The sequence below is a fragment of the Leptospira kanakyensis genome (assembly GCF_004769235.1).
Taxonomy (GTDB): domain Bacteria; phylum Spirochaetota; class Leptospiria; order Leptospirales; family Leptospiraceae; genus Leptospira_A; species Leptospira_A kanakyensis.
This window is the reverse complement of the sequence record NZ_RQFG01000019.1, coordinates 230,686-287,541: the sequence shown is the minus strand read 5'-3', so window position 1 is coordinate 287,541 and position 56,856 is coordinate 230,686. Positions and strand designations below refer to the sequence as shown.

Annotated in this window: 59 protein-coding genes and 3 tRNA genes (2 of these 62 cut by a window edge); 28 read left to right on the top strand and 34 right to left on the bottom strand. The window is 38.7% G+C overall.

All coding sequences use genetic code 11. From position 1 onward, the window contains the following. Positions 1 to 687, top strand: the 3' end of a protein-coding gene (locus EHQ16_RS15725; protein WP_135632167.1) for a tetratricopeptide repeat protein. The gene continues 792 nt to the left of window position 1, outside the view; the window shows 687 of its 1,479 coding nt (coding positions 793-1,479); the start codon falls outside the window, past its left edge; the stop codon is at positions 685 to 687. 31 nt (positions 688 to 718) lie between these two features. After that, on the top strand, positions 719 to 2,593 hold the full coding sequence (locus tag EHQ16_RS15720) for an AMP-dependent synthetase/ligase (protein WP_135638904.1): 1,875 nt from the start codon (positions 719 to 721) through the stop codon (positions 2,591 to 2,593). Here EHQ16_RS15720 and pepN read toward each other — a convergent pair. Next, positions 2,590 to 5,166 (bottom strand): aminopeptidase N, encoded by a 2,577-nt coding sequence (gene pepN, locus EHQ16_RS15715; protein ID WP_135632165.1) that lies wholly within the window; start codon positions 5,164 to 5,166, stop codon positions 2,590 to 2,592. The genes EHQ16_RS15720 and pepN overlap by 4 nt on opposite strands. Positions 5,167 to 5,207: 41 nt before the next feature. Next, on the bottom strand, positions 5,208 to 5,477 hold the full coding sequence (locus EHQ16_RS15710) for an RNA recognition motif domain-containing protein (protein WP_135632164.1): 270 nt from the start codon (positions 5,475 to 5,477) through the stop codon (positions 5,208 to 5,210). A 144-nt stretch (positions 5,478 to 5,621) separates the two neighbouring features. On the opposite strand from EHQ16_RS15710, the gene EHQ16_RS15705 reads away from it, so the two are divergent. Beyond that, on the top strand, positions 5,622 to 7,292 hold the full coding sequence (locus EHQ16_RS15705; protein WP_135632163.1) for an EAL domain-containing response regulator: 1,671 nt from the start codon (positions 5,622 to 5,624) through the stop codon (positions 7,290 to 7,292). Here EHQ16_RS15705 and EHQ16_RS15700 read toward each other — a convergent pair. After that, a complete protein-coding gene (locus tag EHQ16_RS15700) occupies positions 7,281 to 9,746 on the bottom strand; it encodes a TonB-dependent receptor family protein (RefSeq protein WP_135632162.1) in 2,466 nt (821 codons plus the stop codon). The genes EHQ16_RS15705 and EHQ16_RS15700 overlap by 12 nt on opposite strands. A 75-nt stretch (positions 9,747 to 9,821) precedes the next feature. On the opposite strand from EHQ16_RS15700, the gene EHQ16_RS15695 reads away from it, so the two are divergent. Then, complete coding sequence (locus EHQ16_RS15695) at positions 9,822 to 10,919, top strand: chloride channel protein (protein WP_244242109.1); 1,098 nt, start codon at positions 9,822 to 9,824, stop codon at positions 10,917 to 10,919. Positions 10,920 to 10,992: 73 nt separating this feature from the next. Here the strand turns inward: EHQ16_RS15695 and EHQ16_RS15690 are convergent, their stop codons facing one another. Then, on the bottom strand, positions 10,993 to 11,244 hold the full coding sequence (locus EHQ16_RS15690; protein WP_135632161.1) for a hypothetical protein: 252 nt from the start codon (positions 11,242 to 11,244) through the stop codon (positions 10,993 to 10,995). 136 nt (positions 11,245 to 11,380) lie between these two features. Here EHQ16_RS15690 and EHQ16_RS15685 point away from each other — a divergent pair, with 136 nt between their 5' ends. Beyond that, positions 11,381 to 12,817 (top strand): APC family permease, encoded by a 1,437-nt coding sequence (locus EHQ16_RS15685; protein WP_135632160.1) that lies wholly within the window; start codon positions 11,381 to 11,383, stop codon positions 12,815 to 12,817. 59 nt (positions 12,818 to 12,876) lie between these two features. Here EHQ16_RS15685 and EHQ16_RS15680 read toward each other — a convergent pair whose 3' ends face one another. Beyond that, positions 12,877 to 13,449, bottom strand: coding sequence for a methyltransferase (locus EHQ16_RS15680; RefSeq protein ID WP_341867435.1), 573 nt, complete (start codon positions 13,447 to 13,449; stop codon positions 12,877 to 12,879). A gap of 62 nt (positions 13,450 to 13,511) precedes the next feature. Here EHQ16_RS15680 and EHQ16_RS15675 point away from each other — a divergent pair, with 62 nt between their 5' ends. Both EHQ16_RS15675 and EHQ16_RS15670 read left to right on the top strand, forming a co-directional pair. Next, positions 13,512 to 13,751: a hypothetical protein gene (locus EHQ16_RS15675; protein WP_135632158.1), complete on the top strand. Its 240-nt coding sequence runs from the start codon at positions 13,512 to 13,514 to the stop codon at positions 13,749 to 13,751. A 27-nt stretch (positions 13,752 to 13,778) separates the two neighbouring features. Next, complete coding sequence (locus EHQ16_RS15670; protein WP_135632157.1) at positions 13,779 to 14,873, top strand: FAD-dependent oxidoreductase; 1,095 nt, start codon at positions 13,779 to 13,781, stop codon at positions 14,871 to 14,873. Here EHQ16_RS15670 and EHQ16_RS15665 read toward each other — a convergent pair. Continuing rightward, complete coding sequence (locus EHQ16_RS15665) at positions 14,865 to 15,305, bottom strand: DUF1499 domain-containing protein (RefSeq protein WP_135632156.1); 441 nt, start codon at positions 15,303 to 15,305, stop codon at positions 14,865 to 14,867. The two genes, EHQ16_RS15670 and EHQ16_RS15665, sit on opposite strands and share 9 nt — an antisense overlap. A 70-nt stretch (positions 15,306 to 15,375) precedes the next feature. Here EHQ16_RS15665 and EHQ16_RS15660 point away from each other — a divergent pair, with 70 nt between their 5' ends. Further along, the gene (locus tag EHQ16_RS15660; protein WP_135632155.1) at positions 15,376 to 16,260 is read left to right on the top strand and encodes an alpha/beta hydrolase; all 885 of its coding nucleotides are present in this window, start codon (positions 15,376 to 15,378) and stop codon (positions 16,258 to 16,260) included. Between the two features lie 105 nt (positions 16,261 to 16,365). Here EHQ16_RS15660 and EHQ16_RS15655 read toward each other — a convergent pair whose 3' ends face one another. Continuing rightward, positions 16,366 to 17,217 carry a viperin family antiviral radical SAM protein gene (locus tag EHQ16_RS15655; protein ID WP_135632154.1) on the bottom strand — a complete coding sequence of 284 codons (852 nt, stop codon included), beginning with the start codon at positions 17,215 to 17,217 and terminating at the stop codon, positions 16,366 to 16,368. An 89-nt stretch (positions 17,218 to 17,306) separates the two neighbouring features. Beyond that, complete coding sequence (locus EHQ16_RS15650; RefSeq protein WP_135632153.1) at positions 17,307 to 19,394, bottom strand: hypothetical protein; 2,088 nt, start codon at positions 19,392 to 19,394, stop codon at positions 17,307 to 17,309. Between the two features lie 148 nt (positions 19,395 to 19,542). On the opposite strand from EHQ16_RS15650, the gene EHQ16_RS19610 reads away from it, so the two are divergent. Continuing rightward, a complete protein-coding gene (locus EHQ16_RS19610; protein ID WP_244242107.1) occupies positions 19,543 to 19,635 on the top strand; it encodes a hypothetical protein in 93 nt (30 codons plus the stop codon). A gap of 152 nt (positions 19,636 to 19,787) precedes the next feature. Here the strand turns inward: EHQ16_RS19610 and EHQ16_RS15640 are convergent, their stop codons facing one another. Continuing rightward, on the bottom strand, positions 19,788 to 20,042 hold the full coding sequence (locus tag EHQ16_RS15640) for a hypothetical protein (protein WP_135632152.1): 255 nt from the start codon (positions 20,040 to 20,042) through the stop codon (positions 19,788 to 19,790). 859 nt (positions 20,043 to 20,901) lie between these two features. Further along, positions 20,902 to 20,983 (bottom strand) — tRNA-Leu (locus tag EHQ16_RS15630). 106 nt (positions 20,984 to 21,089) lie between these two features. Between EHQ16_RS15630 and EHQ16_RS15625 the strand changes: the two genes are divergently transcribed. Continuing rightward, positions 21,090 to 21,728: a hypothetical protein gene (locus EHQ16_RS15625; protein WP_135632150.1), complete on the top strand. Its 639-nt coding sequence runs from the start codon at positions 21,090 to 21,092 to the stop codon at positions 21,726 to 21,728. 9 nt (positions 21,729 to 21,737) lie between these two features. Continuing rightward, positions 21,738 to 23,222 carry a lysine--tRNA ligase gene (lysS, locus tag EHQ16_RS15620; RefSeq protein WP_208742319.1) on the top strand — a complete coding sequence of 495 codons (1,485 nt, stop codon included), beginning with the start codon at positions 21,738 to 21,740 and terminating at the stop codon, positions 23,220 to 23,222. A gap of 133 nt (positions 23,223 to 23,355) precedes the next feature. Here lysS and EHQ16_RS15615 read toward each other — a convergent pair whose 3' ends face one another. Then, positions 23,356 to 23,904, bottom strand: a complete 549-nt coding sequence (locus EHQ16_RS15615) for a hypothetical protein (RefSeq protein ID WP_135632148.1) — start codon at positions 23,902 to 23,904, stop codon at positions 23,356 to 23,358. A gap of 57 nt (positions 23,905 to 23,961) precedes the next feature. On the opposite strand from EHQ16_RS15615, the gene serA reads away from it, so the two are divergent. The 3 genes from serA to EHQ16_RS15600 are packed head-to-tail and all read left to right on the top strand — an operon-like array spanning position 23,962 to position 26,793. Continuing rightward, positions 23,962 to 25,185 (top strand): phosphoglycerate dehydrogenase, encoded by a 1,224-nt coding sequence (gene serA / locus EHQ16_RS15610; RefSeq protein ID WP_135632147.1) that lies wholly within the window; start codon positions 23,962 to 23,964, stop codon positions 25,183 to 25,185. A gap of 23 nt (positions 25,186 to 25,208) precedes the next feature. Continuing rightward, positions 25,209 to 25,985 (top strand): hydroxyacylglutathione hydrolase, encoded by a 777-nt coding sequence (locus tag EHQ16_RS15605; protein ID WP_135632146.1) that lies wholly within the window; start codon positions 25,209 to 25,211, stop codon positions 25,983 to 25,985. Between the two features lie 7 nt (positions 25,986 to 25,992). Further along, positions 25,993 to 26,793: an endonuclease gene (locus EHQ16_RS15600; protein WP_135632145.1), complete on the top strand. Its 801-nt coding sequence runs from the start codon at positions 25,993 to 25,995 to the stop codon at positions 26,791 to 26,793. Here the strand turns inward: EHQ16_RS15600 and EHQ16_RS15595 are convergent. Continuing rightward, entirely contained in the window at positions 26,783 to 27,685 is a 903-nt protein-coding gene (locus EHQ16_RS15595; RefSeq protein ID WP_135632144.1) for a LysR family transcriptional regulator, read from the bottom strand. The genes EHQ16_RS15600 and EHQ16_RS15595 overlap by 11 nt on opposite strands. A gap of 98 nt (positions 27,686 to 27,783) precedes the next feature. Between EHQ16_RS15595 and EHQ16_RS15590 the strand changes: the two genes are divergently transcribed. The 11 genes from EHQ16_RS15590 (at position 27,784) to EHQ16_RS15540 (ending at position 35,515) form a co-directional block, all read left to right on the top strand. Further along, entirely contained in the window at positions 27,784 to 28,794 is a 1,011-nt protein-coding gene (locus EHQ16_RS15590) for a zinc-binding alcohol dehydrogenase family protein (RefSeq protein ID WP_135632143.1), read from the top strand. Next, positions 28,791 to 29,582: an SDR family NAD(P)-dependent oxidoreductase gene (locus tag EHQ16_RS15585; RefSeq protein WP_135632142.1), complete on the top strand. Its 792-nt coding sequence runs from the start codon at positions 28,791 to 28,793 to the stop codon at positions 29,580 to 29,582. Before EHQ16_RS15590 ends, EHQ16_RS15585 begins: the two co-directional genes overlap by 4 nt. A gap of 93 nt (positions 29,583 to 29,675) precedes the next feature. Beyond that, positions 29,676 to 31,058, top strand: a complete 1,383-nt coding sequence (locus EHQ16_RS15580) for a dihydrolipoyl dehydrogenase (RefSeq protein WP_135632141.1) — start codon at positions 29,676 to 29,678, stop codon at positions 31,056 to 31,058. Then, a complete protein-coding gene (gene trhO / locus EHQ16_RS15575; RefSeq protein ID WP_135632140.1) occupies positions 31,055 to 32,086 on the top strand; it encodes an oxygen-dependent tRNA uridine(34) hydroxylase TrhO in 1,032 nt (343 codons plus the stop codon). Before EHQ16_RS15580 ends, trhO begins: the two co-directional genes overlap by 4 nt. Next, positions 32,087 to 33,004: an ABC transporter ATP-binding protein gene (locus EHQ16_RS15570; RefSeq protein WP_135632139.1), complete on the top strand. Its 918-nt coding sequence runs from the start codon at positions 32,087 to 32,089 to the stop codon at positions 33,002 to 33,004. Positions 33,005 to 33,006: 2 nt separating this feature from the next. Further along, positions 33,007 to 33,777 (top strand): ABC transporter permease, encoded by a 771-nt coding sequence (locus EHQ16_RS15565; protein WP_135632138.1) that lies wholly within the window; start codon positions 33,007 to 33,009, stop codon positions 33,775 to 33,777. Beyond that, a complete protein-coding gene (locus tag EHQ16_RS15560; protein WP_135583305.1) occupies positions 33,761 to 34,042 on the top strand; it encodes a BolA family protein in 282 nt (93 codons plus the stop codon). Before EHQ16_RS15565 ends, EHQ16_RS15560 begins: the two co-directional genes overlap by 17 nt. A gap of 15 nt (positions 34,043 to 34,057) precedes the next feature. Then, the gene (locus EHQ16_RS15555) at positions 34,058 to 34,729 is read left to right on the top strand and encodes a glutathione S-transferase family protein (RefSeq protein WP_135632137.1); all 672 of its coding nucleotides are present in this window, start codon (positions 34,058 to 34,060) and stop codon (positions 34,727 to 34,729) included. A 1-nt stretch (position 34,730) separates the two neighbouring features. Further along, entirely contained in the window at positions 34,731 to 34,955 is a 225-nt protein-coding gene (locus tag EHQ16_RS15550; RefSeq protein ID WP_015679816.1) for a BolA/IbaG family iron-sulfur metabolism protein, read from the top strand. Positions 34,956 to 34,957: 2 nt separating this feature from the next. Further along, a complete protein-coding gene (grxD, locus tag EHQ16_RS15545) occupies positions 34,958 to 35,266 on the top strand; it encodes a Grx4 family monothiol glutaredoxin (RefSeq protein WP_002982746.1) in 309 nt (102 codons plus the stop codon). A gap of 6 nt (positions 35,267 to 35,272) precedes the next feature. Further along, on the top strand, positions 35,273 to 35,515 hold the full coding sequence (locus tag EHQ16_RS15540; RefSeq protein WP_135583303.1) for a glutathione S-transferase N-terminal domain-containing protein: 243 nt from the start codon (positions 35,273 to 35,275) through the stop codon (positions 35,513 to 35,515). A 106-nt stretch (positions 35,516 to 35,621) separates the two neighbouring features. Here the strand turns inward: EHQ16_RS15540 and gshAB are convergent, their stop codons facing one another. From gshAB to EHQ16_RS15450, 18 genes are all read right to left on the bottom strand, one after another. Then, positions 35,622 to 36,629, bottom strand: coding sequence for a bifunctional glutamate--cysteine ligase GshA/glutathione synthetase GshB (gene gshAB, locus EHQ16_RS15535; protein WP_135632136.1), 1,008 nt, complete (start codon positions 36,627 to 36,629; stop codon positions 35,622 to 35,624). A 1-nt stretch (position 36,630) separates the two neighbouring features. Further along, the gene (gshA, locus tag EHQ16_RS15530; protein ID WP_135632135.1) at positions 36,631 to 38,223 is read right to left on the bottom strand and encodes a glutamate--cysteine ligase; all 1,593 of its coding nucleotides are present in this window, start codon (positions 38,221 to 38,223) and stop codon (positions 36,631 to 36,633) included. A 3-nt stretch (positions 38,224 to 38,226) separates the two neighbouring features. Beyond that, the gene (gene ggt, locus EHQ16_RS15525) at positions 38,227 to 39,987 is read right to left on the bottom strand and encodes a gamma-glutamyltransferase (protein ID WP_135632134.1); all 1,761 of its coding nucleotides are present in this window, start codon (positions 39,985 to 39,987) and stop codon (positions 38,227 to 38,229) included. Then, positions 39,984 to 40,307: a metal-sulfur cluster assembly factor gene (locus tag EHQ16_RS15520; RefSeq protein ID WP_015679894.1), complete on the bottom strand. Its 324-nt coding sequence runs from the start codon at positions 40,305 to 40,307 to the stop codon at positions 39,984 to 39,986. The genes ggt and EHQ16_RS15520 overlap by 4 nt, the downstream gene beginning before the upstream one ends. Further along, positions 40,304 to 40,732, bottom strand: a complete 429-nt coding sequence (locus EHQ16_RS15515; RefSeq protein ID WP_135632133.1) for an iron-sulfur cluster assembly scaffold protein — start codon at positions 40,730 to 40,732, stop codon at positions 40,304 to 40,306. The genes EHQ16_RS15520 and EHQ16_RS15515 overlap by 4 nt, the downstream gene beginning before the upstream one ends. Next, positions 40,716 to 41,960 carry a cysteine desulfurase gene (locus EHQ16_RS15510; RefSeq protein ID WP_135632132.1) on the bottom strand — a complete coding sequence of 415 codons (1,245 nt, stop codon included), beginning with the start codon at positions 41,958 to 41,960 and terminating at the stop codon, positions 40,716 to 40,718. The genes EHQ16_RS15515 and EHQ16_RS15510 overlap by 17 nt, the downstream gene beginning before the upstream one ends. Continuing rightward, a complete protein-coding gene (locus tag EHQ16_RS15505; protein ID WP_135632909.1) occupies positions 41,957 to 42,271 on the bottom strand; it encodes a Rieske (2Fe-2S) protein in 315 nt (104 codons plus the stop codon). The genes EHQ16_RS15510 and EHQ16_RS15505 overlap by 4 nt, the downstream gene beginning before the upstream one ends. Further along, positions 42,271 to 43,434 carry a SufD family Fe-S cluster assembly protein gene (locus tag EHQ16_RS15500; RefSeq protein WP_135632131.1) on the bottom strand — a complete coding sequence of 388 codons (1,164 nt, stop codon included), beginning with the start codon at positions 43,432 to 43,434 and terminating at the stop codon, positions 42,271 to 42,273. Before EHQ16_RS15500 ends, EHQ16_RS15505 begins: the two co-directional genes overlap by 1 nt. Beyond that, positions 43,431 to 44,183 carry a Fe-S cluster assembly ATPase SufC gene (gene sufC / locus EHQ16_RS15495; RefSeq protein WP_100743094.1) on the bottom strand — a complete coding sequence of 251 codons (753 nt, stop codon included), beginning with the start codon at positions 44,181 to 44,183 and terminating at the stop codon, positions 43,431 to 43,433. Before sufC ends, EHQ16_RS15500 begins: the two co-directional genes overlap by 4 nt. A gap of 94 nt (positions 44,184 to 44,277) precedes the next feature. Next, positions 44,278 to 45,516 carry an EAL domain-containing protein gene (locus EHQ16_RS15490; protein ID WP_135632130.1) on the bottom strand — a complete coding sequence of 413 codons (1,239 nt, stop codon included), beginning with the start codon at positions 45,514 to 45,516 and terminating at the stop codon, positions 44,278 to 44,280. A 115-nt stretch (positions 45,517 to 45,631) separates the two neighbouring features. Then, positions 45,632 to 46,915: a sugar phosphate nucleotidyltransferase gene (locus EHQ16_RS15485; RefSeq protein ID WP_135632129.1), complete on the bottom strand. Its 1,284-nt coding sequence runs from the start codon at positions 46,913 to 46,915 to the stop codon at positions 45,632 to 45,634. Positions 46,916 to 46,969: 54 nt separating this feature from the next. Continuing rightward, positions 46,970 to 47,617, bottom strand: coding sequence for a phosphoribosylformylglycinamidine synthase subunit PurQ (gene purQ, locus EHQ16_RS15480; RefSeq protein WP_135632128.1), 648 nt, complete (start codon positions 47,615 to 47,617; stop codon positions 46,970 to 46,972). Beyond that, positions 47,614 to 47,862, bottom strand: coding sequence for a phosphoribosylformylglycinamidine synthase subunit PurS (purS, locus tag EHQ16_RS15475; RefSeq protein WP_135632127.1), 249 nt, complete (start codon positions 47,860 to 47,862; stop codon positions 47,614 to 47,616). The genes purQ and purS overlap by 4 nt, the downstream gene beginning before the upstream one ends. Further along, positions 47,844 to 48,701, bottom strand: a complete 858-nt coding sequence (locus EHQ16_RS15470) for a phosphoribosylaminoimidazolesuccinocarboxamide synthase (protein WP_135632126.1) — start codon at positions 48,699 to 48,701, stop codon at positions 47,844 to 47,846. Before EHQ16_RS15470 ends, purS begins: the two co-directional genes overlap by 19 nt. Further along, complete coding sequence (locus EHQ16_RS15465) at positions 48,698 to 49,825, bottom strand: PP2C family protein-serine/threonine phosphatase (RefSeq protein ID WP_135632125.1); 1,128 nt, start codon at positions 49,823 to 49,825, stop codon at positions 48,698 to 48,700. The genes EHQ16_RS15470 and EHQ16_RS15465 overlap by 4 nt, the downstream gene beginning before the upstream one ends. A gap of 3 nt (positions 49,826 to 49,828) precedes the next feature. Continuing rightward, positions 49,829 to 50,527 (bottom strand): cytochrome c biogenesis protein CcsA, encoded by a 699-nt coding sequence (ccsA, locus tag EHQ16_RS15460; protein ID WP_135632124.1) that lies wholly within the window; start codon positions 50,525 to 50,527, stop codon positions 49,829 to 49,831. A gap of 51 nt (positions 50,528 to 50,578) precedes the next feature. Beyond that, positions 50,579 to 51,235, bottom strand: a complete 657-nt coding sequence (locus EHQ16_RS15455) for a heme exporter protein CcmB (protein WP_135632123.1) — start codon at positions 51,233 to 51,235, stop codon at positions 50,579 to 50,581. Continuing rightward, a complete protein-coding gene (locus EHQ16_RS15450; RefSeq protein ID WP_135632122.1) occupies positions 51,216 to 51,836 on the bottom strand; it encodes an ABC transporter ATP-binding protein in 621 nt (206 codons plus the stop codon). The genes EHQ16_RS15455 and EHQ16_RS15450 overlap by 20 nt, the downstream gene beginning before the upstream one ends. An 8-nt stretch (positions 51,837 to 51,844) precedes the next feature. Here EHQ16_RS15450 and EHQ16_RS15445 point away from each other — a divergent pair, with 8 nt between their 5' ends. After that, positions 51,845 to 52,861: a tetratricopeptide repeat protein gene (locus EHQ16_RS15445; protein WP_135632121.1), complete on the top strand. Its 1,017-nt coding sequence runs from the start codon at positions 51,845 to 51,847 to the stop codon at positions 52,859 to 52,861. On the opposite strand, the gene EHQ16_RS15440 is transcribed toward EHQ16_RS15445, so the two are convergent. Then, positions 52,816 to 53,604 (bottom strand): ABC transporter ATP-binding protein, encoded by a 789-nt coding sequence (locus tag EHQ16_RS15440; protein WP_135632120.1) that lies wholly within the window; start codon positions 53,602 to 53,604, stop codon positions 52,816 to 52,818. The genes EHQ16_RS15445 and EHQ16_RS15440 overlap by 46 nt on opposite strands. A 71-nt stretch (positions 53,605 to 53,675) precedes the next feature. Between EHQ16_RS15440 and EHQ16_RS15435 the strand changes: the two genes are divergently transcribed. Together EHQ16_RS15435 and EHQ16_RS15430 are read left to right on the top strand one after the other, a co-directional pair. After that, a complete protein-coding gene (locus tag EHQ16_RS15435) occupies positions 53,676 to 54,575 on the top strand; it encodes a hydroxymethylglutaryl-CoA lyase (RefSeq protein WP_135632119.1) in 900 nt (299 codons plus the stop codon). Next, positions 54,565 to 55,467 (top strand): TIGR02757 family protein, encoded by a 903-nt coding sequence (locus EHQ16_RS15430; RefSeq protein WP_244242105.1) that lies wholly within the window; start codon positions 54,565 to 54,567, stop codon positions 55,465 to 55,467. Before EHQ16_RS15435 ends, EHQ16_RS15430 begins: the two co-directional genes overlap by 11 nt. Here EHQ16_RS15430 and EHQ16_RS15425 read toward each other — a convergent pair. From EHQ16_RS15425 to EHQ16_RS15415, 3 genes are all read right to left on the bottom strand, one after another. Further along, a tRNA-Glu gene (locus EHQ16_RS15425) sits at positions 55,446 to 55,520 on the bottom strand. The genes EHQ16_RS15430 and EHQ16_RS15425 overlap by 22 nt on opposite strands. 40 nt (positions 55,521 to 55,560) lie before the next feature. Then, positions 55,561 to 55,633 (bottom strand) — tRNA-Lys (locus tag EHQ16_RS15420). A gap of 78 nt (positions 55,634 to 55,711) precedes the next feature. Next, positions 55,712 to 56,856 carry the 3' portion of an adenylosuccinate synthase gene (locus EHQ16_RS15415; protein ID WP_135632118.1) on the bottom strand. It continues 130 nt past the right edge of the window, so only the last 1,145 of its 1,275 coding nucleotides appear in the window; its start codon lies beyond the right edge, outside the window; it ends in the stop codon at positions 55,712 to 55,714.

Sequence of the window (56,856 nt, the reverse complement as noted above, 5' to 3'; positions counted from 1 at the left end):
GAAGTTTCCATCGGTACAGCAAGAACCTGTTCCCTTCTAAAAAAAATTGCCAACATTGAGTATAACGAAAGGGACTTTCCCGCCTTTACCAAAACCTTGGATGAATTTTTTTCTTACCGAGTTTGCGAATCGGATTCCCTCGACGTTCTAATTTACAGATCCTATTATTATTTATATGTTTTAGGAGATTATCGATCTGCGAGAGATAGTTACTTAAAAACTGCAGAAATTTACCGCAAAACCCACGGGGAAATCAGTCCTGAAATTTCGTTAAATTTAGCCTATTCTCAATTTATGGATAAAGATCCTAATGCCTGTTTGGTTAGTTTAGAAAAACTAAATAGTCGTAGGCTCACAGCTTATCCACGGTTTTTCCTCTTTTATTATCGGGGTTCATGTGAGCTCAGTCTTGGGCGTTATGAAGATGCTTATACAAATTTAAAAAGGGCCCAAATTCTGGGAGGAGAAAAAGAGTTTTTACCTGTAGTTTATTATAAATTAGGAAGAGCTTCTTTTGCCACAAATAGGGAACAAGAAGGAAACCTTTGGATCAACCAAGCCTTACTGATTGATTTAGATTTGATAGAAAAAATGGTATCCGATCCCATTTTTGAATCATTCTTTCTTTCTCCTAATGGGAAATCGCTGAAAAGAAAATATTACTTGAATAAACAGAAAAAAGAGTGATAGTCTGCTCCAACGGAGACTAAAACGATCAATGAAAAATTTTACGACGCTGAATGATGTTTTTTATTATGCCAATAGAGCTTATGGTTCCAAAGAAATGTTCTTTGGAAAGGATGCAGGAAAAAACTTTAAGGGTCGTACTTTTTCAGATATCTTTCATAATGCAGAAAACCTTGCCCTTTCTCTTTTACAAATGGGATTACAACCAGGAGACAGAGTGGGTCTTATGGCCGATAACAGAACCGAGTGGGCCATTGCCGACATCGCTACTCTGTTAAATGGTGCAGTCAATGTTCCAAGAGGTTCCGATTCCACTCCACAAGAAATTGAATACATCCTCACTCACTCAGAAAGTAAATATTGTTTTGTGGAACATGAAAAACTCTATGATTCACTGAAACCAATTCTATCCAATACAAAAGTAGAAAAAGTAATCATTTTGGATCCTGGATACAAATCGAAGGATTCACTTTCGATTCCTATGGATACACTGATTGCCGATGGAGAATCACTTCGTAAAAATCTACCTTCTCTAGAACTAAGATCCAAACAAGTAAAACCAGACGACCTATTTACCATCATCTATACTTCAGGGACAACAGGAATGCCCAAAGGTGTGATGTTATCCCACCAAAACATGGTATACAACGTGGTAAAGGTTCCACCTCGTGTGGGATTAAAAAGTTCCGACAGAACTTTATCAATCCTTCCCGTTTGGCATATATTTGAACGTGCAATTGATTACGCCATCATTGCAGAAGGAGCCTCCATCGCGTATACAAACATTCGCGACTTAAGAGATGACTTTCAAAAAATCAAACCTAGTTTTATGGCTTCTGCTCCAAGACTCTGGGAAAATTTATACCTCGGCATCAAACAAAAGTTAGAGAAAGCTCCAGAGAACAAAAGAAAACTTTTTGACTTTGCTTATGATATTTGTAAAAAATTCAAAGATGGGCAAGATTACCTTGCTGGTAACAGACTTCTTACCAAAGAAGAATCACCATTTGAACGAGCAAAAAACACGACTCTCTCCCTTGGTTATGTTCTCAATTTATTTTTACTCGCAAAAGTTTTGGATGGACTCGTTTTTTCCAAAATTCGCGATGTGTTAGGAGGCCACCTAACAGGAACTATTTCCGGAGGAGGAGCCCTCCCTGCCCATGTGGACGAATTTTTTAATGTCATCGGCATTCCTGTTTATGAAGGATATGGAATGACTGAATGTGCCCCTATTATCTCTGTTCGGTCTGTTGGTAAGGTGGTTCAAGGATCTGTAGGGAAATGGCCCGATGGAACTGCAGTTAAAATTGTGAATGAACAAGGGGAATCTGTTCCCAAGGGAAAAATGGGAGTCATTCATATCAAAGGCCCTCAGGTCATGAAAGGATATTATAAAAATGAAGAAGCCACTTCTAAAACTATCCACGATGGTTGGATGAATACTGGAGATTTGGGTTTTATTTCTTTTAATGATACACTTTCCGTACGTGGTCGAGTCAAGGACACCATTGTACTACTCGGTGGTGAAAACGTAGAACCAGTACCTATCGAAAACTTGTTACTGGAAAATGCCCTCATCAACCAAGTGATTGTTGTAGGCCAAGACCAAAAGTCTCTCACAGCCCTTGTTTGGCCGGACAAAGATCGTATGAAAGAAGCAGGCCTCAACTCCAAGGATGGAGAAGATCTCAACCAAAACAAAGAAGTTAGATTGTATTTTCAAAATATCATCAAAAAACAAATTTCTTCCGAAAACGGCTTCAAATCTTTTGAAAAACTTTCCGACTTCCGGTTTTTACCAAAAGCCATGGAAGTGGGAGATGAACTGACAAATCTTTTCAAAATGAAACGAAATGTCATTCATGACAAATACAAAGACCTAATCAAATCAATGTATAACTAAAGCGAATTTAGGATGGTTCCTACGATCTCCCCTAACTCTTTCGAAAGGTTGGGGAGAGAGGATATCGATTCTAATTCCTTCTTTGCAATTTTTGGAAGGTTCCCCTTCTGTTTGGACACTGGTGAAAAAAGTTTTGTAAGTGCTGCTGCCATTTGTGGATTAATTTCATTCAGACGTTTGATTCTTTCGGCGATGAAAAAATACCCGCTCCCATCTTCTTTGTGAAAAGACAAAGGGTTTCTAGCTAAACTAAAATATAACGACCTTACTTTATTCGGATTACGAATGTTAAACTGTGGATGTTTTTCTAATTCTTCGGCTGTTTTACTTCGATCTTCACCGGAGGCCACTTGAGAAGCAAACCAAACATCCAAAACTAAACTGTCATGTTTCCATTTCTCAAAAAACAAATTTACTGCGTTTCCTTTTTCTTTTGAGTCCACTTCGAGCAAATATTTCATCGCAGAAACTTCTTCACTCATATGTTTTGCTTCCCGTTGTTCCATAACGGCAAGTTTTTCAAATTTTTTATCCGGATCATAAAGAAGATAATAGAGAGCTATATTTTTTAGTCTTCGTTTCCCAATTTCTTCTTTCGTTTGAATTGGAATGGTTTTTCGATTTTCTTCAAATAAGAGCTGAAACTGATTTGTAAAGGTTGTAACAATTTTTTGAATGGCTTCCTTTCTTAAGTCGGCAAGTTTTTGAAACTCATAACAACCTATATTTTCACTAATCTGTGTTAAACCAGGAAAGGAAAGGTAAAAACTATGGTATGTTTTATCCCAACCTCTCCCAAAAGAATCACCTATGGTTTCTAAAACGGTAGAAAAATCTTCTGCCTTACCCAAAACCAAAGACTTTCGAAACCAATCGAAAATCAAATTTTGAAGGGAAAAAAACCGGGAAACACCGTCCGTCTCCATCTTCGCTAAAACAATGGTTTCTTCTTCTGATTGTTTATAGTCCAAACGAATGGGACTCGAGAGGGAACGGAAAAAAGAAACAATGGGTTTTGTTCCCATACCGTCTAAGGCCGAAACTCTAATTTGATCCCGATCTCCAGTCATAATCCTTTTTTCTTCTTTCAGGAGAGATCCTTCTCGATTAAAAACGGCAAGAGAATTGGAAAACACTAAAGGATACTCAACTCCTCCTGTATCAACTAAGTCAAAAATCCATTCGTTTGATTCTTTAGAATAAGATTCCTTTACAGAAACTAAGGGAGTTCCGCTTCTATGATACCAATTTCTAAGATTGGGAATGGAATGACCAACTACCTCTTCCATCGAAGAAACAAACTCTTCAAAGGTAACACCTTGGCCATCATACTTTGATAGATAATGTTTTAATCCCTTTTTGAAATGATCCCGACCAATTAGTTCCGAAACCAAACGAATGACTTCCGCCCCTTTTTCATAAACAGTGACTGTATAAAAATTATTCATTTCTTTATAAGATTTGGGAAGGATGGGATGAGACATTGGTCCCTGGTCTTCAGGAAACTGAAATTCTTTTAAAAATAAAACATCTTTGATCCGTTTGACTGCTGGGTCTGTCATATCTTCCGTAAACCATTGGTCACGGAAAACGGTAAGCCCTTCTTTGAGAGTTAGATTAAACCAATTTCGGAGTGTCACCCGATTCCCAGTCCAGTTATGAAAGTATTCATGGGCAATGACAGCAAGAATGGCTTCAAAACTTTCATCTGTAGCAGACTTTTTATCAGCAAGCACTAGTTTGGCGTTAAATAAATTCAAACCTTTATTCTCCATGGCTCCCATATTAAAGTCTTCCACGGCCACAATCATAAAAAGATCTAAATCATATTCCAATCCAAAAGTATCTTCATCCCACTTCATTGCCTTTTTCAATGAATCAAAAGCAAAACCCACCTTCTCTTCATTTCCCTTTTCCACAAAAATCTTTAGGGTAACTTCCCTTCCTGATTTTGTGATAAAAGAATCTTTTGTTTCTTCGAGTTCTCCCGCAACAAGTGCAAACAGATACGATGGTTTCAGATAAGGATCTTCCCAAATCACTTCTTTTTTTCCTTCTGTGAATTGATTTTCAGAAATAAGATTTCCATTGGATAACATCACAGGAAAAAGGGAAACATCGCCAGAAATGGTCACACGGAACTGCATCATGTTATCCGGTCTATCAATCGAATAAACGATCTTACGAAAACCTTCCGGTTCATTTTGTGTGCAGAGCATAGAACCAGATTTATACAATCCCTCGAGAGAAGTGTTCGTTGCAGGATTAATTCTATTTTCGACAATGAGTTTGAATTTGTCTTTGGGAGGATCAGGGATCAGAATTCCTAAAGGAGTCACCTGATATTCATTGGGATCTAATATGGCCCCATCAATACGGATGGATAAAAAATCTAAAGACTCACCATTGAGAAACAATGGTTCTTTTTCTGGCGATTGGAGGACAACCTCATACTCGGCCCTAACAACAGTAAGGTGTAAATCTAAATCAAAACGTAACTCGACACTGGGGGTAAACCAGGGGCTAGGTTTATAATCTTCCAGTTTGTGGATAGGAGAGGAGGATGGAGTCATCCTCCTTCTTTATGAGATGGGCGATCCCAGAAAAGTGAATTTTAATTCTGTTTCTCTTTTCTTTTATCCTCAGCAAAGGTCACTTTTAGGTTCCGACCATCGACAGGTTGGCCATTCATTTGGGTGACCGCTTCTTCCGCCTCTTCTGGATTGGCGTAGGTGATAAAAGCAAACCCTCTAAAATTACCAGTTTCCCGATCATGAATCATTTTCAGATCTTGAATTACTCCATAAACAGAGAAAATCTGGCGTATATTTTCTTCCTTAAGGGTAAACTTCAAATTACCCACATATATTTTCTTAGAAACCATTCCTGTCCTCGTAAAACGAAATGCACGCTCCAAATTCCTTGGAACGGGTCGATTAGATACAATTGAAAGAAAATGTCAACATCAAATATTTCTTGCATATTCTGAAAGATGAGGATTATTTGTAACTCCTCTCTAGGTAGCCCTTTGAACGAAAAACCCTATATTCTTTGTATCGATGACGAATTCTTTATCCTCTGGAACCTGAAAGAACAATTAAAGAAAGTATTTGGGTCTAATTTCACGATTGAGACCGCCGAAAGCGCAGAGACTGCAAAAGAGATTATGAAAGAAATTGCGGCTTCCTCCGCAGATTTAGCCGTTGTCATTTGTGACCATGTAATGCCTGGTCAAAAAGGTGATGAATTTCTAATCGAAATGCAAGAAACCCATCCACGAACCAAAAAAATCATGTTAACGGGACAAGCACCGGCGCAGGCCATAGGTAATGCACTCAACCATGGATGTTTGTACAGGTACTTATCCAAACCTTGGGATGCCCATGATTTGGAACTCACCATCAAACAAGCCATTGATGCCTACTTTCAGGAAAAATCTTTAGAGGAAAAAAACAAAGAACTGGCAGACACCTTATACTTTCACAGAGATTCCAAATACCCTAACTTTGAATCTTTAGTGAAACAACTAAAAGGCAATGGAATCTCGAATGTCCAACAATCCATCTTGTTGATTAAAATTATGAGTTTCCCTAGTATCATCAAAACGTTTGGGATCGAAGTTTATCGCAAGATTTTTAAAAAGTTATTACAACTGCTTTCCGTTCATTTACAAAACGAAGAAAAAGTTTACCATATTTATTCCGACGAAATTGCCGTTCTTTCTAAATTGTCAGAAGGAGAACTCATCGAAAAAATGAGGAGTTTTCGGATGATCCTAAAATCCGATGATTTGATTTTAGATGATGTGGGATTCCATTTAGAATGTCGTTTTTCTTCTGCCAATGGCCAAGAAGATTGTTATTATAAAGCCAAACTGGCTTTGTTTCGAGCAGAAACACAAGGTTCTACGGACTTTGTTACTTATACAGATGATTTGTCCACAGACCATCATTTACAGAATTTCCAATGGAGCCAGAAAATCCAAGCTGCCATTACCAACAAACAAATTGTTCCGTACTTCCAAGGGATTTTAGACAACCAAACCAAACAAATCACAAAGTTTGAATGTTTAGCGCGAATCAAAGATAGAGATACAATTCTCACTCCCGATGTTTTTTTAAAACTAGCAAAGGTAACAGGAAGCATCCGAATGATTGGTTTGCAGATGATCGATGAGTCTATGAATTATTTTTCTGACAAACCTTTTGACTTTTCTATCAACCTAACAGAATCGGAACTAGAATATAAAAGTTTTAGTAAATGGGTAGAAGCAAGATTATCTCATTACAAAATCGATGCCAAACGTGTGACTTTTGAAATTTTAGAGGATATTAGTTTTTCTGAAAACAAAAACAGCTTATATACCATTCGAGATTTAAAAACAATAGGTTGTCAAATTGCCATTGATGATTTTGGCGTTCAATATTCTAACCTTGCAAGACTACTCGAAGTAGATCCTGATTATCTTAAAATTGATGGCCAGTTCATTAAAAACTTACCAGAAAACAAAACTGCCTACCTACTCGTACAAGGGATTGTGGAACTGGCCCGTGGGATTGGAGCCAAAGTGGTTGCTGAATTTGTGGATCGACCTGCCATTCAAGATATGATCGAAACCTTGGGAATCGAATACTCCCAAGGATATTTATTTATGAAACCTTCACCTGTTATACCTGAATCAAGCAAATTACAGTTGTAAGGTGACTCCAAAATTGATCTGACGGAAAGGCCCGGGTTGGATTCCTTCCGGCAACCTAGAAGAAATGTACTTTCTGTCTTGTAAGTTCTTTCCAGAAAGAAATACAGACCAATTGTCTTTTTTATAACCGATATTGGCATTCAGAAGTTCGTAAGCAGGAATTTCACCATCAAGGCCAGAAACATCCGATTTTATCCCCGCATAATTAAGAACACTACGATTGGTAGCTGTACTACCTGCCGTGTCATACCAACTGACAGTTTTCGAATTTTCTAAATCATGAAATTGTTTAGAAAAATATTGCCACTCGATCCGAGCATAAAACCCAGTGCTTCGACTTGTGATTCCTAGAGAAAGTGTTAAGATATCCCGAGAAACATAAGGTAGGCGATTCCCGTTAGTATCAATATGAGAAAAGGGATTGGAATCTCCGTTTGCCCAAGCGTTCAGGTTATATGTATATTGATTGGATTTTGCTTCAGTTCTTGCATAAATAATGTCTAGAGGAATGGAATAGTTTAATTTCCAAAATTGACCAAAGTCAAAGGTCATATTGGTTTCTACACCACGATGGACTGATTTTCCGGCGTTTACGGGCCTAGACCCAAAGTTTCCACCTGCTGCAGAACTATTGATGATTTGGTCTTCAAAGTTCAGAAGAAAACCAACTAGTTGGCCACTTAAGTATTCAGTAACGTCTCCCCTAACACCCGTTTCATAGTTCCAGGAACGTTCTGGTTTTAAGGCAATGTCTTCGGCTGTGGGAGAAATGGCGGATTCATATCTTGGTGGTGAAAACCCTCTATGGACTCCTGTAAACCAGGTCATGTTTTTTGCAAAATCCAAAGTGGTTCCAAACCCTGGTAGAACAATATTGTTCCTTGTGGTTCCTGTTTTATCTAACTGTGCTGCTGGATTTGTTCCGCCTAAGTATTCAAAAGTATTCGGATCAAAATCTCGCCTTCCCCGAAGAATGGATCGGGTTTGTGTGAAAGATTCATAACGCACTCCCGGTATCACCGAAAATTTTTCCGTTAGGCGAATCCTATCTTGTAAATATACAGAAACAGCTTTTGCCGAACGTCTTTCATCATCTCTCAATTCACCACTATTGGCTAAACTAGTTTGGGATTGTAAAAGTACAGCAGGAGAAGTTCCAACTCCATTGGGATACACTACAAAATCAGGAGTGGTTGGGCCATTCAAAAGTTGTGCTTTGGCCATATCAATATGATAACGGGTTCCTAAATCAATTTCATGTTTGATGGTACCTGTTTCGAGTTCTGTTTGTAATTTAGTTTCTATTCCGGCAAATTTATAAGTTCTATCACGGTGGGCATTGGTTCCGCGCATCCAAATGGTATCATTGTTTCTGGATGTATAGGGTTCACCGTCATAAGATGCTATCGTATCAGTGGGAATGGTACTACCTCTTGAATTCCTTGCATAATTTTGGCGAGCCCAGTTACGTTCCGTATAAGCAGAATAAATTCGGGTGATTAATTTTGTTTTTTCAGAAATGACCCATTCGTGTCCCACAGAAAAACTATAACGTTCGATAGTTCTTTTATCATTTTGTGCAGGGTTGTCCTTAGGATTATTGTTAAACATCCCAGTCGTCAGCCCCACGTAGGTTGCTTGTGATTCCTGTTGGTGGAATCCAACTTTCGTCGTAAGACTATGTTTATCATTTAACTGATGTATGGTTTTAAGATTGGCTTCGTTGACAAAATAACCTTGATTGGCTCGAAAACCATCTCCTTGTTTTCTGAGAACATTGACATCAAATCCAGTGTTTCCAAAGGTTCCTCCATAATTCACCATCTGGCTGAAATAGGCATTTTCACCACCAACTGTTTGAATGTTTAATGTAGGATCTTTAGGAGGACGCCTTGTGATAAAGTTAACTACACCACCGATGGTAGAAGGTCCAAATAGAATGGAACCAGATCCTTTTACCACTTCGATTCGTTCCATCCTTTCAATGGAAGGAGTGTAGTACATTTCTGGTTCCCCATAGGGGTTAAGTGAGGTAAAAAGTCCGTCTTCTAAAATTAAAACCTTTCGAGATACTTCACTACTCACACCTCTAAATCCTAAATTCATTGTGAGTCCAGCTGGGTCTTGGTAACGAATGTTGGCACCAGGAACCCGTCGTAGGACTTCCATATTGTCAGTCGGTCTCGTTTCCTCTAAGTATTTCTTAGTGATGATGGTGGCAGAACCGGGAATTCGTTTTAGGTCTTTTTTGTCTCCAATGACACGAATTTCTGCTTTCTTCCATTTTGGATCTTCTGGATTCTCTTCTGGAACCGCGACCTCCTCAGGTGGAAGCGATTGTGTGTCAGGAAGGTTGGGTTTGGTTCCTGGTTCCTCAGCATAAAGATTACCTGTTGCCAGGGAAATCGCCAAGGAAATGGAAATAAATAGTTTCAGGATAGAATTCATTTTCATATAGGTTTTTGATTTTGAGTCCACAGTTCATTTGAATACTACAAATTCAATTTATTTTCACTACAAGGAGCTAGTATGACCACCAAAAAGCGCTACACCGACCATAAGTCAAAAAATTCGAAATTGATTCATTGGATTTTGTTTGCCGTCAATCTTGTTACCCTCGTGGTTCTAATCCCCACCTTTTTTGGAACAGGTGTTTTTGAAGAAGATCCCTTTCTTGTGGGCTTCTTTCTCGTTATCTTCATTGCTTTTTTTATCTCACCTCATATCTTTCTTTATCTCTTCCAAAAACCGAAATGGACAGAATTTGATCCAGAAACTCGGATCATTTTATTAGGAGAAAAAAAGGTAACTTTAAGAACCATTCCCTTCGATCAGGTTCAATTTCTATCTTTCTCCGAATATACTTATACTGTGAAAACTAAAAATGGATCTAGGACTGTTACTGTATTTACCGTTCTTGGACATTTAGATGAAGGAACAGTTCCATTCGCAGAATCTACCAATTTTCCCGAGGTACGGTTGTTTGGTGAATCAATCGCAAAAATCCTCAAAACTTCACTGCAAAATGAATCCAAGGAACTGATCCCTTATACTGAACTAGATCTCCCGATTCACAAAAGAAAAGTCCCTAAAGAAATTTTGGATTCGGAAATTACCTTTTTATCAGATTCAACACTGATTGAGGAGAAAACAAATCAAGAAAGTAAGTTATTTTCAAAATACAATCCCAAGATTTTTGTTTTTGTTTCCTTCACAGTCAGCATCGCCCTTACCTTAATTTTTCATTTTGTCATTGGATCTGCTTTTGATTTTTCAATCGAAACATGGGAAAGTTTTCCCCCGACAATGATACAAATTATATTTTTAATCCTTTCAATAATGATTGGATTTTTACCGTTAACATACGTGTGGTGGAATTATAAAAAAAGAAAAGAAATTCGAATTACAAAAGACAGTTTTTATTGGAATCAAACCGAATACAGATTCCAAGATTGGGAAGAAATTCTTCTAAAAGAACATACATTATATATCATTAATGATACAAAAACAAAATCGCATTCTTTGTTTTTCTTTTGTTTGCCAACTGATTATTTGAATGTAAGGAATTGGATCATTAAAGAAATCTTTTTACGGTCTGGTGGAAATGCAGACCTAAGTAGATTTTAATAAAAACAAACACCCTATCCACTCTTAATACAAAAGATTGGTTAGGGTGAATGTATTTCTTGATTGGAAAATTTTACTGAGCGGGTACGGCCGGTTCCTTTTTTTTCTTATCTTTAGAAAGTAATCCTTTTAGTTTTTCTTGGGTGGCTGGATCTTGAAGTTTTTCCTTTCCCATTTGGATGGCTTTTTGGCCTTCTTCCGAATTGGCTTTTTCGATGAGTTTGTTCACAAGACCAGGTTCTTCAGAACCTCCCTCGTTTGTTTGAGAGCTTGCGCATCCGATGGAGAGTGATAGCATCATTGCTAAGAGTAGTGTTTGTTTCATATAGAGTATCCGTAATTGTGAAAAATTAGATGGATCAAAGGCTTTTCAGTCAATGGAAAAACAAAATCGTTTGTAGAAAACGGGCCTACCTCTAGAACCATTCCTAACCTACCACTAAAAAGGCTAAGGATGTTTCATGAATCAAAAGGCATTGGACAAGGATTCAGCACAATTAGAAGCACTCGGACTCAAATCCGAATTTGATCGCAGTATGAGCTTTTGGGAAAATTTTTCCCTAGGTTTCACATATCTCTCCCCCGTTGTTGGTGTGTATTCCGTATTTGCCCTAGCCATCCAAGCGGGTGGTCCACCCATGATTTGGAATTATCTACTCGTGGGCTTGGGACAATTTTTAGTTTGTCTGGTTTTTGGTGAAATTGTCTCCCAATACCCAATCTCTGGTGGGATCTATCCCTGGTCGCTCCGTTTGGTGGGAGAACGTTGGGCTTGGATGTCGGCTTGGGTCTATGCTTGGGCACTCTTTACGACAGTCGCTGCGGTCGCCGTCGGTGGAGCTCCATTTTTAACCCAACTTTTGGGAGTCGAACTCGGAAACACAGGTTTTATCTGGATTGCCATCATTATGATTTTAATCTCCACGTTCTTAAATTTAAGTGGAACCAAACTCCTTGCCAAAGTTGCTTTTTTTGGATTTTTATGTGAATTAGTTGGCGCCATTGTTGTTGGTGGATACCTCCTTCTTTTTGCAAAAGTAAATTCTATTTCCATACTTTGGAATACATTCTCTCTCGGCGAAGGTGTGAACTACTTCCCCGCATTCCTTGCATCTTCAGTTGCTGCTATGTTTTGTTATTATGGATTTGAAGCTTGCGGAGATGTGGCCGAAGAAACACCAAACGCAAGCTCTGCGATTCCTAAATCCATGCGGATGACAATTTATATCGGAGGGGGAGCTGCTACCTTTGTTTGTTTGGCCTTATTACTGGCTTTGCCCAATATCGATAAAGCCATTTCAGGTGAAGACCATGACCCGGTCACAACCACACTTGTCTCTGCGATGGGACTTGTAGGTTACCGAATGGTCATTGTCGTGGTAATGGTTTCTTTTTTATCATGCCTACTCAGCTTACAAGCTGCCGCAAGTCGTTTGTTATTTTCCTTTGCTCGCGATGGAATGATTTTTGGAAGTAAACACCTAAACCATCTATCGAAATCAGGAAAGGTTCCGGTCAATGCCCTTCTCGTCACAGGACTCATCCCGATTCTTATCACAGGTATGGGACATTGGTTACAAGATGCTGTCACAACCATCATTAGTTTTGCATCTGCTGGAATTTACGTAGCCTTTCAAATGGTAGTCCTTGCCGCACTTTATGCACGCCTGAAAGGTTGGAAACCATCCGGCTCCTTTACCTTAGGAAAATTTGGAATCTGGATCAATGGACTCGCACTTTTTTATGGGATCACTGCTGTTGCCAATATGGTTTGGCCAAGAACACCGGAAGAACCTTGGTATATCAATTATGGTATGATTTTTACAACTCTCGTTGTCTTATCTTCTGGGATCGTTTATCTACTGGTTGCAAAGCCACATTTACAAAGGAAAAAATAAGACTAAGGATCCATTCAGAGTTGAATAGAGAGTAAATCCAATTATGTTTGGGAGAAGATTCATTCTTTTTCCCAAACTCTAAATTCTCCTCCCACAATCTCTTCTTTCAATAGAGTTTTAAACCCGGGCAAATAACTCCCACCAAACCCATGGAAGGTGATGAGTTTTGTTTTTGGTTTTAATAAAATCAAATTCTGTTTAAAGGTTTGTAGGTCATTTAGAAATTGTTTTGCCGATTTTCCTTTGGAAATATCAATCGAATGATTTCCTTTCATTGTTTCATAAAGAGGATTAAAACAATAATAATGCGAATGACCAAAAGGAAATTGGTTTAGGAAATTAGTTTTTTCCCAGTTTATATTTTTCACACCCCACTTAGTTTTTAGAGAATCCGAAATGACAACCAAATCTTCTCGGTCTTCTAAACCGAGGATCGGAAAAGAACTTTTGGAAAGAAGAGAAAGGTAAATACAAAATTTCCCTACCCCAGAACCTAAATCCACAACGGACTTCACTTGTTCGTTAGAAAGATATTTCCAAGTTCTCTCGATGACTGGTATCGGTGTCCATTGGTAGGGGGAAAGGAGTTTGAATTTTTTTGGTAAAAATGAATCCCAAATTTCATCTGTCATTGGATCCCCTACGACGAATTTCCCTTTCTTATCCAAAAATTTGTTTCTCATTTTGATTCATTATGTTACACCATTCGCCTATGGACCAGAAGATTCAGTATTTGAACCAAATGATCGAAATCATTGATACCAAAGTCACAATTTTTAAAAAAAATAAATCTAGGCTTCCGCAAGCTGCTTATACGGCAGAAAAACAAGTTCTCACTCGCACCATCGAGGACACAATCAAACTCGCAGAAGAAATCAAACCAGCTCCATTTTCTCTCATAAATGATTTGAAAGCTCTCATCAAACAGTTATAGTATCATTCCCTAAGGTTGGAGTGAACCGTGAAACCAATTTTTTGTTACCAAGTTCCAGTAGTGGTTGGCTCTGGAATTTCCGGTGCCGCCGTTGCCATGATGAACCCCGAAGTTGTGATTTACGACAAGGGAAAATCATTTGGAGGTAGAGTCTCTAGTAAAACAAAGGATTCTTTTTCTTATGATTTTGGTGCTACCATGTTTCGTGACCAAATGGAAGTTCGGTGGCTAGGTGGTGAAACAAAGTATTCGATTCTCGAAATTTGGAAATCGAAACAAATCCAGTTACCAGTGAATCCCATTTATGACAAATCACATTTTTATCCCACAAAAGGGATGGCAGATCTTGTATCGGCAATGATGGGTCAGGTGAAACCCATCCAAGGCCATCATCTAAAAAAAATAGAAGTTGCAGACGAAGAAACCTGGAACTTGGAATTTGATCACTCAGAAACAAAAGAAAGAGAAACGGTTTGTTCACACTCAGTCATTCTGACCCTTCCCATTCCGCAAATTTTAGAAATTTTTAATCGTTCCAAAGATAATCCTAAATTACAAAAATGGAAAACCTTTTTAGAGCCATTCAACGACTACCGTAAAACATTGGTTAGTTATTTCTATTGGGACAAATGGAAACCAAATTGGGAGGCATTGGGACTCAATCCATCTTCTCTCATTCCGATTTCTACAAGTTTAGAACGCGGAACCGATTGGGAATACCAAAGTTGGGAAAGTATCAAATATCCAAATGAATTTGAAGATGGGTCAGCCCTTCTCGTTCAATTCGGGGTTATTTTTTCCGAATCTCATTTTGAAGATTGGATGGATCAAAATAAAAATCCAACAAACAAATACAAAGATTATCTGATTCGGGAGCTGAAAGAAAAATTCAATGCTCCTCCACCCAATTTAATTTGGAACCATAAGTGGAAGTATGCGCAGGCTCAACTGCCTTTACTTGGTCGCGAGGGTGCTCTCCAACTAGACTTACCTAGTTTCGATGAATGGAAAAACCTATGTAAAGAAACAAGAATTACCATCCTAGGAGACTGGCTTTTCGGATCCAAAATAGAAAGGATTATTGGTGGAATTTATTTTTTGAATCACAACGCTTTACTCTGATTCTTCCTTCGCGAGCAATTCTCTAAACTGATTCACTCTCCTTCGATTGGCAAAAATATCCCAAAGTCCAAGTGCGGATTGGGAACGAATCTGGGCTTCTTGTTTGCCTTCCGGAAAATAGATTTCCACTCGATCGGGAAACCGAAATACCTTTGTGAAAAAAATCACTCGGATGTATTCTCCTTCCTTCTCTTCTCGAATCCAGATGTTTTCTGAATCGTGAAAGTATTTGCTGATTCTTTCGTAAGCCACTTGTCTCGATGTAGTATAAGTGATTGGATCTACTTTATGGACAAAATTGTACTCCATACTCTGACTAGAAACACAGTTAGGCGACGGTGGACAACCCCGCAGTTCTCCATCATTCACCCCCGAAAGAGGACTAAGGACACTCATACAACAAATAAAGAAAACAGTTAACGAAGGTTCCATATCTCCGAAATTCAAAGCCATATGTTTTTTTACTTGCAGAATTTGATTTTTTTCATATTTTTATTGGCTCATGAACAGAATCAAAAAATATACAGTTTCCGGATTGATTTTTAGTATCATCTTACTCAGTGCGATCGCCTATTACTTTTCTAGTTTAGTCCTTTATCCAACGGTAAAATGCAATCCAGACCACCATGTTTTTTGTACTGGGCCAAGTGAAGTTGGTTTAGAATTTGAAGAGATAACAATCAAAACAGCGGACAATTTGAACCTTGTTAATTACTGGATTCCCGCCAAACAAGCGAAAGCCACAATCATCTTAGTTCATGGTCATGGTGGGCAAAGAAACGAAGGGATTCGATTTGCCAAAAGCCTACACGATGCAGGATACAATTTGTTACTGCTCAGTTTACGTCGTAATCATGGAGGATTTGCTTCCATGGGATATCATGAACAAAAAGATGTGGATGCTGCACTTACCTATTTAAAAACTAAGGGATATCAAAAAATTGGAATCTTTGGATTTTCCATGGGTTCCGCCACTAGCATCATCGCGATGGCCGATCATCCAGAAATCCAAGCAGGTATTTTTAGTAGTGGGTATGGCAAAGCCATTGATGTTCTTGTCGAGTCTGCAAAACGTGATTTTGGAATTCCTTATTACCCATTGATTCCGGTTGTCAAACTTGCTTTAAACTATCGCGGGGATATGGATATTGATACTGTCAGACCTATTGATAAAATTGCCTCCATCAGTCCAAGGCCCATTGCCATCTTTCATTGTACAAAAGATGATTATGTAGATTACCATCATGCAGAAGATTTGTTTGCGAAAGCTGGTGAACCAAAATCTCTCTGGTCACCTGAATGCAATCGACACGAACGCCTTTGGAATTTTAATCCTAAGGAAGCAGAGTCAAGAGCCGTAGGTTTTTTTCAAAAGTATTTGAAATAGGATTGTTGGTTCAGTCCTTAGGATGAGTAAAACGAGGGCATCGTTTGAACACCGCCCTCGCAAAAAATGTTGTATGCTAAATTTCTTTTTCAAAAATTCCTTAAATTAAATTATATAAAAACCTTCTCGTTTCTTAAATTTATCTTTAGAAAAGTGAATTTGTTTAAGTGCGGTCTCAATTCCTACATCCAGTATTGGATCGCTTAGAAGGTATTTCCCATTGTGATTGTAGTAAAAACAACCATCGGGGTTTACCATCAAATAGGAGTTTGTCATTGCAGAGTTATTCTCTGGAACAATCTTAAGACCAAATTTTGCCAATTCCTTATGATTTTTTAGAAAGAAATTAAATTCATTTTCATCTGTCTCAAATTCAGAAAACTTATGATCATTCTCTCCTTCAATCTTTAAAACTTGAAAAACTTTCCATCGGTCAATATTTAACGAAGCTACATATTCACTCATATTTTCATTCCAATTAAATTTAGAAACAACTGAATTCAATTTTTTAAACACCCTCCTTCCTGATTTCTCATTGTAATCAGTGATCCAAGAAAATATTTTCTTAGTATGATCTATACTTGAACCGTCTCCTCTACCAATTTGTCGTAAAGTTTCCGGTTTTGCACTATCACAACTGATTCCAAGAATATCTAAATTGGGCGCATTGTTATTTACCCAAGATTTGGTAATTCTCGATCCATTTGAAATCATTGATGTTATCAAACCAATTTCTTTCGAAACTAAAAGTAAAGATTCAAAATTTTTGTAAAGCAATGGTTCCCCACCTGCAAAATTAATTTTTCTGAATCCGCTCTTTTTTATTTCCCGCACAATAGAGGCAGTTTTTTCTATTTCTAAATGTGATGATTGTTTAAAATGGGCAAAACAAAATCCACATCTGAAATTGCAGTTTTTAGTTAGGTGAAAATTCACCGTAATTTCTGAGTTCATCATTATTATCCTTGCTCATTGGCTTCAGAGAAGCAACTAGCATGAGAAAGATTTGGAATGACAATCTAGAATCTCTATGTTAGATCACGTCCTTATTTTTGAGAACTATTTAAACACCACCAAACTACTTTTTCTTCCAATTTTTTATAAACATTGATTAGTGATTTATCACCGTCGAAGAGTTTGTATTTTTCCTGCATTTTTGTTTTTAAATTGGGGAAACTATCGAGTGTGAGTTTATTGTAATATTCGTAATTAAGACTATCCTCATTTTCTACCGACAGAATTCCAATTCTCTCTTTTTCGGGAATTTCAAATAATGGATCATATAAATGGTATAAATTATCATTCAAAATGGCTTCTAATTCAAAAACGGAGGTCTTTAAGTACTTTGTAAAAATCTTGGTTCCATCATAATTGAAATGGTTTGATATGATCAGGTATTTGATTTCTAACGTCTCTTCGCTAAAGCCAAATTGATTCCGCAATTCATCCTTTCCAATATCTGTATTCAAATATTCTTCAATATTGGATAATTGAAGACCTGCTTTTAAGAGATTTTGATGGTAGGTATCAAAAATTTGAGACAAACCGCCATTTAGGGCTGAACTTTTTATTTCCAAGATAAGAAGCGTATTTCCCTCTTTCACCATCAAGTCTATTTCCATCTTAGGAAAGGGCGATAGACCTGAGTCACCTAGAGTTTTGTTCAAAAATTTATTTCGAATAACCTGGAATTTATTTTTCTCAAATAATTCGGAAACCTTTTCTTCGAGATCGGAAGATATTAAGGAAGCAAGATTTTTAGTCTCAACTTTTGGATCCTTTGAAGTTCGAATCAGACTGTCAATGACTGAGAAAGTAAAATAAGGATTAGATGTAGTTTTACGGAAAAAGAAACATAAGTCGTTTAATTCAAATAAAAATTTATTCTTAGTATCTAATCTTTTGCCTTCCTTTTTACTAAAATTAAAAACGATTCTATCTTTTATCTCTTCAGGCAAATTCTCCAAAAAAGAAATCGGATAAATATTTATCACCTTATCCTTAGAAGTGTCGATTGAATTTTTAAGATTTTCAAATTTCGAAACAAATATTTCATCGAAATTAATTTCATTCTCGGAAATAAACAGTTCTTTTAAAAAATCTAAAGTTCTATTAGGCAAAGTTTCCTTTTCAATCGGTAGAAAATAACCAAACACAGATTGAATTGTCTGATAATATTTTTCACTTTGTTTACTAACTGAATTTATTTCATTTAATTGTCTAAATTTATAGACAAACATTTTATATAGCTTCATTTCAACAGAAAATGAATTAACTTGGACAAGTTGATTCTCAAGATCAGCGAAATGTTCATAGAAATCATCAGTTAAACAAAATTCCTTAAAAGAATCTGCTTCTATATCGATTGGAAAATCTTCAATTAACAGTTTAGCGGCAATTTGAAATACTTTCTCATCTGTTATTTTTGAACTCGGAAAAGTTGCAAATTCACCAAAAAGTTTAACAAACGTATATTCTTCCAAATTGTCAGATTTGAACTGAATCAGATTCAAAATTACATTTATTTTCTGAATGATTCGCCTCTGGAAAAAATCAAAATGAAGAAAATCATTTTTTCTTTGCAATCTCAGGTTTTCTCCGCATAAAAACAAAAGTTGGAACAAGTTTAAGGTATTTAATTGATTTATAATTTTAGCTTTGAAATCCTTTTCTAAGTTTGAATACCTCTCCAAGATATTCTCAAAATCTTTATAATCAGGAAAATATTCAGAAATTATATTTCGATTTTCAATGAAAGATTTTGAACCTTGATTTTTACCGACTAAAGTCTTCAATTTGATAGCTTTGAGAAGCACAACTTTATCTTTCTCAAAATGTTTCTTTATAATTTCATTTTCCCATTTTGAATTAAAATGAACATATGAATTAATAAATATTTCATAATATGGAGTTTTTAAAAATTGATCAAAGTTTTCCTTTAAAAACTTAGATTTATATAATTTTTTAAGTCTGCTATTGGTGCTTTGTTTACTAACTTTTCCATCCTCTATTGAAATTTTAGCCAAATAAAAAATAACTAAAGGCGCATTTTTACTAAGTAAATTTGACAAGCTATCCTCTATTTTTTGACTAGATTCCAAAATCTCCTCAATATTTGATTTAAAATTGTCCATCCCCACGCCCCATTGTCCCAACCTTACGCTACCATGAAAAAATTGCAGAATTATTGGAAATTTAAGACTCTGACGATAGACTATGGCAATCAAAAAATCGAAATTATACTCATCTCTTTGAAAATCTTGTGACGAACTAAGTGGTGGGATGTATGCATCACAATACAAGGATTATGTTCTTGTAATGCTTTTTATCAAATACATTTCAGGTAAATATGTTGCAGAGACTTTTCTCCCATGACGGCTCCAAAGGGTGACACTTTTAAGGATATGATTGCCCTGAAGGGAAAACAAACAATGGGGATGATATCTTAGGTCATGCTTACGAATATCTCATGAGGCATTTTACAACGGAAAGTAGTAAGAGTAAGTGTTCTACAAACTAAAGAAAAACTAAAACACGTCTACAATGTCCCAATTACGCTCTTTTTTGCATCTTTTGTCTTGGTAACTTCCCAATAAGCAAGTTGTGATAGAAAGGTTTTTAACTTTTTCCCGTTCTTCATCGTTTTCTGCTGCTCCATAGCCAACTACAATACTATCGCAAAATCCTTTATAATCAGGCTCTAAATTCGAATAACATTTTTCTCTGCTAGATTCACAACTAACAAAAAATATATACAATAATAAAAAAGTAAATTTATTCATATTAAAGTTTCCACTTTCTATCATCCGCAAAATTCTTCATTCTTCCAACTAAATTTCCAATGTCTATAGACTTTCCAATTATTTGCATTCTATTGGGATTATTTTTTATCGAACATCCTTGTCGAATTTTCCCATTTTCCCAGTTCATTGAATATAGGTAAATTATAATATCATTTGAATACAAGGTAGTAACTAAACCTAACGCAGACAAATCGCCAACTAAAGTACAATGAGTATTTAATTTGCCTACATTACGTTTTCCTTCTCCGGCATTAAACTCTCGTTTGTAAATAGTTGGATAAAAATTTGTAGATCGTTTACTTGACTTGCATTTTTGATTCAATTAGCGTATGCAGTGCTTTTCATTAGGGCCATAAAAAAAATGCAAGTTTCATCTGAGCCATACTCTCGTGAATCTTCCCAAATTACTGTCATAATACCTTGCCTTACAATATTACAAATAGCTTTCGTTATCCTCTTATTTTCCAGTATACTTGTATTTTGAAATTTCAGATACATTTATTCAGAAGGTGTCTACATACGGTTTATTAGAAATGTGACTTTTAACACCTATATTTCCGCCTGCAAAAATATTGCTATCGGTAATCATTCAGATACTTCTTTAGAAGTTATGGGTTTATTTCTCCAAAGTGCCCACTGCGAGAAGGGGGACTCGCCCTCTCCGCTGTTTGGACTTCATGTCCAAACTACGCTTCGAGGCACGGCTTTGTTCGTCGCCTCCCTTCCGGGTCGGCTTGTCATTAATATCACTCCCCATGGGTCGTGATATTAATGCTCACAAAACTGTTCGAGTCGATCTTTTTCTTAGTTAATGATTATTTTGTGATGATTGAGATTTTGCTCGAAGGGGGACTCGAACCCCCACACCTTGCGGCACTACCACCTCAAAGTAGCGTGTCTACCAATTCCACCATCCGAGCGGGCGTGTATGTAGGACAGGTTAGGAAAACGGGTTCTTTCGTCAAGGAGATGAATTTTCTCTTGTCACTTCCCCTTACCTTTCGGTAGGTTGTAGGGGTCATCAGTATGCAAGTATCCGATCTTACGTTTCGACTCAAACTCCTCTTTACCGGCTTTATTTCCCCAATATTAGTTTTGGTTGGTCTGACTCTTTCTTCCCCCTATTGGTTAAAGTCATCGGAAACTTACCAAAAATCGGATGTAGCAGTTCTCGAAATTGCCAACCAACTTCCTTCCAAAAAGAATCTAAAAGCAATAGTTACGCTCTCAGAACGGGCTGACTTTAAAAAACTAATCCTCGTTATCCGAGAAGACAAAACACAAAATCAATTGTATTCCCCCCAGGAAAAAGAATCCAAAATCAAAGATTCCTTTAGTTCACTCGGAATGAGTCCAACTCTAGTTTCTTCTCTCATGATCCAAACATCCAAAATGGGTGACACAGACGAGGCATCCAAAAACCTATTAAAAATAGCTGTTTCTGACAATCTGGGGAGCATTTTACTCCTTTGTCGGGAGTATGAAACCAAAAGAGTTTTAGGAACCTATCGCAAAACTTTGGCCAGTTTGCCCATCAAGGTAACTGCTTACGGATTTCCATCTGAGGTCTCAGGATCCAATTGGTTTTTAACTGAAGATGGAGTTCGGGAAATCACCGGCGAATTTGTACGTTATCTATATTCTTATATTAGAGGTGTCCTATAAATGGATGAAATTAAAGATTCCAACGAACTGATTGAACAACGCATTCAAAAAATTAACGATTTAAAAACAAAAGGAATCAACCCCTACCCACTTCGTTTTTTTCCCAATGCCAATTCCAAATCACTGATCGCAGGGTTTGATCCCAACCAAACAGAAAAAAAGTCCTTCAAATTGGGTGGTCGTTTGCATGCAAAACGAGTGATGGGAAAAGCAAGTTTTGCCCACCTAAAAGATGCAGAAGGTCTCATCCAATTGTATGCCACTCGAGATGATTTAGGAGAAGAAAATTATTCACTATTCAAATCACTAGACTTAGGAGATTGGATTGGAATCGAAGGTTGGCTCTTCCAAACACAAAAAGGGGAAACTACACTTCACCTAACAAGCGTCCAACTCCTTGCGAAATGTATACGTCCACTTCCTGTTGTGAAAGAAAAAGACGGTGTTGTTTATGACGCATTCTCTGACGTAGAACAAAGATACCGCATGCGTTATGTGGACTTAGTTGTGAACGAAAATGTTAGAGAAACATTTAAAATGCGTTCTCGTATCATTTCCGAAATTCGTAAATTTTTGACAAATGAAGGATTTTTAGAAGTAGAAACCCCAATGATGCAACCGATCGCTGGTGGTGCGGCGGCACGTCCCTTTGTGACCCACCATAACACTCTCGATATGGAGTTATTTTTACGGATTGCACCGGAACTCTATCTTAAACGACTGATCGTGGGTGGAATGGACAGAGTGTTTGAACTCAACCGCAACTTTCGTAACGAAGGAATCTCCACAAAACACAATCCAGAATTCACAATGATGGAAGCCTATATGGCTTTTGGTGATATGGAAACAATGTTGTCACTTACGGAGAGAATGATTGTTTCGGTAGCGGAAGCCATTGGTAAAGGTTTAAAATTTGCTTATGGAAAAGATCAAATTGATCTTTCTGCTCCTTGGAAACGTGCAAAATACATTGATATCATTAAAGAATATTCAGGAATCGATTTTAGTAAAATTACTGACCTGAATGATGCTATCAACCAAGCAAAAGCAAAAGGTGTGGACTCTTCTGATTCCGTTTCCATTTGGAAAGTATGTGATGATGTATTTAGTTCCCTCGTCGAACCACACCTCATCCAACCTATCTTTATTACAGATTTTCCAAAGGAACTTTCACCGCTTGCTAAGTCCGGGGAAGACGATCCAAAATATGTGGAACGTTTTGAACCTTATGTTGCTGGACGTGAAATTGGAAACGCCTTCACTGAGTTAAACGATCCATTCGACCAAAGAGAACGGTTTGAAGAACAAGTAAAACAAAGAGAAGCTGGTGATGACGAAGCCTTTATGATGGATGATGACTATATCCGGGCTTTAGAATATGGACTTCCACCAACAGGTGGCCTCGGAATTGGAATTGATCGTTTAGTGATGTTACTCACGGACTCCCACTCCATCCGGGATACAATCCTATTCCCGCTCATGAGACCGGAATAAAATCCGGTTCCAATCCTAAAATTGGCAGTGTGACTTTTCACTAAAATTTTTTGTAAGAGAAGTTCAGAACATAAAAAAGCCTCCAGGGAAAATCTCCTTGGAGGCTTTTGTTTTTAAGAAACGTAAGAAAACTTTACTTTCGGTAGATATTTAATTTTGGTTCTGATTCGATGGTGCGGATCAGTTTTGATAAATTAGACTGAAAGGTAGCTGTTTGGTTAGAACTTAAATTATAATTAATAGTTTCTTTTCTATTTGTATAACTTATTGCAATCGATTGATTCTCACCGATTTTCGGGATGAGATCAGAAGAGATGGCAGAACTAATGATAATCGTATCAGAATAATCTGTATTGGTGCGTTTTAGGTTATACCAAGTTTCCCCTAACTTTAAGGAAACACCAATCGGGATGTCTACGTCAAAGGTTCCAATTTCATAGAGGAGAAAGTACTGCACAAGTCCCGTGCCATTGTCCCTTTCTGCTTTAAAATACACACAAGGACGTTTCCCCGGAAACAACCAAAGAAATCGTTGTAAACAGAGATCTTTAGAAATAGCCGTTTGTTGCTCTAAAGTTGGTTCTGGTGTGACCACATAGGCTTTGGTTCCAGAGCAGGAAACAACAACCAGAAAAATGAGAAAAATGGAGGAAATTCGGGTAAGGGAGAAGATTCTTTCCATGGTAAGCTCAACCTTTTTCGACGTGCAAGGTTTGGCAAAGGAAAAAATCCTGTTCCTATGGTATCTTATCCCAAAGGAAAAATAAAAGTCCTACTTCTGGAAAACGTCCACAAGGATGCTTACGAACTTTTCCACCGAGACGGTTTTGACGTGACCCTCGTCAAAGATGCGATGGAAGAAGCGGAACTCATCGAAAGGATTTCGGATGTACACGTTTTAGGCATTCGTAGCAAAACAAATGTTACAACCAAGGCCTTAGAAAATGCTAAAAAATTAATGACTATTGGTTGTTTCTGTATCGGAACCAACCAAGTGGAACTAGAGGAAGCAGAAAAACGTGCTGTTCCTGTATTCAACGCCCCTTATAGCAATACAAGATCGGTTGCGGAACTTGTCATCGCTGAGATCATTATGCTCGCAAGAAAAGCTACCGACCAATCGCGCGATGTACATTTAGGGAAATGGAATAAAATTGCAAAAGGTTGTTTTGAAGTTCGGGGAAAAACACTCGGAATCATCGGTTATGGACATATTGGATCTCAAGTTTCTGTCCTTGCTGAATCTATGGGGATGAAGGTTGTTTTTTACGACATCATATCCAAACTTCCTCTTGGAAACGCATCTTCTGTACACAGTTATGAAGAACTGCTACAACAATCTGATTTTATTACCTTCCATGTTCCCGAAACAGATGAAACAAAAAATCTATTCCGCAAAGAACATTTGAATCTAGTAAAACCTGGTGCTTATTTGTTAAACCTTTCTCGTGGAAAAGTATTAGAAATTGATGCTCTTGTGGAAGGCCTAAAATCAGGAAAACTCGCCGGCGCAGGTGTAGACGTTTTTCCTGAGGAACCAAAATCCAATGACGATCCATTTGTTAGCCCACTGCAAGGATTACCAAACCTAATCCTAACACCACATATCGGTGGTTCTACGGAAGAAGCACAAAAAAACATTGGAACAGAAGTTGCTGAAAAACTTTTAAAATATGTGAACAATGGATCTACAACGTTTTCTGTGAACTTTCCAAACATTGAATTGGGGAATTTAAAATCAGGTTACCACCGAATTTTAAACATCCACCAAAACCAACCTGGATTTTTAAGAGATATCAACTCGATCATTTCTGATTTAGGTGGAAACATTTTAACACAAAACTTAAGTACCTCATCAAATATTGGTTATTTGAGTATGGAAATTGATAAAAATTTGGGTGATGAACTAAAAAATAAAATCAAAGCCCATAAACATTCCATTCGCACTCGAATCCTGTATTAAAATTTTGGGAAGGATACATCCAAATGATTGAGATCCTTCCCATTTTTACCAATTCTCCCCTCAGAAACTTTAGTTACCTTGTTTATTCCAATAGAACAGGTGAAGCCTATTGTATTGATCCCTTTGATGCAAAGGGAGTCCTTGGTTATGCGAGAAAGTTAGGAATCAAAATCAAAGGAATTTTAAATACTCACGAACATGGTGACCATACCCAAGGGAATTTAGAACTAAAAGAAGAAACAAAAGCAATTATCTACGGACATAAAGATGCCAAACATAAAATCCCTGGACTGGACCAAATTTTAAAAGAAGGTGATATTGTTTTTTCTGTGGAAGAGGAATCACTTGCCGTTTGGGACACACCTGGGCATACATTCTCTCACCTAAGTTTTGTTCGTAAAAATCCAAAAACAGTTTTAGGAATTTTTTCGGGTGATACTTTATTTAACGTAGGGGTGGGAAATTGTTTTCGCGGCGGAGAACCCAATGTTTTGTACGATACAATACGATCTCGATATGAAACCCTTCCGGACTCTTGTTTACTCTATCCTGGACATGATTATTGGGAAAACAATCTGAAATTTGCAGAACATATTGATCCTGAAAACAAGTTCCGCGAAGAATTTCAAACTTCCCTACAGCCTTATCAGGTTTCTGAAATGGGGATAGAAAAGAAACTGAATCCATTTTTCAGAAGGACAACCAGTTCTGTCAAAAACAGACTCGAAGAATTACAGGAAAAAATATCCGATGACCGTTCTGTATTTTTAACCTTACGAAAGTTAAGAGACAACTGGTAATTCATTTATGTCGGACGAAAAATTTTCAAATAACCAGTCTTTTTGGAAGAATACTCTACTCGTAACGACTAGTATCTTGTTGTTATCTTTCGTTAGTTTCTACCTGTATTCTGATTCAGAAGAAAAATTTACCGATGGATCAAAACCACAAAAAGAGTTTGATTTTCAAAAAGCCAAACGTGTTTTGAAACGATTTTATAAAAAAGTAGGAACCGATTTTTACTGCGGATGTAAGTTCTCCGAAGATTCGGAAGTCCAAGGAAGACTTAAAATTGACTTTGAATCCTGCGGTTTAAATAGCCGAAAAGACAACCACCGCCAAACATGGATTGAATGGGAACATATAGTCCCAGCTCATAGTTTTGGTAGTACCCGCGAATGTTGGATAAAAAAAGATTGTGAATCCAATGGAAAACTTGTGCGGGGGCGTAAATGTTGTCAGGTTACTGATCCAGAGTTTAACCAAATTGAGGCGGACTTACACAATATTGTTCCAGTTCCCGGTGAAATCAATGCGGATAGAGGAATCTTCCCTTATGGAGAAATTGAAGGAGAAGAAAGAAATTACGGGTTATGTGATTTTGAAATCAATTTCAAAGAACAAACAGCAGAACCAAAACCAAACATTCGCGGAGACATCGCACGCACCTATTTTTATATGGAATGGAAATATGGAATTGCGGTTCCTGAAAATAGAAGAAAACTCTATGAATCCTGGGATAAATTAGATCCACCCGATACATTTGAAATTAGGAAAAATGAAATCATTGAAAAAATTCAAAAAGTGAAAAATCCATTCATCGATTGAATTTGAAACTACATTCCGATTCTAAAAAATTACGAAAAACCATCATTCGCCGAGAAGGTGTTCTATTATTCGGATGAACCACCCAAACACTACCAAAATTTTCCAAAGGATATGCACCTAGTATGGGAATGAGTTTCCCACTTTGGACTGCCTCCTCTATATCCCAAAAAGATCTAATAAGAACTCCTTTTCCTTTTAATCCCATCTGCACCAGACTTGCCGCATCGTTTGATAAAAAATTTCTTATTCGACTCACATCATTCAAACTAAAATTGGTTCCCGAAAAACGAAGAACCTTATGTAAATCCAAATACAAAAGATTATGGGTTTCCAAATCTTTTGGCGAATTGATTTGTTTATGGGTTTTGATATACGAGGGGCTTGCAACGATAGAGACTCGATTTTTAAATAGTTCTGTAGCAGTTAACCCTGGAGGGACTTCCGTCCCCACTCGAATTCCGATATCGATAGATTCTTCCATAAGATCGAGCAAACTATCGGTGACGATGAGTTGGATGGTAATTTTGGGATTTTGTTCCTGGAACTTCTCGATAATCTCGGAAACAAAATTATTCGACATAGAACTTACACAAGTCACACGGAGGGTTCCTTCTAACTCATCTTTGTTGGCCAGCGAGTTTTCTAAATCCTTTACATTCTCAAGGACTGTGATGACTTTCTGAAAAATCAAATCGGCATCTCTTGTAGGGATCACCTTCCTTGTGTTCCGGTAAAACAACTGGGTGTTCCAAACCTTCTCTAACCCTTGGATTCGTTTGGCAATCGCTGCCTTGGTCACTCCCAATCGGGAAGCCACTTGGGTGAAACTTCGTTCTTGTACTACCAAAACAAAGGTTTTTAGGTCATCTAGATCACGGATGGAAGGAATCATTCCCCAATTGTAAACTAAATGTATACAATAAGTCAAGCAAGTAGCACATTGAATCTTTTTTATTTACAAAAATCCACCCACCAAAGAGACCGAACATTATGAAAGCAATTGTTTCTGTTTATGATGCCAAAGAAAACAAATCCGTATTACGGTCGTTAGAGATTCCAAAAGAACCACTGGGGGATCATGATGTTCGTGTCCAAGTGATGGCGGTCTCAGTCAACCCAGTGGACTATAAGGTTCGAAATTCGATCTCATTAGAAAATCCTGGTCCCAGAATTTTAGGATGGGACGCAGCTGGTGTGGTTACAGAGCTAGGTGCCAAGGTTTCCACTTTGAAACTAGGAGAGGAAGTTTATTATGCGGGGGACATCAAACGACCAGGAAGCAACGCGGAATTTCAGGTAGTGGATGAATGGATCGTAGGGAAAAAACCAAAAAACTTAAATTTTAAAGAAGCTGCCTCTCTTCCATTAACAACGATTACAGCCTACGAATCCATTTTCGAAAAATTAAAATTGGATCCAATGGCAAAAAAGATTGTTCTCATTGTTGCCGGTGCGGGTGGTGTGGGAAGTATCGCAATCCAAATCTTAAAACAAATGACAAAGGCCAATGTGATTGCCACTGCTTCCAGGGAAGAATCGATTGTTTGGGTCAAATCTCTCGGTGCGGATTTAGTTGTGAATCCAAACAAAGATTACCTGGAACAAATCCAATCCTTGGGACAAAATGGTGTAAACGAAGTCCTTCTCTTTAGTGATCCGAAAGACCATTTCGAAAATTTAGCCAAGGTGCTCCTTCCCTTTGGAAATATTTGTTCCATTGTGGAATCCGGCTCTCCCATCAATATGAATCTACTGAAATCCAAAAGTAATGGGTATTTGAATGAGTTTATGTTTACAAGGTCTATGTATCAAACAGAAGATCGTATCAAACAAAAACAATTGTTAGAAGAAATTGCAGTACTTGTGGAAAAAGGAAAAATCAATCCGACCAATCAGTTGGATTTGGGAGAGATGACAGAAGAAAGTCTAAACAAAGCACACGAACTTTTACAAACAGGAAAAACAATTGGTAAAATTGTACTCGGAGGAATGAGAAAATGAATACAGGTTTAAAAGATAAAAAAGTATTAGTGACAGGATCCACAAAAGGAATTGGATTCCAAACGGCCCTTGGTTTTGCAAAGGAAGGAGCAGAAGTTTTTATCCATGGTCGGTCGGACAAAGCGGTGGAGGCAGCCAAGGTCGAAATCAAATCCATCCTACCCAATGCAAAGTTAGGTGGAGTGGCCGCAGATTTAGTAACAGAAGAAGGAATCCAAAAACTAACCAAACAAATTCCGGATCTTGATGTTTTAATCAACAATGCAGGATACTTCGAACCAAAACCTTTTTTTGAAATCACAAGAGAGGATTGGCAAAAAATGTATGAAACCAATGTCTTAAGTGGCGCAGAACTCACACAAAATTATTTGCAAGGAATGTTAAAAAGAAACTACGGTCGTGTTGTTTTTGTTTCAAGTGAATCAGCTCTCAACATTCCCGTAGAGATGGTGCATTACGGGATGAGTAAAACGGCTCAACTTTCCATTGCACGTGGGAGTGCCGAAGTTTGTAAGGGAACAAATGTTACCGTCAATTCTGTTCTGCCCGGTCCCACACTGTCCGAAGGGGTAGAAGAATTCATCGATGCCCTAGCCAAGGAAAAGGGAAAATCAAAGGAAGAAATGGCAAGGGATTTCATCCGGGAAAATAGACCTTCTTCACTTGCGGGAAGATTTGCAAAACCGGAAGAGATTGCCAATGTGATTGTTTTTTTGGCGAGTGACCTCGCTTCCATGATTAATGGAGCATCGGTCCGAGCTGATGGTGGGGTATATAAATCGATTTGAAATCGAAATTTAGGCGGCAGTTCTTTCTAAATTTGGGAAAAGAGATTTTGCTTCATTTACAGAAAACTGCCGAATTTCGATGCTGGAACCTGTATGAAAGAATATGACATCATTGTCATTGGTGCGGGTGCGGGAACCAAACTGGTCACCCCACCCTCCAAAATTGGCAAACGAGTGGCTGTGTTTGAAAAAGAAACTCCCGGCGGGACTTGCCTCAACCGAGGTTGTATCCCATCGAAAATGGTGATTTACCCTTCGGAACTCATTCGTCTCTCAGAGGGTACAGAAAAGTTTCCTGTATTTTTCAAAGATAAACCCGTAGCCGATGTGACTCAAATATTCCGACGAGTGAGCGAAACAGTAAAACAAGATTCTGATTCCATTCCGATCGCCTACGACAAAAATCCAAATATAGATTATTATCCGAAACAAGTTCGGTTTATAGACAATCGGATTCTATCCGATGGACAAGAAACTTATACCGCCAAACATATATTCATTGTTACAGGGACAAGACCCAATATCCCCGATATCCCTGGACTAAAAACAACGCCCTTTTGGACATCGAGAGAGGCACTGTCTCCAGACAAGTTCCCAAAATCACTTCTCATCATTGGTGCCGGATTTATTTCTTTGGAACTAGGAGCTGCCTATCAGGCATACGGTTGCCAAGTGACAGGACTCACAAGAACAGACGTTTTGCGGTCAGCCGATGGCGAGATCAAAAACGAATTAAACAAACATTTACCCTTTCCAATTGAAGCTCATTACCAAATGAAAAAAGTAGAATTCAAAGATGGATTGTTTACTGTAACAGGAAAAACAGCAGAGGGAAAATCTACCATTCATACAGCAGAAAGGCTTCTAGTAGCAACAGGAATCCGACCGAACACCGATGACCTAGGTTTGGAACATACAAAGATCCAAACTAACGCGAGTGGGTATATCCAAGTGAGTAATACCTTAGAAACCACGGAACCAGGAATTTATGCCTTTGGTGATGTGATCGGACGTTTTTTCTTTAGGCACAGTGCCAACTTTGAAGGGGAGTATCTCTTTGACCATTTGTATGGAACAAAAACCAATCTTCCCATCAATTACCCACCAATGCCAGAAGCAGTCTTCACCCACCCACAAATTGCCAGTGTAGGTTATACCGAAGAAGAACTCATCCAAAAACAAATTCCTTATTACAAAGGAGTAAACCCTTATTCTTCCAGTGCCACAGGAATGGCAAGAATGTCCGATTCTGGTTTTGTGAAAGTTCTTGTTTCCAAAGAAACCGAACAAGTGATAGGTGTCCATATCATTGGAGATGAAGCAGCAAATCTCATCCACCAAATCCTTCTCGGTATGTATTTAAAAGCAAAGTTGGATGATTATTTAGGAATGATTTACATCCATCCCGCCATTTCTGAAATTACGAGAAATGCTTTCCGTAAAGTAAAAGAAGAAAAACTAAAAGGGACAAAATGAAAAAGTTTTTATTCAATCGTTACGATAAAGAAACCTTAAAAAAACGTGTGGAAAGTGATACAAGGGAACGCCGAGTCATTTCCTTCTACCGATATGTAAAAATCGAAGACCCTCTTCAATTTCGAGACCAACTTTATGATGCCTTCGAAGATTTAGGAATTTTGGGAAGGATTTATTTAGCAAAAGAAGGAATCAACGCCCAATTTTCGATTCCCACTGAAAACTACGATCTTCTCCGAACGGCAGTAGATTCGATATCCGAACTAAACAAAATTTATTTTAACGATGCAGTAGAAGATAAAAAAGAAAGTTTCATCAAACTGGCGATTAAAGTTCGGAAAAAAATTGTCGCAGATGGTTTGGATGATTCACAATTTGATCCTTCTGATGTGGGAACCCACCTAACACCATTAGAATTTCATGATGCGTTACAAGAACCTGGGGTCATTGTTGTGGATCTCCGGAATAATTATGAATCCGAAGTGGGACATTTTGAAAATGCAATTTTACCTGACGTAGGAACATTTAGAGAAGAACTACCCCTTGTCGAAGATCTTTTAAAAGAGGATAAGGACAAAAAAATCCTACTCTACTGCACCGGTGGAATACGCTGCGAAAAAGCCAGTGCTTACTTAAAGTATAAAGGTTATTCTAAGGTGCACCAATTACAAGGTGGAATCATCAATTATGCTAAGGCAGTTCAAGATGCGGGAGTCCCATCAAAGTTCAAAGGTAAAAATTTTGTTTTTGATGACAGGTTAGGAGAAAGGGTAACGGATGATATCCTTACCGTTTGTTATGTTTGTGGGAAACCAAGTGACCGACATACCAATTGCGCGAACCTTGGTTGCCATGTCCTTCTCATCCAATGTGAGGATTGTTCCAAAGAACTTCTAGGTTGTTGTTCTGAAGAGTGTAAAAACATCATTTTACTCCCTGAAGAAATTCAGAAAACATTACGAAAAGAAAATATAAAAAACAAAAAATACCCAACCCACCACCTAACAAGAAAACTAGTAGGAAAATAAATGCAAAAATATGCAATCGAACTCGAAGGTTTAGAAAAAACATACGGGAGTGGAGTGAAGGCCCTTCGCTCAATCAATCTCAAGGTAGAATCGGGAGATTTTTTTGCCTTACTTGGACCAAACGGTGCAGGAAAATCTACGACCATAGGAATTTTGAGCTCTCTTATCAATAAAACAGGAGGGAAAGTCAAAATCTTCGGAACCGATATAGACACAAACCCCGACCTTGCCAAAACCTTTCTCGGGATTGTTCCCCAAGAATTTAATTTTGGAATTTTTGAAGGTGTAGAACAGATTTTAATCAACCAAGCTGGTTTTTACGGAATCCCTTACAAAGAAGCCAAAGGAAAAGTAGAATACTATCTAGAGAAACTTTCACTCATCGACAAACGAAAGTCAGCTGCTGGCCAACTCAGCGGGGGAATGAAACGAAGGCTTATGATCGCCCGTGCCCTTGTCCACGATCCCAAACTTCTAATTTTGGATGAACCTACAGCAGGAGTAGACATAGAAATCCGTAGATCCATGTGGGATTTTTTAAAGGAATTAAACCAAGCAGGAAAAACCATCATCCTCACAACCCATTACCTAGAAGAGGCTGAATCACTTTGTAAAAACATTGCGATCATTGACAAAGGGGAAATTGTCGAAAATACATCGATGAAAAAACTCCTCCACCGTTTGGACAAAGAAACCTTTATTATCGATTTAAAAAAATCCATCAAATCCAAACCCATGTCAAAAAAATTCAGCTGGGAATGGTTAGACGATCACAGTTTAGAAGTGCAATTGGATAAAAAAGAATCGGTAAACCAGCTATTTACGGAACTGACAAAACTAAAATTAGAAGTTTTGAGTCTTAGAAACAAATCCAACCGACTGGAAGAACTATTCTTATCATTAACAGGAAAAAACTAATTATGTGGAAACAAAACTTCACAGCCTTACATACCATTGTGAGAAGAGAATGGATTCGAATCATTCGGATTTGGGTGCAAACTCTTATCCCACCAGTCATTACGATGGCTCTTTATTTTTTGATCTTTGGTGAACTCGTCGGACGCCAAATTGGAAAAATTGGAGATTTTACTTATATTGAATTCATTGTGCCGGGACTCATTATGATGAGTGTCATCACGAATTCCTATAACAATGTGGTTTCTTCTTTTTTCTCTAGTAAATTCCAAAAAAATATAGAAGAGTTACTCGTCTCCCCCACATCACCTTATACAATTGTCATTGGATATACGTTTGGCGGAGTGGTTCGTGGTATCTTTGTGGGAATTTTAGTCACTCTCACTTCCCTGTTTTTTACTAACCTTAGGTTCTATAATCCTTTTGTGATTATTATTACCATTCTAATGACTTCAATTTTGTTTTCTCTTGGTGGGTTTGCCAACGCCCTTTTTGCAAAAAAGTTTGATGATGTGACCATCATTCCCACTTTTATACTCACCCCTCTCACTTATCTGGGTGGGGTGTTTTATTCGATAAGGAACTTACCTGAATTTTGGCAAACGGTTTCTTATTGTAATCCAATTCTATATATGGTGAACTTATTTCGATATGGGTTTATCGGTGTTACCGATGTAAATTTATATTTTTCTTTTGGTTTTATCACTCTACTTTCGGGATTTCTTTTTCTTTTCAACGTGAGGTTAATGAAAATCGGTTATGGCATCAGAAACTAAAGAATCAAGACTCAGCAGGATGGAAAAAATCCTCAAGGAAAAATTCCAACCAAGTTCCCTTTCCCTTCGAGACGTATCCCTCGAACATGCAGGCCATCCCGGAATGACCAAAGATTCAAAAGAAACCCATTTCCGGTTGCAGATGGTTTCCTCGTTATTTTCCGGAAAATCTACAGTCGAAAACCACCGATTGGTCTACGCGACACTCGGAGAAGAATTTAAGAAAGGGCTCCATGCCTTGGAAATGGATCTTTCCGCCCCATAAAAGAGTCTAATAGTTATGATCAAACCAGTTCTTATTAGTTTTAAACTTTGCCCTTTTGTCCAACGTTCCGTCATCAACCTTCTGGAAAAGAAAGTGGATTACGATATCAAATACATTGACCTTGCAAACAAACCCGATTGGTTTTTAAAGATATCTCCTTTTGGAAAAGTTCCCGTCTTACAAGTAGGAGACGATGTGATTTTCGAATCTGCAGTCATCAATGAATACCTAGACGAAACAAGTGCACCGGCCCTTCATCCCAAAGACCCCATTAAGAAAGCAAAACACCGCTCCTGGACAGAATTTGCCAGTGCCCTTCTCGTGGACCAATACGGTTGGACCATGGCCAAAGAAAAATCGGACTCTGATAAAAAACGTGAGGAGCTACTTTCCAAATTCAAAATTTTAGAAGCGGGACTTCCGACCCAAGAAGGCAAATCGCTCTATTTTGCCGGAGAGAAAATGCACTTAGTGGATACTGCTTTTGCCCCGTTTTTTATGAGGTTACAATTTTTAGCCGACCACAAACCGGAACTCTACTTACTAAAAGATTTTCCAAAAATTCAAAAATGGAGTGAAACTCTACTTTCATTGCCATCGGTAAAGAATTCTGTTTTACCGGAAGTGCCTAAAGAATATCTTGAATTTATCAAAGCCCACCATTCCTGGATGGGAGGAATACTATAGGATGACAATCCCAGAAATCCAAAAGAAAATTGAAGATGGCCTACCCGGCTCTAAAGTGGAAATCTTAGATCCCTATCGGGACGGGGTCCATATCAAGGCAGTGGTTACCTTTTCTGGTTTTGCCGGCAAAGGCCTGATTGAACAACACCGGATGGTGTATGCCACTTTGAAAGATGAATTAAAAGAAGAAATCCATGCATTGGCATTGGAAACTAGGAGCGAATAACCATGGAACAAGAGTTAAAGGATAAAATTGAATCCTTAATCAAATCAGAAAACGTGTTTCTATTTATGAAAGGAACACCGGAAATGCCACAATGTGGATTTTCAGCAGGAGTTGTCACAACTCTCAAACAACTTGGAATTCCGTTCGGTTCATTCAATGTTCTTTCTGATATGAAAATCAGAGAAGGAATCAAAGAATTCACAAACTGGCCGACCATCCCACAACTCTATATCAAGGGTGAATTTGTGGGTGGCCATGACATCACCATCCAAATGGCTCAGTCTGGCGAACTGACAAAAAAAGCGGGATAAACTCCAATGATTCGCCTCTACCAATATGATACTTGTCCCTACTGCCAAAGAGTGATTCGCGCTGCGGAATCTCTCGGGCTAGTCGTGGGAAAAGACATAGAATACGTAGAGGCTTTTCAAGGGACTCCTGGTCGAGCAGAAGTAGTCAGGCTCGGTGGGCAGTCCCAAGTCCCCTTCCTTGTGGATGGAAATGTCCAGATGTATGAATCTGCCGACATCATCGCCTATTTAAGATCTAAATATTCTTAATATTTACTGGATCGTTTTTCAATTTTACCGTTCACAAACGATTAACTTCTGATTTTTTTAAATCTTTCATTCAGTCGTTGTAAACTGAATGAGATTCTAACCTAAATCAATCAAACCCAAGTAAATCTAAAATCTTATCACCAACAAACCTTGGTTTGCCGGAATAGGGAAACTCATGGATATAAAGCACTGGATTAAAGTTAATTTCTAGAATGGCATAGGTTTTTACATTCGGTTTTGATTCAATCTGGGAGGATATGATATCGATCCCACAAATCACAGCCCCAGCCGCTTTGGCCGCAGAGACGGCTATGGCTTTAAAATCAGGATGTACATTGTCCGTAACATCTAGTGAATCCCCGCCGGTAGAAATGTTGGAGTTCTTTCTTAAGAAAACCTGTTTCCCTAAATCAGGAACCGAATCAAAACCAAGGCCTTGGTCTTTTAGAATTTGTAATTCCACGTCAGACATTTGAATTTTTTCCAATGCGGTTTTATGGCCTTCTCCCCGCCTCGGGTCTTCATTCTTCTTTAGAATCAGTTCACGAATCGAATTTTTCCCGTCTCCCGTTACGTTTGCCGGCACTCGGTTACAAACAGCAATCACCTCATCCCCAAGAACTAAAAATCGATACTCCGGCCCTTCGATGAATTCTTCAATGATGATGGAATTAGAAAGTCCAAGAGCAATGTTAACAAATGATGTAAACTTATCTAAACTATCTCCTGGTTCGGAGATTCCAATCCCCAATCCGAAGTTTGTTGTCACAGGCTTTATCACTTTCTTTTTATCTAAAAAGAAAGTATAGTCAGAAAGGGCTGTTTCTAAGTTTGAATAATTTCTGCCTACGGGAACTCGAATTCCACTTTCCTCTAACACTAGTTTGGAGGCGATTTTATTCTCCATAACTAGGTAAGTCATCAAACTATCGAGTTTTGTTTTACTTGCCTCTTTGACAAATTCGGAATGATTTCCTTGTATGAGCCGAAGGAAATTTTCCTTTCGGTCTACCATCTCCACTTGGATCCCGCGAGCTAAGGCATCCCGAATGATGATCTGTGTGGAAATTTCTAAATCTTCAAAGCCAGAAGGTAATGGTTTTGTATCCGTCACTTCAAACCCCACTACAAAGTTTTAGGGGTTTGATTTGGATGGGTTTTTGATTTTTCTTTAAATGGCTGCCTTCTAAATTTTCGATCTTTTGTTGTTCGTAAATGGACTGAACACTTAAATCTTCATAATACTTTACGAGGTTCGGAGGGAGTGGGTAATTCAGAAGTTCTTCTTTATGCATTTTAGCAAGAGTCAACCCAAACTCTCTAAAACTAGATTTATGAATTTCTAAATCAAGTTCAGACATCGTGGAACCAAGCCCACTCGGGTCGTTCCATTTTTCCCAAAAACTTTCCCAAGCCTTACTATAAGGGCCATTCGCATCATTTGCATCTAAAAGATCAGCAATGGGTTGGATTTCAACAAAGAGTTGGTAGGTCAAATCCCGAAGGCTCATCTCTTCACCAAGAAACTTAATTTTAGTTTCTTCTTTTCTACCAAACCAAGTGGTGACTTCTTGGTTTTTTCTCCAATCAGCCATCTCCACCAAATCAGATTTAGGTGATTCGTTTAACATACAATAAAGAAGTACCATATGTAAAAAATAGAGTCTGTTTTCTTCAACACCAATGGCTGAAAATGGATCCAAATCAAGAAGTCTAATTTCTAAATATTCGACACCACGTTCTACCAGAGCATCCACAACTCGTTCATCACCCTTCGGAACTTGTTTTGGTCTGACAAGCGAATAGTATTCGTTTTCCAATTGTAGGATATGGTCATTCAACTGGTTCGTAGTTTTTCCATTAAACGCTTTGTAAGGAGTATAGGATTTGGAAACCACCTGGCACATATCGCTCGTATACTCTTCCAACGAATTTACAGAAATATGATATTTCCCCTGTACTTTACTTGTATAACCAATACTAGAAAGACGAAGGGTTGTAGCAAAATCTGATTTTAGAGTTTTAGAATCACGTTTTTTGATTTGTTTTGATTCATCTGTAAAAGTAACATCAGTTAAACTAGATGATCCAAATAAATACAATAAGGCAGGCGAAATCCTGTAAAAGTTACGAATGGTATCAAAATAAATTTGTGATTTCGTCGCAGGGGTTAATGGTTTTTTAAAACGTTTTTCTGAGACTACCGACAACATACAAGTGTCGAAGGAAACATTATAATGCACTCCGGAAATGGTTTGCATCTTTTTTCCATACCGATGACCAAGCCCATTCCGGTAGATGGTTTTTTTCCGACCTTCAATTGACGTTCCATAGTTTCCTACTTCAATTTTGTTTTCAGTTGGTAAAACCGGAGGCATACTAAAAGGCCAAAGGTATTCGGAACCCAAGCGGCTTGCCGTAAAGGCATGTAACTCTGTGAGTTCTCGTAAGGCATCAGGAATGGATTTATGTACATTCGTTGCATATTCAATTTGTGCTTCGGCAAAATCTGTTTTAATCAAAGGATGGGTTAAACTTGATCCGAGTGATTTGGGATGAGGAGTGGAAGCCAACTGAGATTTTCCATCCACCCTGGCACTTTCTCTCTCTAATCCATGTTTGGCGCTAAGTAAACAAGTTCGGTATTCTTCTGACAATAAGTTACGTGTTGAATTTTTTTTAGTCGATGTTAATAACTTTGATTTCATGGTTTAAAAACCTAAAGGGACTCCTTCCCCTTTGGGATCAGACACGCCAATCAGACGGTCTCCCTCTCTCACAACGGCAAATACTTTCGCACGATGCCTAATATATTGGACTTGATAAAATGGTAATTCCGATTGCGGAAAGGAGTCTTTTATTTCCGGATCTAAAAAAATCCGATCGGGTTGGAATTGGTGGTGGATCCTAGGATAAGATACACTTTCATAAAGGCCTTCCTTTTGGATCAAATACCGGTAGAGGGTATTAAAAATGGAAGTGGGAATCTGGGAACCGCCAGGAGCTCCAATCACCATTTTGGTTTTGCCAGTCCCGTCGAGAAGGATGCTCGGACTCATGCTGGAAAGCGGAGTTTTACCTGGTTCGATGGCATTGGCCTTGGAACCAACAAGCCCATAGAGATTCGGAACTCCCGGTGCTACCGCAAAGTCGTCCATAGTATTGTTTAAAACAAGGCCAGTTCCTGGAACCATCTGAACGGCTCCAAAGATTCCATTGATGGACTGGGTTGACGATACCGCATTGCCATCTTTGTCCATAATGGAAATATGAGTGGTATTATAAGATTCTTGTTTTTGTTTTTCGTCTTTGGGTACGGGCCAACTTCCCGAGACCACTTTCTTTTCGATCTCATTTGTTTCTTCTTTGGCATAACTTGCAGATATAAGTTTAGACACTGGAACTGTTGTAAAACTTGGATCTCCGCCAAGTTCTGCTCGGTCCCGGTAGGCAACTCGCATCGCTTCCGTAATGTGAATCACTTCACCTACATTTCCCTTTGGAAAGGTATTTCGTTTTTGCATTTCCGAATACAGATTCATCATGGTGACAAGATGAACTCCTGAACTGGGAGGAGGCATGGTAAGAACGGTATGTCCCCAAGTGGAAGAAACCAAAGGATCACTAACCTTTACTTGGTAAGTTTTAAAATCTTCAATGGTAATAAAGTTTTCAAATTCAGAATAATACTGAGATATAAGTTGGATGGTTTCCCCATCCAAAAATTCTTTTTCAGAATTTTCAACAATCCTTTCTAAAGTTTTGGCGAGATCCTCCTGAAGGAGAAGTTCTCCTTCCCGAATGGCTCTGTTATCAATCCCAAAAACTTTTTTCATAGAAGGATTCATATCCGGCCAAGTTTTCGAAACGACATTTGCTAAATCACCATAAACAGAAAACCCACTTCTCGCATAACGAATTGCAGGTGCGACTACGGCATTCAAAGGCAATTTTCCATGTTGTTTTTGGATTTCTAAAATCCCCTGTACCGTTCCAGGAACTCCGGCGCTATAGGCACCTTTTAAAGTTTTACCAGAAATCACCGAACCATCTGGATTTAAGTAAAAGGAAGAAGTTCCTTTTTTCGGAGAACGTTCTCTGAAGTCATAAGCCCATTTCCCTTTTTGCGGTAAATGAATGACTGCAAAACCTCCGCCAAGTAAACCCGTGGAATGAGGTCGGAGTACAGAAATGGCAAAACTGGATGCGGCAAATACATCCACAACATTCCCTCCCTGTTTCCAAATCTCCATCCCCGCTTGTGAGGCCAATGGATGGTCGGAGGAAATGATAATTTCTTTTCCAGAAAATTCATAACGATCTCGTTTTCCAGCCGAACCCTCAATTTGAGGGATCTGAAGAGAAACCTCTTCCTTTCCCGGAAAAGAACCTTTTAGGAAAGGAACCGTCTCACAACTGTTAAATAAAAATAATACTAGGAATAGAAACCGAGTTCGATAAAAAAAACTCAATCGAAGATCCCCATTTGCATTTTGGCTTCTTCACTCGCCATGGCACGAGGCTCCCATTTCGGATTCCAGACAACATGCACCACAGCTTCACTAATTCCATCCACTCGGAGGGCATGGTTTTCAATATCTTGTTTCATTTGTGGACCGGCCGGACAAGCAAGAGAAGTATAAGTCATCGTAATGTCTGCTTTTTCGCCTTCCACTTTGATATCATAAATCAAACCAAGTTCGATAAGTGAAATTCCAATTTCTGGATCCTCAACCATACGAACACTATGGAAAACTTCCCATTCCTTTTCTGTTTCTGGATCACGAATCATAAAATACCCTCACTGAATTTTAATAAAGTCTGCCAAGGAAGTAGACCACAACGATAACGACTGGGATGATTACGAAGGACTTTCAAAAAGGATAACTCTTCCTCGTCCTTTATCAAACAAGAATCATCACCATCTAAAAATTTTTTACGTTCCAATACATAAGACTGGAATTGATTTGGATCTAGTTCTGTTTTATTTTTAAAAAGAAATCCTGCTGCGGCAGAACAAATGGAACAAGACTCGCCACCAAGTCCGAGAATCTGGAGAAAATTGTTTTTTCCCTCACCTTTGTGATAATAAATATAAATTTCATCACCACAAAGGGGATTGATTCCCTGAAGTGTATTGTGTGGGACAGATGGTTTTTCCCACAATCCGTATGATTTCCAACGAAGGAAATCTTCAAACTTACTTTCTTGCGACACGACCAAAAATTGATTTTACTTTTTCTATGGAATGAACAAGGGCATCGACATCTTCCTTTGTATTGTATAAATAAAAAGAAGCACGGCAAGTTCCAGGGATGGACAATTGTTTCATGAGTGGTTGGCAGCAGTGGTGTCCCACTCGAATGGCAACCCCCTCTTCGTCCAGAATGGATCCAACATCATGAGGATGGATTCCCTCCATCGTAAAGGATACAACCCCCCCTCTTTTGTCTAAATCTTCCGTTCCGTAAATATGAAGACCACCAATCCGGTTGAGTCGTTCCAAAGCATACTCGGTTAACATTCGTTCGTGTTCTTTGATGTTCTTCATTCCTACTTTTTGAAGGTAATCCAATGCATGGCTAAAACCAATGACTCCTGCAATATTCGGAGTTCCCGCTTCTAGTTTGGCAGGGAGAGCCGCATAAGTAGAACTTTCTAACTCTACAGATTCAATCATATCCCCACCACCAAGCCAAGGAGGCATGGCTTCGAGAATATCTTCTTTTCCAAAAAGAACACCGACACCCGTAGGCCCAAGCATCTTATGCCCTGAAAACGCATAGAAGTCTACATCCATATCCACTAAATGGATAGGCATATGGCAGGCGGCTTGCGCTCCATCGATAAGAACTTTCGCTCCCACTTGCCTTACACGATTGATAATCCTTGTTAGGTCATGGATCGTTCCCGTAACATTAGACATTTGGCTGATAGCAACAAGTTTTGTCCTTTTGGTGATGATTTCATTTAAGTTGGATAAATCGTAAGTGGTATCTTCGTTAATGGGAATGAATTTTAAAAATGCTTTTTTTTCTAAAGCCAACATTTGCCAAGGAACTAAGTTGGAATGGTGTTCCTGGACGGATAAAACAATCTCATCCCCCTCAGTGATATTGGTTCGGCCCCAGGTTTGTGCCACTAAGTTGATGGCATCAGTTGTCCCACGTGTGAATATAATTGCCTTAGCACATTGTGCCTGAAAAAAATGTGAAGTTTTGATCCTTGTGCGTTCAAATAGTTCGGTTGCATGTTGGGATAAATAATAAACCCCTCTATGAATATTAGCATTGTAATTCGAATAATATTCGTTAGTGGCATCTATTACTGATTGTGGTTTTTGAGAAGAGGCTCCGTTGTCTAAATACACAAGAGGTTTGCCATTTGGCAAAGTGCGAGACAAAATAGGAAAATCCTTTCTGATTTGGTAAGGATCTAAACTCATACCGCCTCCAAATCTACTTCCAGATCAGCGCCATTCACTCGGACGGGAAAAATCACCAGTGGTTCTGTCGCAGGAAGGGCCAATACTTTGCCTGTACGAACATCAAATTTTGCAAAATGTCTAGGACAAGTGATGACACAACCTTCCAATTTTCCGCAGGAAATTTCTTCCCCGTCATGTGTACATGAATCTTCAAAAACAAAGTATTCACCTTCCACTTTCGTCACAACTACATTGAAATGGCGAGTTTTTACAACTACCAAACTGCCTTCACCAACCTCAGAAACAGAGATCAATTTTTTAAAGGCCATCATTTGCCTCCCACGAGAATCTCTTTGATCTCGGATTCTAAAGACAACTTTACTTCATCAGAAAAACCAATGGAATGAATGGTTTCCCCATAAAATGCAGTAACGAGTAACGACTTAGATTCTTCTGGTGTGAGGCCACGTGACAAAAGATAAAAATACTGTTCTTCGTCTATATCACCCACAGTGGCACCATGAGTACAAGAAACATCTTCTGCCAAAACTTCTAGCTTAGGATTGGCTTCTGCTCTTGCTTTTTTATTCAAAGAAAGATTAAACGACTCCTGGTGGGCAGTCACCTTCTTCAAATTAGGCGGTATGTTTAAATTTCCAGTAAATATATGATGGGATTTGTCAGTCACAATTGCTTTATAACTGATTTTACTTGTTGTATGGTCAGCATGGTGGAACATTTCCATATCTAAATCTTTTAAATTTCTACCACCGAGAGCTGAAACTCCATCCACAGAAACCTCAGCCCCTTTCCCAAGCAGATGGGCATGTAAAAATAGTTTAGAACGAAAGCCCCCCATTGGGTAATAATGATATTTTACTTGAGAATCATTTTGCCCTAGGATACAAACATTCCGAAACCGGTATAAGTCCAGATCACTCGACTCACGATCTAAAATTTCAAAAAAGGAAGAATCTTCTGCAATATAAAAGTCGAGGGCGGAAGTCATATGTAAGTCTTCACCATCATGATGATTTTGTAATTGGATTTGTGTTTTGGTTGTTTTACCTTTTGTGAGATAAAAAATTCGCACAGAATGTTTTGGTTTATCACCATCTTCTTCGAAATGAATTTCCGATTCACCTTCTTCCAGAAGAAAAATTTCGTATTTAGGTGCAGCAACCAAACTAAGGTAAGCAAAATAATCTTTTGGAGTGTACTTTAAAATTGTAGCCAGTAAAGATTGGATCGTTTCTTCAGATAACGACTGTTCTACTGTATTTTCCTCGGATGCAGTTGCACTTAAATTTAATTCTTTCGGATCAAATTGTAACTCTTTCCAATCCACAGAACCAATTGGGAATTTTCGCCAAGACTCTTCCGAATCTTTAGGTATTGCAAGTCCGTTCCAAGTTTCTAATAAAGATGTATAAAAATCTTTGTATCTTTCTTTTGTCAGAACCAATCGATTTTTTGTGAGTGAGGAATTCATTTGACCCCTTCTCTCTCCAAAATCCAATCGTATCCCACTTCCTCTAATTTTAAGGAAAGATCCTTTCCACCTGTTTCTAAAATTCGTCCATCCGCAAACACATGTACAAAATCAGGAACAATATAATTGAGCATCCTTTGGTAGTGAGTGATGAGGAGGATGGAACGTTCCGGATTTCTATTGGAATTGATTCCTTCAGAAACAATTCGTAATGCATCGATATCCAAACCAGAATCAGTTTCATCCAAAATGGATAAAATTGGTTTGAGTAAACTCATCTGTAAAATTTCAGCGCGTTTTTTTTCACCACCGGAAAACCCATCATTCACATAACGCCCGATAAATGATTGTGGAACTTCCAAAAGATCCATAGACTGTTTTAGTTCTTGTTTGAATTCTTTGACGGGAACTTCTTTCCCCCTGTGCGCTTTGAGAATTGATTTTAGAAAATTTCCAATCGTAACACCAGGAAGGGAAGTTGGGTATTGGAAGGACAAAAAGAGTCCAAGCCTTGCCCTTTCGTCGGTTGTTTTATTTAAAATGGACTCTCCCTTAAAGAGGATATCTCCAGAAGTGATCGTATATTTCGGATGTCCTAGAATGACATTGGAAAGTGTACTCTTTCCTGACCCATTGGGTCCCATAATGGCATGAACCTCTCCGGGTCCGATGGTGAGATTGACTCCCCGGAGGATCGTTTTGTCCCCTACATTAGCGTGTAGAGATTTAATTTCGAGAATAGCGGACAAGGTGGTATCCTGTTTTGTATATATTTAGAATGATTCTATAATTTAGACGAATCCCTTCTACCAGGAAAAAGCACCACTCAAAAAAAACAAGATTCTATTCCGACCAACCTACCTGGGCAATCAGGATCTTTCCGTTCATCAAAGAGAAAGTAAAGATCACATATTGGTTTTGGTTCGAGATATCGTAAAGTGGATAGGTGACTCCCCATTTTTTACGGAACCGTTCCGACTCTTCTTTATGTTTCAAAAAGTAAGGTTTCCAAGCGTAGTTGTTCCCAATTTGGCGGGATCTTTCTAAATACCCACCATTCATTCTGTCCAAATCGTAAGTAGGAGTGATTTGGTAACCTTCTGCGTCACAAACAAAGACCTTCAGGATTTCTCTAGGCAAAGCACTTAGGATTTGGCCAAACCGGTAGGAAAAATCCTCCTCTTTGACATCAGAAAGTTCATAAAAAAGGTCTTGGAGTTGGTCAATGATCCGTTGTTCTCTGATTCCCTTTTCCCGGAGTTCGTTCGAACGCACGCTGGAGAAGTTTTCGAGGACGGTTTTCATTTTATCGGAGAAAGTATTGCGATTGAGAAAATGGGGGTTTGGAGTGGAAAAATAGAATCCCTGCAGAAGGTTTGCTCCCATCGAAAGGGCTAAATTTACCTCTTCCTCCGTTTCAATCCCTTCAAAAAGAAGTTGGCTTCCGAGTTTCTGAGACATCTCCGAAATGGCTCCAAGAACCTGTTTGAATGAATTTTTATTCAAACTCTCGCGCATGATGCGAATATCCACTTTCATAATGTCGGGGTGTAAATACCCAATTCGCTCTAAATTGGAAAAACCGGTTCCCAAATCATCAATGGCGATTTTGAGTCCATAATCACGAAAGATTTGGACAATTTGAATGAGGCGGTCAATCGAACCATCAAATTCATCCTCTGTGATTTCGATCACCACTTGGTTGCGATCGATTCCATATTTTTCGATGAGTTGGATGATATGAAAGTTTTCGGCAAAAAGATCGGTATGATGAACCCGAGAAAGAAAGTTCGGCATCATATTGAAAAAGAGCTTGGTGCGAAGGTTACTCTCTTTTAAGGTTTTGACCGCCTTTTCCCTAAGGATGCGGTCAATATTGTAAACAGGTACCGGGTCCTGGTCTCGATTGTGAAAAAGACCGCCGAGAGACTCATAGGTATTTTCCTTAGGATTGAACTGCCTGCCCAAGACTTCATAGGCAGAAATAGACCGATTGATGGCATTGACGATGGGTTGGAAATGAGGGACAAAATATGTCTCGTTCCAAAACTGGTTTCCTTCCGTTGATTCCGCTGTGAACATGGTTCCCTTTCGTCCAGCCTAGAACCCGGAAGAAAACTGACAAGTCAAAATCCCTAAATCTGAGACAATCCCAAGGAATATTGACCTATATTTTACATAAATGTGTCAAATTGACTTAAATGGTATACCCATCCGGAACTGCGGTATGCCTCGGAACCACGATGATGCCTTCACGGATCCGCACATATTCATCCTCATATTCTTGGAGGTTCTGTTCGTTTAACAGCCGAACGTTGGCGCCGATGGCGCAGTCTTTGTCGACAATTGTCCGTCGTATTTCGCAGTTAGGCCCAATCCCAATGGGAATCTTTCCTGACTTCCTGTCAAAATAACCATAGTGGTCAAGACCCATAATGATGGAGTCGTAGATTTTGGTTCCGGAAGCAATGAGTTGGCGAACCCCAATGATGGAACGGTGCACCTCACATTGGTTTAAGATAGTACCTTCTGAAATGAGTGCTTGGTTCACCACAGCTTGGATGATTTTAGATGGAGGAAGGGCTCGTGCTCTTGTGTAGATAGGAGTTTTTTCTAAGTATAAATTGAACTTAGGAATATGGTCGGTTAACATCAAGTTGGCTTCGTAAAATGCTTTGATGGTTCCAATGTCTTCCCAATAACCATCGTAAGTATAAGCTTTCACCTTTCTTTCACGGATCGCCTTTGGTAAAATTTCCTTTCCAAAGTCTGCCATATTCCGATCTTCCAACACATCAATGAGAGTGGATGTGTTAAAAATATAAATCCCCATATTCGCAAGGAAGTTCCCATTTTTTGTCCGACAGGATTCGACTTGAGAGATGTCTTGGGGTTTTTCAATGAACTCTTGGATGAACCCACCCACTCCCGCTTTCACGATCCCAAGTCCGTAAATTTGATCTTCAGGAATGGCATTGGTTGCCACAGAAATTTCTGTTTCAGGATCCATTAGATGGCTCTGCATAAAGTCAGAAAGATCCATATTGTAAAGTTGGTCCCCAGAAAGGATAAGAACGTATTTGGGTTTTTGTTCTCGGATATAAGGGAGAACCTTTCTTACGGCATCGGCTGTTCCTTCAAACCAATTGGCACTAGATACCGTTTGTTCTGCAGCAATGATCTCTACAAAACTTTTTTGGTGGATATTGTTTGTCGCGTAAGTCCTGTTGATATGACGATTGAGCGAGTAAGAATTAAACTGGGTGAGGATAAATATCTTTTCAAAACCACTGTTAAGAGAATTGGAAATAGGAATGTCGATGAGGCGGTACTTTCCACCAAAACTCACAGCTGGTTTGGATCTTTTTTCTGTAAGAGGTAATAAACGAGTTCCTTTTCCCCCACCTAAGATGATGGTTAAAACTTCATCTTTTTTTAGAATGAAGTCTACACAATCAATAGAGTCTTCTTGAAATCGCATACCTTCCCTTGTAATTCAATTGGACGAAAAAGCAAGAAAAGGTTAAAAAGATTTCTATTTTTTTAATAGAACTTCTAAAATTTGTTTTCCGTCCATCTTTCCAGTATATGGATTGATCGCTCGTTCCGGATGGGGCATCATTCCTAGAACGTTTCCAGCTTCGTTACAAATTCCTGCGATATCATTTAAAGATCCGTTGGGATTTTGTTTGTAACGAAAGACAACTTGCCCATTTTTTTCTAATCGTTCTAAGGTATTTGCATCGGCAAAGTATGCACCTTCTCCATGAGCAATCGGAATAGAAAGTGTTCCTTTGATACCCTTTGCAATTTTGTTTTCGGAAACAGGAATGAGATCTACATCTTTACAAATATACTTTAAAGTTCTGTTATGAAGTAAAGCACCGGGAAGGAGTCCCGACTCTGTAAGGATTTGAAATCCATTACAAACTCCTAATACCTTTCCCCCTTGGTTTGCGTATTTGACAACGGATTCCATAGCATTTGAAAACTTTGCCATTGCCCCACATCGTAAATAATCTCCAAAGGAAAATCCACCTGGTAAAACCACAAGGTCAGGAGTATCAGAAAAGGATTCTTTGTACCAAGTGTAATCGACCTTGGCACCAAATTCAGATTCGAGAACGGATCCTACATCCTTATCACAATTGGATCCAGGAAAGGTAACCACTCTTACCTTCATACTTTCTCCACAACCAACCGGTAAGTTTCAATCACTTGGTTCACAAGTAAAGATTCACAAATTTCTTTTGCTGAAATTTCCGCATCTGCTTGAGAACTAGCATCTATTTTCATTTCAATGTATTTCCCCACTCTTAGGTCAGAGATCAAATTTTTCCCTTGGTCATGAAGGGTGCGGAGAACGGTTTGGCCTTGGGGGTCAAGAACCGATTCTTTGAGGGTAACATTTATTTTTGCGACAAACATAGGGTGATTTTATCTTCCAATTCCAAGTATTTTTTACGTAGTTCTAGGATCAAGGATTCGGGCAAAGCGGGAGCGGGAGGATTTTTGTCCCAGTCCGTAGATTCGAGCCAATTCCGGAGGATTTGTTTATCGAAACTGGCGGGAGTTTTGCCAAGTTCGTAAGTGGAGCCGTCCCAATACCGAGAGGAATCCGGAGTCAGGATTTCATCAATTAAGATGGGTTTTCCGTCAATGAGTCCAAATTCAAATTTTGTGTCACAAAGGAGGATCCCTTGTTTTGCCATAAGGTCGTGTGCTTTGTTGTAAAGTTGTAAAGAAAGGTTTTTCAGCACTGCAAACAATTCTTTCCCCACTTCGGCTTCCATTGTGGACTCACTCACATTTTCATCATGACCGGAATCATTTTTTCTAGCCGGTGTGAAGATGGGAGTTTCAAACCTGTACGACTCAAGGATTCCTTGGGGATATTTTACGTGGGCGATGGTTCCATCCGTTTTGTATTCTTTCCATGCAGAGCCTGTTAAATAACCCCGAACCACACATTCAAAATCAATTCGTTTGGCTTTTTTGACAAGAACCGAACGACCTTTTAGAGACTCTTCCTTTTGAAACGGAGGTGGAAATTTGGACACATCGTCTGTGATCAAATGATTTTGGATCTCTGGAAAATGACGAAACCAAGCGGTGGAGATACGAGTCAGGATTTTTCCCTTATCCAAAACCGGTTCTTCAAATACGACATCAAATGCAGAAATTCGATCGGTTGCTACAAGGAGAAGCGAATCTCCTAAATCATAAACATCTCTGACTTTGCCTTTATAACTGGGACTAGGAATCATAACTGTATACACACCATGGCCATATCATCACTGGGAGTGGAAGATCCACAAAATTCTAAAATTTGATTTTGGACTGATAACAAAATATCTTCCCCTGACTTAACTGATTTATGAAAGATCTCTTTCATTCCCTCTTCGGTTATGTATTCAGACTTGGAATTCATTGCTTCACTGGCACCGTCCGTATACATAAAAAACATAGAACCGTTCTTTAGTTGTACGGTTTGTACTTCATCGTTGGCGGTAAAGTTGATCCCCATAATCATAGGACTCATACCTTTTAGAAATTTTGTTTCTCCATCTATATAAACAATGGGTGCGGGATGACCCCCATTGATATAAGAAAGTTTTAAATCTCCATCAAGGATCGCATAACAAAAAGTAATGGCATAATCTTCAGGAAGGACAAGTTCCATGTTTTTACGTAAGTGTTCTACTCGGGCATGAAGGCCCATAGAAGGAACTAAGTTGAATAATTGCATTTTAAACATGGCGCCAATGAGGGCAGCACTTGGTCCATGACCCGAACAATCCGCAATGACGATATGGAGTTTTTTTTCTTCAATCCAAGAGTCGACAAAGTCTCCCCCAATTTGTAAATACGGATGGAATAAGGTTTGGGCTTTGATTCCGTTCCAAATAAAACTTTTTTCTGGAATGAGTTGGTCTTGGACTCTCCTTGCGGTCTGGAGTTCCTTTTCATATTTGCTTTTTTGTGTGTACAATTCGTCCTGCAAATCCTTCAAACGAATCACCGAATGAATTTTTGCCACAAGTTCCCTTTTGTTAAAGGGTTTGTTGATAAAATCATCTCCACCATTTTTCATGGCTTCCTGAAATCCCACTTCTCTTTCTATGGATGTAATAAAAAGAATGGGAAGGAGTTTGAACTGGTCCATAGTTCGCAGTTCCCGACAAAACGAAAATCCATCTTGTACTGGCATATTGACATCTAACAGAAGTGTATCGATGGCTGTATTTAATAGAACGAGCCTTGCTTCTTCCGCAGAGTATGCAGTATAGGTTTTGAACCCTTCTTGTTGCAAAAGGTATTTCAAGAGTTCCACATTTTCTGGAACGTCATCCACAATCAGAATGGTATGAATGGCTTCTTCTGTTGGCATAGTTTAATCCAGTTCCGATTTCAGTTTGGATCTGATATCTTGGATTTTTTCACTGCGATTGGAAATAAGAAAAAGGAAAAGAAATAGGAAGTGGAAGGCAATGACCCCGAGCCACATACTTTGTTTCATATCAGAATCCATTCCCCCTTTTCCCAAAACACTCCCCGGATGGTTTCCTGGATTTTCAATCCAACGAATGGCACCCCAAGTGAGGATGGCGCTCACAGCACAAAGAACGGAAAGGTAAGCGGAAAGAATGGCTTTTTTTGTTTTTCCCGGAACTAAGTACCGGAAAATAAAATAACTCACAAGGGAAATACATAAAATGAAAAAAGACTGTAACCTAGCGTCCGTTTTGTCCCAAGGCACTCCCCAAGCGCTATAAGCCCAAATGGGACCAGAAAACAAAACACCTACAGCGAATAAAAAAGCCAGTTGGTTGGCAGTGAAGGCAAGCCTGTCCCAAAACATATTTCTCGAAAAGAGAAATATCAAAGAGAATAAAAAGGACAAAACTGGGCCATATAACGCGACCCATGCGACCGGAACATGTAAGTAAAAAATTCTATGGCTTAAACCCTGTTCCAAAATGACATTGGGATACACTAACGAAAAGATAACGGCAAACACAAGTGAGGTACATACAACAAGATAAAAACCGATGTCGAAAGCAGGGTGGAATATCCGAATCTTACGTTCCATTTTTTTCCAGATTTTCAGAGATAGAAAGAAATTCTAGGAGAAAACAAGGCCCTAATGCTCATTCCTTAGAATCTCAATCATTACTGAACCAAGGGTTGCATAAAATAACATAAAAAAGAGAAGTAAACCCACGGAAGGTAGGTAAAACCCTGGCTCCAACCAATACCGATTTTCTGCCTCCAACCCAAAAAGAAAAAGTGGAATGGAAAAAGGAAGTTGTAAGAGCGGAATGATGATTTCTTTCAGTCTGCTTTCAAAGGCTATGAGGCCGAGTGAAACTCCGAGGAAAACCAAACACCCACTTCCCAAATTGGCAAAAAGCCATTCTCCGAAGAACCTGTCGACACTCATGTTTTGAAAGAATACGGAAAGGACAAGGACAAGGGACGCATTCACTAAAACCGTACAAAACCAAATGGCAAGAGACTTGGCCAAATAAAGCGAAATCGGACTCACAAAAGAAAGACTGGCTTCCCAACCCATGGACTCACGTTCTTCCCAAAGGCTTTGGCTCACGATCACAAAATTCAGCAAAAATATAATCGCCCATTTGATTCCACGAATGCTTCTTTCCGACAACATTTCGTTTACTTCGATGGAAGTGTAAAAAATAAAAACCACAGAAACACTTAAGGTAAAAAGAGAAACGATCCCTCCGAGCGATCTGCCAATCAGATAAAATTCTTTTTTAAGTAAGGTGAGTAACAATCACTCCTCCCTTCTCAATTTGTAATTGGGATGTACATTGTAATTCTTTTGGAACCGAATGGAGAACAATTAGAATGATTCTGGATTTCGATTCCAAATTCAAAAGTTCACTCAAAATTTTTGATGATTCGGCATCAAGGCCTGTATATGGTTCATCAAATAATATCATTTCCGCAGAAGAAAGTAAAACACGAAGGATAGCCACCTTTTGTTTCATTCCACGTGAGAATGTATGAATGGGATCCCAAATTCTTTTTTGCAAACGAAAGGCTTCTAACAGAGTTTTTCTTTTTTCTAGATCTGGTTTTGTCCCATCTAACTTAGAAAAGTAATCTAAATTTTCTTCTAAACTAAGTGAGGAGTAAAATCCTAACTCATGGCCGAGGTAACTCAATTTTTTTTTGCCTTGGTTCCACTTCCATTTCGGAGAAGTAAGGGAATGGTGGTAAATCTCTTTTAAAAGAGTCGACTTCCCTGCTCCATTTTCTCCGAGTACTGCCACAAGGCCTGTCTCAAAAAAAGAAAGATTGATCTCTCTAAGTAAGACCTTTTCGCCGACACTTATACTAAGCGCTTTTGTTTCCAAAAGTGTTTGGTTCATTCTACACCATGTTCTTCCGTAGCTTCAGTCTCGCACTTATGTTTTTTATCCCCAGTCTGATTTGGGGACAAAAATTGATTGGGAATCAGGAATATCCGGAAATCCTGTGGGGCAAAGACCAAGAATTCGATACCTCTGATTTTCCAAACGGTTCCTTTATCTACCAAAAAGATGATTTTATTTTGGCACGAGGAAAACTCTTCCAAGGGGAACCACCCAAATCCAACGGAAGTTTTACCTATGGCACAGAAACCATCACCAATTCGGGAAAATGGAATAACGATACCATTGAAATTCTTTTGAACGGAAAACCAAATACCAGGAATGAAGTCATCAAACGTTTGGAAGCCGGCGTCAGGTTTGATCCTCAATTTTTTCCTTTCCGATACAACTTAGGACGCCTGTATTCTTTGGAAATGAAGTATGAAAAGGCACTAGTTGAATTTGAATACGCCAAAGCAGAGATGCCCGAGTATTTTAAAACTTACTTACATATCGCAATTCTATCTGAGATCACAAGGCAAGTATATTATGCGATTATGAATTACAAATTGGCTGTGGAAAAAAATCCCTATGATACAGAAGCTCTTATCCGTCTTGCGGATCATTATCTCGCGACAGGACTCAAAAACCGTGCCCTTCTCTATTTGAATAAAGCTCTGAAGATAGAAGAAGAAAGTCCAAATGTTAAATTGGGATTCGCCAGGCTTGAAATGGAAAAAGGAAATTTCCATATAGCTTATAAAATTTTCAATCGCACCACTCTCACCACAGCAGAAGGGAAACCAAAACCTTACGATAAAAAATTCCATTATTATTTTGCGGAAACTGCATCCAAAGTCACAGACTATGAAACAGCAGAAGAAGAATACACAAAGATGTTAAGTTTTACAAACGATCCCTTCTTTGCCACCGTCTCTTCCAAAGTGATAACAAGAAGGCGAGACATTGCAAAAAAGTTTGCTGAAGCTAAACGGACTCAGTTAGATGATTCAGAAGAGGAAACAACTCCTCCAAACGAGTGATTTCTAGCAGCTACCAAACTTTGTAACAAACCGGATTTTGGATTTATTAGAATTTCCTTTGGTTTGCCCGCTTCCACAATCTCACCCCCATCCAAAACATAAATCTCGTCACACATAAAGGACAAAAATCCTAAATCATGAGAAACAAAGAACATACCTAAACGATTGATCTGGTTGATTTGTTTGAGTTCCTCGGCAATTTTTTTTTGAACGAGGACATCGAGTGCTGTCACTGGTTCATCCAGAAGTAAATATTCAGGGTTTGTCAGTAGAGATCTTAAAATAGCAAAACGTTGTAATTGACCACCACTTAACTCTTGCTTGGTTTTATTTAATAAATCTAAACCTAAATCAAACCTTTTACAAAAAGATTCGATCTTTAAGGTTTCTTTCTTTTTGATTTCATCACTTAAAAAATATCCATTTTTAATCCGAATTGGTTCGAGGAGTAAATCTTTCATGGAACCAAACGGAGAAAAACTACCATGAGGATCTTGAAATACGGGTTGGAGATTTGGATTTTGTTTTTTGGATAAGGGAGTACCTTTCCAATCGATAGAACCACTCCATTCATATCCCTCTGTAGGACTCAAAAGGCCCAGTGCCAACCGAAACAAAGTGGATTTTCCAGAACCAGACTTTCCAATGAGGCCCGTAATTTGATTTGTATCTGCCGTTAGATTGATTTGATTTAAAAGGATTCTTCCATTCACTTTGACAGTAATATTTTTAAGAGCAAACATTCGATTCACTCCATAAAATCATTGCGTTTCTTTTTTCCCAAGGGAGACTAAAGAGTAAGGAGATTTGGGAATTGGAACTAGTTAAAATCACAGAAGTAGGACCAAGAGATGGACTGCAAAACGAAAAAACCATTCTCTCCACTCAGGATAAATTTGAATTCGTATCTCGTCTAGTAGAAACCGGAGTAAAACATATAGAACTCACTTCCTTTGTTCGGAAAGACCGAATTCCTCAAATGGGGGATGCTTCTGAACTTTCCGCACTCATCCTTCCTAAGTTCCAAAACAAAGTCAAATTTTCTTCACTCACTCCGAATGCCAAAGGGTACGAAGGAGCAAAAGATGCCGGCTTCCAGGAAGTTGCCGTTTTCACCGCCACATCCGAAACCTTTACCAAAAAAAATATCAATATGTCCATCGAAGAAAGTTTGGATTTTTTCAAACCCATCTTTACCCAAGCAAAAACAGATGGAATCCAAGTGCGGGGATATATTTCTACAGTTGTGGCTTGTCCTTACGAAGGAAAAATCAAACCGGAAAAAACACTAGAAATCGCAGAACGTCTGCTAGATGCCGGTGTTTATGAAATTTCACTTGGAGAAACCATAGGAGTGGCAGTTCCCTCAGAAGTAGAAACTCTACTGGAAGTCCTTTTGAAAAAAATTCCGAAAACATATTTGGCAGGACATTTCCACGATACATATGGAATGGCAATAGCCAACACCAAACAAGCGCTTGGTATGGGTATCCGTAGTTTTGATAGTTCTGCGGGAGGCCTGGGTGGATGTCCTTATGCCAAAGGAGCCGCTGGTAACGTTGCGACTGAGGACTTAGTTTATTTTTTACAAAGAGAAGGATACCAAACGGGAATCCAATTGGACTCTCTGGTTTCAGCAAGCCAATTTATGGAAGAAAAAATTGGAAGGAAACTGACTTCTAGAACATACGTTGCCATGAAGAATGCCGATTGATTTATACCTTCTCCATACTAAGTTAGAAGATCTAAAAAAGAAGTATCAAAATCTAAGTTATTTAGAAACAGATCCCATTTGTTTTCCTAAACAATACCAAGATCCTCTCGATATTGAAGTAGTTTCTTTCATTTCCTGTTTGTATGCTTATGGGAATGTAAAAAGCATACAAGGTTTTCTAAAACCAATCTTTCTAAACCTTGGAAAATCCCCCTACCAAACCTTATTGGCCCAAGATTTAAAGTTTCAATCCTTTCTCTCTGGCTTAAATGTTTATAGATTCCAAACGAAAAAAGACAACCAAATCTTCTTTCAAACATTGGCAAGGGTGATTGCTGAGAAGGAAAGAACATCCCCTCTCTTAGAATCGTATTTTCTAGATTCAAAAGAAGTTTTTGAGGAAACAAAGTCCATCCAAAGGTTTCAAAGTTTTTGGGAAGAGGAACTGAAAAAAACAAGTGGCAAAAAAACTCTCTCTTACGGATTACAATTTCTAATTGGAAAATCAACATCCAAGTCTCCCAAAAAAAGATTATCACTTTTTTTACGTTGGATGGTGAGATCCATCTATCCCGACTTTGGAATCTATCAAAGAATCAAACCGAACCAGATCCCCTTCCCCTTGGATGTTCATATCCAAAAATTAATTCAAATTCTAGGAATTACAAACCGTAAAAGTTTTGGAGTGAAGGATGCTTATTTGATAAAAGAATTTTTTAAGCAGATAAACCCCACAGATCCATTGTTATACGACTTTTATTTAACGCGCGTAGGGATTATTGAAAAATGTAATGCAGATTACCAAAGGCAAGTTTGCGATGTTTGTTATTTGAAGGAGGTTTGTTATTTGAAGGAGGTTTGTTTGGTATTTGGTAGTGCCACGGGGAATTGAACCCCGATTGCAAGGATGAAAACCTTGTGTCCTAACCATTAGACGATGGCACCGTGTGAAGAACGTGTTTAAGAGTTTCAGGAACTCTATATTTGAGTCGTCGGGGATTCGAACCCCGGACCCATTCCTTAAAAGGGAATTGCTCTACCAGCTGAGCTAACGACTCGTTCTGTAGCCAAGAATATCGAACCACCTTTCTCGGTCAACAACTACTTAAAAAAAAGATCCGGAGTTTCTTATTTTTTTAGTCCATGATGATAGTGTGTTCACGATCAGGTCCTGTCGAAACAATTCCAATCTTAGTATTCACTAGTTCCTGTAAGGACTTAATGTACGACTGGCATAGTGCTGGTAACTTAGAGAAAGAATTGATTCCAGAAATATCATCCTTCCATCCTTTAAACTCAGCAAACAACGGTTTGACGTCTTCTAATCCTTGGGATGGAAAAAAATCTAATTTTTTACCTTTGAGTTCATACCCAACTACCACAGGGATAGAATCATAATGACTGAGCACATCAATTTTGGTCAAAACAAGGGAATTGATCCCGTTGACTGTTACCGCATGTTTGATCATTTGAACATCAAACCAACCACATCGTCTAGGTCTTCCCGTGGTAGAACCATACTCACCACCTAACTTACGCAAGACGTCCCCGGCTTCTCCCAAAATTTCAGATGGGAAAGGCCCTTCTCCCACTCGGGTAGCATAGGCTTTTGTAATCCCAATCACATCTTGTAAGTATCTGAAACTCACACCTGATCCAGCCAAGGCCCCACCAGTCGTAGGGTTCGAGCTTGTCACATAAGGATAAGTTCCAAAATCAATATCAAGTCCTGTCCCTTGTGCTCCTTCTAGAAGAACACGTTTTCCTTTTTGTAATTCGGAGTTTAGGTAGTACACTGTGTTCACAATGTTTTTTCCCATTTTGTCAGCGAAGTCCAAAAGGAAATCATACATTTCAGTGATATTGACTGGCTCTAAGTCATAGTATTTGACTAGTTCTTGGTTTTTGACTTCTAAAATATGAGTGAGTTTTCGTTTGAGAAGGTCTTTGTCTAAAAGGTCTCCGGCACGTACCCCGTTACGAAGCATTTTGTCTGCGTAACACATCCCGATTCCTTTTTTTGTGGTTCCAATCTTTCTTTCAGGAGAGGATCCTGCTTCCCTTGCTTCATCAATCAAACGATGGTAAGGTAGAAGGATATGGCAAGAATCACTGATGAGCACCTTTTCCTTCACTTTAAATCCATGAGATTCTAAATCAGCGCATTCCTTTAAAAAATACTCTGGATCCAAAACCACGCCGTTTCCAATCACACAAGTCGTATTATCATAAATAATGCCCGATGGGACTAAATGGAAAATATATTTTTTTCCACCGACAA

Excerpts from the sequence above, each read along its gene's own strand:
- EHQ16_RS15720 (WP_135638904.1), top strand. The coding sequence starts at position 719 with ATGAAAAATTTTACGACGCTGAATGATGTTTTTTATTATGCCAATAGA.
- pepN (WP_135632165.1), bottom strand. The coding sequence starts at position 5,166 with ATGACTCCATCCTCCTCTCCTATCCACAAACTGGAAGATTATAAACCT.
- EHQ16_RS15710 (WP_135632164.1), bottom strand. The coding sequence starts at position 5,477 with ATGGTTTCTAAGAAAATATATGTGGGTAATTTGAAGTTTACCCTTAAG.
- EHQ16_RS15700 (WP_135632162.1), bottom strand. The coding sequence starts at position 9,746 with ATGAAAATGAATTCTATCCTGAAACTATTTATTTCCATTTCCTTGGCG.
- EHQ16_RS15695 (WP_244242109.1), top strand. The coding sequence starts at position 9,822 with ATGACCACCAAAAAGCGCTACACCGACCATAAGTCAAAAAATTCGAAA.
- EHQ16_RS15690 (WP_135632161.1), bottom strand. The coding sequence starts at position 11,244 with ATGAAACAAACACTACTCTTAGCAATGATGCTATCACTCTCCATCGGA.
- EHQ16_RS15685 (WP_135632160.1), top strand. The coding sequence starts at position 11,381 with ATGAATCAAAAGGCATTGGACAAGGATTCAGCACAATTAGAAGCACTC.
- EHQ16_RS15680 (WP_341867435.1), bottom strand. The coding sequence starts at position 13,449 with ATGACAGATGAAATTTGGGATTCATTTTTACCAAAAAAATTCAAACTC.
- EHQ16_RS15675 (WP_135632158.1), top strand. The coding sequence starts at position 13,512 with ATGTTACACCATTCGCCTATGGACCAGAAGATTCAGTATTTGAACCAA.
- EHQ16_RS15665 (WP_135632156.1), bottom strand. The coding sequence starts at position 15,305 with ATGGAACCTTCGTTAACTGTTTTCTTTATTTGTTGTATGAGTGTCCTT.
- EHQ16_RS15660 (WP_135632155.1), top strand. The coding sequence starts at position 15,376 with ATGAACAGAATCAAAAAATATACAGTTTCCGGATTGATTTTTAGTATC.
- EHQ16_RS15655 (WP_135632154.1), bottom strand. The coding sequence starts at position 17,217 with ATGATGAACTCAGAAATTACGGTGAATTTTCACCTAACTAAAAACTGC.
- EHQ16_RS15650 (WP_135632153.1), bottom strand. The coding sequence starts at position 19,394 with ATGGACAATTTTAAATCAAATATTGAGGAGATTTTGGAATCTAGTCAA.
- EHQ16_RS19610 (WP_244242107.1), top strand. The coding sequence starts at position 19,543 with ATGTATGCATCACAATACAAGGATTATGTTCTTGTAATGCTTTTTATC.
- EHQ16_RS15640 (WP_135632152.1), bottom strand. The coding sequence starts at position 20,042 with ATGAATAAATTTACTTTTTTATTATTGTATATATTTTTTGTTAGTTGT.
- EHQ16_RS15625 (WP_135632150.1), top strand. The coding sequence starts at position 21,090 with ATGCAAGTATCCGATCTTACGTTTCGACTCAAACTCCTCTTTACCGGC.
- EHQ16_RS15615 (WP_135632148.1), bottom strand. The coding sequence starts at position 23,904 with ATGGAAAGAATCTTCTCCCTTACCCGAATTTCCTCCATTTTTCTCATT.
- serA (WP_135632147.1), top strand. The coding sequence starts at position 23,962 with ATGGTATCTTATCCCAAAGGAAAAATAAAAGTCCTACTTCTGGAAAAC.
- EHQ16_RS15605 (WP_135632146.1), top strand. The coding sequence starts at position 25,209 with ATGATTGAGATCCTTCCCATTTTTACCAATTCTCCCCTCAGAAACTTT.
- EHQ16_RS15600 (WP_135632145.1), top strand. The coding sequence starts at position 25,993 with ATGTCGGACGAAAAATTTTCAAATAACCAGTCTTTTTGGAAGAATACT.
- EHQ16_RS15595 (WP_135632144.1), bottom strand. The coding sequence starts at position 27,685 with ATGATTCCTTCCATCCGTGATCTAGATGACCTAAAAACCTTTGTTTTG.
- EHQ16_RS15590 (WP_135632143.1), top strand. The coding sequence starts at position 27,784 with ATGAAAGCAATTGTTTCTGTTTATGATGCCAAAGAAAACAAATCCGTA.
- EHQ16_RS15585 (WP_135632142.1), top strand. The coding sequence starts at position 28,791 with ATGAATACAGGTTTAAAAGATAAAAAAGTATTAGTGACAGGATCCACA.
- EHQ16_RS15580 (WP_135632141.1), top strand. The coding sequence starts at position 29,676 with ATGAAAGAATATGACATCATTGTCATTGGTGCGGGTGCGGGAACCAAA.
- trhO (WP_135632140.1), top strand. The coding sequence starts at position 31,055 with ATGAAAAAGTTTTTATTCAATCGTTACGATAAAGAAACCTTAAAAAAA.
- EHQ16_RS15570 (WP_135632139.1), top strand. The coding sequence starts at position 32,087 with ATGCAAAAATATGCAATCGAACTCGAAGGTTTAGAAAAAACATACGGG.
- EHQ16_RS15565 (WP_135632138.1), top strand. The coding sequence starts at position 33,007 with ATGTGGAAACAAAACTTCACAGCCTTACATACCATTGTGAGAAGAGAA.
- EHQ16_RS15560 (WP_135583305.1), top strand. The coding sequence starts at position 33,761 with ATGGCATCAGAAACTAAAGAATCAAGACTCAGCAGGATGGAAAAAATC.
- EHQ16_RS15555 (WP_135632137.1), top strand. The coding sequence starts at position 34,058 with ATGATCAAACCAGTTCTTATTAGTTTTAAACTTTGCCCTTTTGTCCAA.
- EHQ16_RS15550 (WP_015679816.1), top strand. The coding sequence starts at position 34,731 with ATGACAATCCCAGAAATCCAAAAGAAAATTGAAGATGGCCTACCCGGC.
- grxD (WP_002982746.1), top strand. The coding sequence starts at position 34,958 with ATGGAACAAGAGTTAAAGGATAAAATTGAATCCTTAATCAAATCAGAA.
- EHQ16_RS15540 (WP_135583303.1), top strand. The coding sequence starts at position 35,273 with ATGATTCGCCTCTACCAATATGATACTTGTCCCTACTGCCAAAGAGTG.
- gshA (WP_135632135.1), bottom strand. The coding sequence starts at position 38,223 with ATGAAATCAAAGTTATTAACATCGACTAAAAAAAATTCAACACGTAAC.
- EHQ16_RS15520 (WP_015679894.1), bottom strand. The coding sequence starts at position 40,307 with ATGATTCGTGATCCAGAAACAGAAAAGGAATGGGAAGTTTTCCATAGT.
- EHQ16_RS15510 (WP_135632132.1), bottom strand. The coding sequence starts at position 41,960 with ATGAGTTTAGATCCTTACCAAATCAGAAAGGATTTTCCTATTTTGTCT.
- EHQ16_RS15505 (WP_135632909.1), bottom strand. The coding sequence starts at position 42,271 with ATGGCCTTTAAAAAATTGATCTCTGTTTCTGAGGTTGGTGAAGGCAGT.
- EHQ16_RS15500 (WP_135632131.1), bottom strand. The coding sequence starts at position 43,434 with ATGAATTCCTCACTCACAAAAAATCGATTGGTTCTGACAAAAGAAAGA.
- EHQ16_RS15490 (WP_135632130.1), bottom strand. The coding sequence starts at position 45,516 with ATGTTCACAGCGGAATCAACGGAAGGAAACCAGTTTTGGAACGAGACA.
- EHQ16_RS15485 (WP_135632129.1), bottom strand. The coding sequence starts at position 46,915 with ATGCGATTTCAAGAAGACTCTATTGATTGTGTAGACTTCATTCTAAAA.
- purQ (WP_135632128.1), bottom strand. The coding sequence starts at position 47,617 with ATGAAGGTAAGAGTGGTTACCTTTCCTGGATCCAATTGTGATAAGGAT.
- purS (WP_135632127.1), bottom strand. The coding sequence starts at position 47,862 with ATGTTTGTCGCAAAAATAAATGTTACCCTCAAAGAATCGGTTCTTGAC.
- EHQ16_RS15470 (WP_135632126.1), bottom strand. The coding sequence starts at position 48,701 with ATGATTCCTAGTCCCAGTTATAAAGGCAAAGTCAGAGATGTTTATGAT.
- EHQ16_RS15465 (WP_135632125.1), bottom strand. The coding sequence starts at position 49,825 with ATGCCAACAGAAGAAGCCATTCATACCATTCTGATTGTGGATGACGTT.
- ccsA (WP_135632124.1), bottom strand. The coding sequence starts at position 50,527 with ATGGAACGTAAGATTCGGATATTCCACCCTGCTTTCGACATCGGTTTT.
- EHQ16_RS15450 (WP_135632122.1), bottom strand. The coding sequence starts at position 51,836 with ATGAACCAAACACTTTTGGAAACAAAAGCGCTTAGTATAAGTGTCGGC.
- EHQ16_RS15445 (WP_135632121.1), top strand. The coding sequence starts at position 51,845 with ATGTTCTTCCGTAGCTTCAGTCTCGCACTTATGTTTTTTATCCCCAGT.
- EHQ16_RS15440 (WP_135632120.1), bottom strand. The coding sequence starts at position 53,604 with ATGTTTGCTCTTAAAAATATTACTGTCAAAGTGAATGGAAGAATCCTT.
- EHQ16_RS15430 (WP_244242105.1), top strand. The coding sequence starts at position 54,565 with ATGCCGATTGATTTATACCTTCTCCATACTAAGTTAGAAGATCTAAAA.